The organism is Algoriphagus litoralis, from assembly GCF_003259255.1.
Lineage (GTDB): Bacteria > Bacteroidota > Bacteroidia > Cytophagales > Cyclobacteriaceae > Algoriphagus > Algoriphagus litoralis.
The window spans coordinates 1-57,671 of record NZ_QGOL01000023.1; the positions used below are offsets into that span (position 1 = coordinate 1).

52 protein-coding genes (1 of these 52 running past the window's edge) are annotated in these 57,671 nt (G+C 43.1%); 31 read left to right on the top strand and 21 right to left on the bottom strand.

The features are described 5' to 3' along the window. Window positions 1–126: 126 nt before the first annotated feature. The 3 genes from DK188_RS19950 to mfd all read right to left on the bottom strand — a co-directional run bounded on the left by DK188_RS19950 (window position 127) and on the right by mfd (window position 5,943). A complete protein-coding gene (locus DK188_RS19950; RefSeq protein WP_111672623.1) occupies window positions 127–1,077 on the bottom strand; it encodes a zinc metalloprotease in 951 nt (316 codons plus the stop codon). A 114-nt stretch (window positions 1,078–1,191) separates the two neighbouring features. Further along, a complete protein-coding gene (gldJ, locus tag DK188_RS19955) occupies window positions 1,192–2,415 on the bottom strand; it encodes a gliding motility lipoprotein GldJ (protein WP_111672624.1) in 1,224 nt (407 codons plus the stop codon). 177 nt (window positions 2,416–2,592) lie between these two features. Beyond that, window positions 2,593–5,943: a transcription-repair coupling factor gene (gene mfd, locus DK188_RS19960; RefSeq protein ID WP_111672670.1), complete on the bottom strand. Its 3,351-nt coding sequence runs from the start codon at window positions 5,941–5,943 to the stop codon at window positions 2,593–2,595. Between the two features lie 123 nt (window positions 5,944–6,066). Here mfd and DK188_RS19965 point away from each other — a divergent pair, with 123 nt between their 5' ends. Both DK188_RS19965 and DK188_RS19970 read left to right on the top strand, forming a co-directional pair. Continuing rightward, complete coding sequence (locus DK188_RS19965) at window positions 6,067–6,681, top strand: cytochrome c oxidase subunit 3 (RefSeq protein WP_111672625.1); 615 nt, start codon at window positions 6,067–6,069, stop codon at window positions 6,679–6,681. Continuing rightward, window positions 6,681–7,118, top strand: coding sequence for an SRPBCC family protein (locus tag DK188_RS19970; protein WP_111672626.1), 438 nt, complete (start codon window positions 6,681–6,683; stop codon window positions 7,116–7,118). The genes DK188_RS19965 and DK188_RS19970 overlap by 1 nt, the downstream gene beginning before the upstream one ends. Here DK188_RS19970 and DK188_RS19975 read toward each other — a convergent pair. Next, window positions 7,108–7,587 (bottom strand): Fur family transcriptional regulator, encoded by a 480-nt coding sequence (locus DK188_RS19975; RefSeq protein ID WP_111672627.1) that lies wholly within the window; start codon window positions 7,585–7,587, stop codon window positions 7,108–7,110. The genes DK188_RS19970 and DK188_RS19975 overlap by 11 nt on opposite strands. A 206-nt stretch (window positions 7,588–7,793) precedes the next feature. Here DK188_RS19975 and DK188_RS19980 point away from each other — a divergent pair, with 206 nt between their 5' ends. The 4 genes from DK188_RS19980 to DK188_RS19995 all read left to right on the top strand — a co-directional run bounded on the left by DK188_RS19980 (window position 7,794) and on the right by DK188_RS19995 (window position 10,974). Next, window positions 7,794–9,050 (top strand): aspartyl protease family protein, encoded by a 1,257-nt coding sequence (locus tag DK188_RS19980; RefSeq protein ID WP_111672628.1) that lies wholly within the window; start codon window positions 7,794–7,796, stop codon window positions 9,048–9,050. 103 nt (window positions 9,051–9,153) lie between these two features. Next, on the top strand, window positions 9,154–9,744 hold the full coding sequence (locus DK188_RS19985; RefSeq protein ID WP_111672629.1) for a LemA family protein: 591 nt from the start codon (window positions 9,154–9,156) through the stop codon (window positions 9,742–9,744). 2 nt (window positions 9,745–9,746) lie between these two features. Beyond that, entirely contained in the window at window positions 9,747–10,181 is a 435-nt protein-coding gene (locus DK188_RS19990; protein WP_111672630.1) for a TPM domain-containing protein, read from the top strand. Further along, the gene (locus DK188_RS19995; RefSeq protein ID WP_111672631.1) at window positions 10,162–10,974 is read left to right on the top strand and encodes a TPM domain-containing protein; all 813 of its coding nucleotides are present in this window, start codon (window positions 10,162–10,164) and stop codon (window positions 10,972–10,974) included. The genes DK188_RS19990 and DK188_RS19995 overlap by 20 nt, the downstream gene beginning before the upstream one ends. 108 nt (window positions 10,975–11,082) lie before the next feature. On the opposite strand, the gene DK188_RS20000 is transcribed toward DK188_RS19995, so the two are convergent. Then, entirely contained in the window at window positions 11,083–11,505 is a 423-nt protein-coding gene (locus tag DK188_RS20000; protein ID WP_103926603.1) for a nucleoside-diphosphate kinase, read from the bottom strand. A 184-nt stretch (window positions 11,506–11,689) separates the two neighbouring features. Between DK188_RS20000 and DK188_RS20005 the strand changes: the two genes are divergently transcribed. Genes DK188_RS20005 through DK188_RS20020 form a run of 4 tightly spaced genes read left to right on the top strand, consistent with a single transcriptional unit; the run spans window position 11,690 to window position 14,836 of the window. Beyond that, window positions 11,690–12,724, top strand: a complete 1,035-nt coding sequence (locus DK188_RS20005) for a DHH family phosphoesterase (RefSeq protein WP_111672671.1) — start codon at window positions 11,690–11,692, stop codon at window positions 12,722–12,724. A gap of 42 nt (window positions 12,725–12,766) precedes the next feature. Beyond that, the gene (locus DK188_RS20010) at window positions 12,767–13,693 is read left to right on the top strand and encodes an FKBP-type peptidyl-prolyl cis-trans isomerase (protein ID WP_111672632.1); all 927 of its coding nucleotides are present in this window, start codon (window positions 12,767–12,769) and stop codon (window positions 13,691–13,693) included. A gap of 35 nt (window positions 13,694–13,728) precedes the next feature. Beyond that, window positions 13,729–14,289: an FKBP-type peptidyl-prolyl cis-trans isomerase gene (locus tag DK188_RS20015; protein ID WP_111672633.1), complete on the top strand. Its 561-nt coding sequence runs from the start codon at window positions 13,729–13,731 to the stop codon at window positions 14,287–14,289. Then, a complete protein-coding gene (locus tag DK188_RS20020) occupies window positions 14,282–14,836 on the top strand; it encodes an FKBP-type peptidyl-prolyl cis-trans isomerase (RefSeq protein WP_111672634.1) in 555 nt (184 codons plus the stop codon). The genes DK188_RS20015 and DK188_RS20020 overlap by 8 nt, the downstream gene beginning before the upstream one ends. An 11-nt stretch (window positions 14,837–14,847) precedes the next feature. On the opposite strand, the gene DK188_RS20025 is transcribed toward DK188_RS20020, so the two are convergent. After that, window positions 14,848–15,444, bottom strand: a complete 597-nt coding sequence (locus DK188_RS20025; protein ID WP_111672635.1) for a methyltransferase family protein — start codon at window positions 15,442–15,444, stop codon at window positions 14,848–14,850. A gap of 124 nt (window positions 15,445–15,568) precedes the next feature. On the opposite strand from DK188_RS20025, the gene DK188_RS20030 reads away from it, so the two are divergent. The 3 genes from DK188_RS20030 to deoC are packed head-to-tail and all read left to right on the top strand — an operon-like array spanning window position 15,569 to window position 17,581. Next, window positions 15,569–16,777 (top strand): NAD(P)-dependent oxidoreductase, encoded by a 1,209-nt coding sequence (locus DK188_RS20030; RefSeq protein WP_111672636.1) that lies wholly within the window; start codon window positions 15,569–15,571, stop codon window positions 16,775–16,777. Next, window positions 16,761–16,901, top strand: coding sequence for a hypothetical protein (locus tag DK188_RS21550; RefSeq protein WP_157963297.1), 141 nt, complete (start codon window positions 16,761–16,763; stop codon window positions 16,899–16,901). Before DK188_RS20030 ends, DK188_RS21550 begins: the two co-directional genes overlap by 17 nt. Window positions 16,902–16,918: 17 nt before the next feature. Beyond that, complete coding sequence (deoC, locus tag DK188_RS20035; RefSeq protein WP_111672637.1) at window positions 16,919–17,581, top strand: deoxyribose-phosphate aldolase; 663 nt, start codon at window positions 16,919–16,921, stop codon at window positions 17,579–17,581. 2 nt (window positions 17,582–17,583) lie between these two features. Here deoC and DK188_RS20040 read toward each other — a convergent pair whose 3' ends face one another. Further along, the gene (locus DK188_RS20040; RefSeq protein ID WP_111672638.1) at window positions 17,584–18,693 is read right to left on the bottom strand and encodes a Na/Pi symporter; all 1,110 of its coding nucleotides are present in this window, start codon (window positions 18,691–18,693) and stop codon (window positions 17,584–17,586) included. A 239-nt stretch (window positions 18,694–18,932) separates the two neighbouring features. Here DK188_RS20040 and DK188_RS20045 point away from each other — a divergent pair, with 239 nt between their 5' ends. From DK188_RS20045 to DK188_RS20065, 5 genes are all read left to right on the top strand, one after another. After that, window positions 18,933–20,069, top strand: a complete 1,137-nt coding sequence (locus DK188_RS20045; RefSeq protein WP_111672639.1) for a hypothetical protein — start codon at window positions 18,933–18,935, stop codon at window positions 20,067–20,069. Window positions 20,070–20,079: 10 nt separating this feature from the next. After that, window positions 20,080–20,523 carry a nucleoside deaminase gene (locus DK188_RS20050; protein WP_111672640.1) on the top strand — a complete coding sequence of 148 codons (444 nt, stop codon included), beginning with the start codon at window positions 20,080–20,082 and terminating at the stop codon, window positions 20,521–20,523. A 104-nt stretch (window positions 20,524–20,627) separates the two neighbouring features. Next, a complete protein-coding gene (locus tag DK188_RS20055; RefSeq protein WP_111672641.1) occupies window positions 20,628–21,233 on the top strand; it encodes a superoxide dismutase in 606 nt (201 codons plus the stop codon). Window positions 21,234–21,550: 317 nt separating this feature from the next. Then, complete coding sequence (locus DK188_RS20060; protein ID WP_111672672.1) at window positions 21,551–23,989, top strand: outer membrane beta-barrel protein; 2,439 nt, start codon at window positions 21,551–21,553, stop codon at window positions 23,987–23,989. Window positions 23,990–24,041: 52 nt separating this feature from the next. Then, the gene (locus tag DK188_RS20065) at window positions 24,042–25,367 is read left to right on the top strand and encodes a serine hydrolase domain-containing protein (protein WP_111672642.1); all 1,326 of its coding nucleotides are present in this window, start codon (window positions 24,042–24,044) and stop codon (window positions 25,365–25,367) included. Window positions 25,368–25,420: 53 nt separating this feature from the next. Here the strand turns inward: DK188_RS20065 and DK188_RS20070 are convergent, their stop codons facing one another. Beyond that, window positions 25,421–25,885, bottom strand: coding sequence for a MaoC family dehydratase (locus tag DK188_RS20070; RefSeq protein ID WP_111672643.1), 465 nt, complete (start codon window positions 25,883–25,885; stop codon window positions 25,421–25,423). Between the two features lie 200 nt (window positions 25,886–26,085). Between DK188_RS20070 and DK188_RS20075 the strand changes: the two genes are divergently transcribed. The 5 genes from DK188_RS20075 to mtgA all read left to right on the top strand — a co-directional run bounded on the left by DK188_RS20075 (window position 26,086) and on the right by mtgA (window position 33,547). After that, window positions 26,086–27,954, top strand: a complete 1,869-nt coding sequence (locus DK188_RS20075) for a transglutaminase-like domain-containing protein (RefSeq protein ID WP_111672644.1) — start codon at window positions 26,086–26,088, stop codon at window positions 27,952–27,954. Continuing rightward, entirely contained in the window at window positions 27,947–29,881 is a 1,935-nt protein-coding gene (locus DK188_RS20080; protein WP_111672645.1) for a DUF3857 domain-containing protein, read from the top strand. Before DK188_RS20075 ends, DK188_RS20080 begins: the two co-directional genes overlap by 8 nt. Window positions 29,882–29,885: 4 nt before the next feature. After that, window positions 29,886–31,808, top strand: a complete 1,923-nt coding sequence (locus tag DK188_RS20085) for a DUF3857 domain-containing protein (protein WP_111672646.1) — start codon at window positions 29,886–29,888, stop codon at window positions 31,806–31,808. 27 nt (window positions 31,809–31,835) lie between these two features. Beyond that, window positions 31,836–32,630, top strand: coding sequence for a class I SAM-dependent methyltransferase (locus tag DK188_RS20090; RefSeq protein ID WP_111672647.1), 795 nt, complete (start codon window positions 31,836–31,838; stop codon window positions 32,628–32,630). Window positions 32,631–32,851: 221 nt separating this feature from the next. After that, window positions 32,852–33,547: a monofunctional biosynthetic peptidoglycan transglycosylase gene (gene mtgA, locus DK188_RS20095; RefSeq protein ID WP_111672648.1), complete on the top strand. Its 696-nt coding sequence runs from the start codon at window positions 32,852–32,854 to the stop codon at window positions 33,545–33,547. 419 nt (window positions 33,548–33,966) lie between these two features. Here mtgA and DK188_RS20100 read toward each other — a convergent pair whose 3' ends face one another. Both DK188_RS20100 and DK188_RS20105 read right to left on the bottom strand, forming a co-directional pair. Then, entirely contained in the window at window positions 33,967–35,745 is a 1,779-nt protein-coding gene (locus DK188_RS20100) for a chloride channel protein (protein WP_111672649.1), read from the bottom strand. Between the two features lie 51 nt (window positions 35,746–35,796). Then, window positions 35,797–36,723, bottom strand: a complete 927-nt coding sequence (locus DK188_RS20105) for a M28 family peptidase (protein WP_111672673.1) — start codon at window positions 36,721–36,723, stop codon at window positions 35,797–35,799. Between the two features lie 81 nt (window positions 36,724–36,804). On the opposite strand from DK188_RS20105, the gene DK188_RS20110 reads away from it, so the two are divergent. Then, on the top strand, window positions 36,805–37,791 hold the full coding sequence (locus tag DK188_RS20110) for an NTPase (protein WP_111672674.1): 987 nt from the start codon (window positions 36,805–36,807) through the stop codon (window positions 37,789–37,791). A 205-nt stretch (window positions 37,792–37,996) separates the two neighbouring features. Here DK188_RS20110 and yjjX read toward each other — a convergent pair whose 3' ends face one another. Together yjjX and DK188_RS20120 are read right to left on the bottom strand one after the other, a co-directional pair. After that, window positions 37,997–38,563, bottom strand: coding sequence for an inosine/xanthosine triphosphatase (gene yjjX, locus DK188_RS20115; protein ID WP_111672650.1), 567 nt, complete (start codon window positions 38,561–38,563; stop codon window positions 37,997–37,999). 20 nt (window positions 38,564–38,583) lie between these two features. Continuing rightward, window positions 38,584–39,291 (bottom strand): YebC/PmpR family DNA-binding transcriptional regulator, encoded by a 708-nt coding sequence (locus DK188_RS20120; protein WP_111672651.1) that lies wholly within the window; start codon window positions 39,289–39,291, stop codon window positions 38,584–38,586. A gap of 143 nt (window positions 39,292–39,434) precedes the next feature. On the opposite strand from DK188_RS20120, the gene DK188_RS20125 reads away from it, so the two are divergent. Further along, complete coding sequence (locus DK188_RS20125; RefSeq protein WP_111672652.1) at window positions 39,435–40,772, top strand: NAD(P)/FAD-dependent oxidoreductase; 1,338 nt, start codon at window positions 39,435–39,437, stop codon at window positions 40,770–40,772. An 89-nt stretch (window positions 40,773–40,861) separates the two neighbouring features. Further along, window positions 40,862–41,263 (top strand): DUF4890 domain-containing protein, encoded by a 402-nt coding sequence (locus tag DK188_RS20130; protein ID WP_111672653.1) that lies wholly within the window; start codon window positions 40,862–40,864, stop codon window positions 41,261–41,263. Window positions 41,264–41,377: 114 nt separating this feature from the next. Here the strand turns inward: DK188_RS20130 and DK188_RS20135 are convergent, their stop codons facing one another. The 5 genes from DK188_RS20135 to mutY all read right to left on the bottom strand — a co-directional run bounded on the left by DK188_RS20135 (window position 41,378) and on the right by mutY (window position 50,712). Further along, a complete protein-coding gene (locus DK188_RS20135; RefSeq protein ID WP_111672654.1) occupies window positions 41,378–42,850 on the bottom strand; it encodes a glutamate synthase subunit beta in 1,473 nt (490 codons plus the stop codon). A 1-nt stretch (window position 42,851) separates the two neighbouring features. Continuing rightward, window positions 42,852–47,342 (bottom strand): glutamate synthase large subunit, encoded by a 4,491-nt coding sequence (gene gltB / locus DK188_RS20140; RefSeq protein ID WP_111672655.1) that lies wholly within the window; start codon window positions 47,340–47,342, stop codon window positions 42,852–42,854. A 391-nt stretch (window positions 47,343–47,733) separates the two neighbouring features. Continuing rightward, on the bottom strand, window positions 47,734–49,083 hold the full coding sequence (gene gldE / locus DK188_RS20145; protein ID WP_111672656.1) for a gliding motility-associated protein GldE: 1,350 nt from the start codon (window positions 49,081–49,083) through the stop codon (window positions 47,734–47,736). Window positions 49,084–49,156: 73 nt separating this feature from the next. After that, the gene (locus DK188_RS20150; protein ID WP_111672657.1) at window positions 49,157–49,615 is read right to left on the bottom strand and encodes a single-stranded DNA-binding protein; all 459 of its coding nucleotides are present in this window, start codon (window positions 49,613–49,615) and stop codon (window positions 49,157–49,159) included. Window positions 49,616–49,659: 44 nt separating this feature from the next. After that, entirely contained in the window at window positions 49,660–50,712 is a 1,053-nt protein-coding gene (gene mutY / locus DK188_RS20155; RefSeq protein WP_111672658.1) for an A/G-specific adenine glycosylase, read from the bottom strand. A gap of 145 nt (window positions 50,713–50,857) precedes the next feature. Here mutY and DK188_RS20160 point away from each other — a divergent pair, with 145 nt between their 5' ends. The 3 genes from DK188_RS20160 (at window position 50,858) to DK188_RS20170 (ending at window position 53,772) form a co-directional block, all read left to right on the top strand. Next, entirely contained in the window at window positions 50,858–51,166 is a 309-nt protein-coding gene (locus tag DK188_RS20160; protein ID WP_111672659.1) for an HU family DNA-binding protein, read from the top strand. A gap of 18 nt (window positions 51,167–51,184) precedes the next feature. Beyond that, complete coding sequence (locus tag DK188_RS20165) at window positions 51,185–52,012, top strand: tetratricopeptide repeat protein (protein WP_111672660.1); 828 nt, start codon at window positions 51,185–51,187, stop codon at window positions 52,010–52,012. A 185-nt stretch (window positions 52,013–52,197) separates the two neighbouring features. Continuing rightward, window positions 52,198–53,772 carry an Rne/Rng family ribonuclease gene (locus DK188_RS20170; protein ID WP_111672661.1) on the top strand — a complete coding sequence of 525 codons (1,575 nt, stop codon included), beginning with the start codon at window positions 52,198–52,200 and terminating at the stop codon, window positions 53,770–53,772. A gap of 12 nt (window positions 53,773–53,784) precedes the next feature. Here DK188_RS20170 and DK188_RS20175 read toward each other — a convergent pair whose 3' ends face one another. The 3 genes from DK188_RS20175 to DK188_RS20185 are packed head-to-tail and all read right to left on the bottom strand — an operon-like array spanning window position 53,785 to window position 55,777. After that, on the bottom strand, window positions 53,785–54,891 hold the full coding sequence (locus DK188_RS20175; RefSeq protein ID WP_111672662.1) for a DUF4221 family protein: 1,107 nt from the start codon (window positions 54,889–54,891) through the stop codon (window positions 53,785–53,787). Window positions 54,892–54,942: 51 nt separating this feature from the next. Then, a complete protein-coding gene (locus DK188_RS20180) occupies window positions 54,943–55,395 on the bottom strand; it encodes a hypothetical protein (RefSeq protein ID WP_111672663.1) in 453 nt (150 codons plus the stop codon). Window positions 55,396–55,432: 37 nt separating this feature from the next. Further along, the gene (locus DK188_RS20185) at window positions 55,433–55,777 is read right to left on the bottom strand and encodes a DUF3127 domain-containing protein (RefSeq protein WP_111672664.1); all 345 of its coding nucleotides are present in this window, start codon (window positions 55,775–55,777) and stop codon (window positions 55,433–55,435) included. Window positions 55,778–56,197: 420 nt separating this feature from the next. Here DK188_RS20185 and DK188_RS20195 point away from each other — a divergent pair, with 420 nt between their 5' ends. Together DK188_RS20195 and DK188_RS20200 are read left to right on the top strand one after the other, a co-directional pair. Next, the gene (locus DK188_RS20195) at window positions 56,198–56,800 is read left to right on the top strand and encodes an RNA polymerase sigma factor (protein WP_111672666.1); all 603 of its coding nucleotides are present in this window, start codon (window positions 56,198–56,200) and stop codon (window positions 56,798–56,800) included. After that, on the top strand, window positions 56,775–57,008 hold the full coding sequence (locus DK188_RS20200; protein ID WP_111672667.1) for a hypothetical protein: 234 nt from the start codon (window positions 56,775–56,777) through the stop codon (window positions 57,006–57,008). The genes DK188_RS20195 and DK188_RS20200 overlap by 26 nt, the downstream gene beginning before the upstream one ends. Before the next feature lie 37 nt (window positions 57,009–57,045). On the opposite strand, the gene DK188_RS20205 is transcribed toward DK188_RS20200, so the two are convergent. Beyond that, window positions 57,046–57,671, bottom strand: the 3' portion of a protein-coding gene (locus DK188_RS20205) for a prolyl oligopeptidase family serine peptidase (protein ID WP_111672668.1). 235 nt of this gene lie beyond the right edge of the window; only the last 626 of its 861 coding nucleotides appear in the window; the start codon falls outside the window, past its right edge; its stop codon occupies window positions 57,046–57,048.

Below are 57,671 nucleotides of genomic sequence, written 5' to 3' on the forward strand. Positions count from 1 at the left end.
GGTTTAAATGCCGAGGTTGTGGTTGAGCATTGAAAACGTTAATTCAATTTAACCGGAACAGTAGTGGAGAGATTCGATTGGGGTTCAATTTTGAAAACGGAAATTTAACCGAAATCTACTTTTAAATTAGTTGTTTGGCCAATTTCCCCATATACTGCAATGCCCGGCATTGTCTGTGCCTTTGATGATGCGATTTGGTCCTGAGTAGGCTGCATTCATTACGGCTCGTGGTGCGAATTTAACATCCCCTTTTTTGGTGATGAATGCGGCACCGAAATGTTCCTGACTTAGTCCATGTCCCATTTCATGCAATGCAATGGTCTCAGTATCTACACCAGAGCCTCCATCAGCCCAGATAAAATTGTCATTGTAATAAATCTCCCTGAATGCGACATCAAACTTTCCATCACTGTTTGTGTCTACAAATTCTCCGTCATTATCGATTACCAGAAAAGTAAAGGTGACAGCCAAAATACCCTGACTGCCATTTGGTGCCAGAAAATCAAAGAATGAAGCTGGCATCCAGCCATTATGATTGATTTCTGCTACAAATCCTGGAATGCTTGGGAATCCAAGTTCTGCTGCTACCAGTCCTAAAGGAACAGGAATATCTATTGTTTTTTCAATTCCAATATTTGAGCAGGATACATTTTTCCAAGTATTTGCCGCACGAATGATGGATTGTCTAGCCGCAGTCAGGTCTAAAGTTTGAGGTGGTCTTACTTGATCTACAAAATACTCGATCTCCTGCGTGCCATCGAGGCTCACAAAAGGAGAAAAATCAAAGGCCAGCTGTTTGTTTCCTCTATCCTCGAAGATAATCGTGTTCCCCATCTCTCGATTTTCCGCATTGGTGAGATATTCTGCAGATACAAGTCGCACATGAATGGGATCTCCAATTTGGCGTCCGTTCGGGCTGGTTTTGGAAACCGAGATAGTGCCAAATGGGTTACTCCTGAATTCTACAGATTTGTCGATACTTTGATCGGCTAGTGGAGAATTGGTCTCCAGCTCTTGGCTACAACCGGCAATCAAAATCGCTGTAATTACCGGTAAACTGATTTTTTTGATGTTCATAAAAATTGAGGTTAAAATTTAAAGATATTTTAAACTAAAAAATATATGAGAGTAAAAAAAGAAAAACCCTGAAGAATATCAGGGTTTTATGAAATTTTGTAAATGATTTTTTGCTTATTTTCCTTTTTCTCCGATGGAGATCATCGCACATCTAAAACCAATACTATTGGTAGCAGAGTCTTGGTGCATGAATCTTCTAGTACCAGGAGCAAGCCAGTAGGCTACATCCTTCCAAGATCCACCTTTATAAACTCGGATTTCGTCAGTAAACAATGAAGTCTCGTAATTTTCCTCCTCATCGTATACACCGTCTTTTCTCAATGGGTTAAGATCATCAGCATCTTGGAAAGTCATCGGTCTGTAGACGTCATACACCCACTCGTTCATATTACCTGCCATGTGATAGAGACCAAAGTCGTTTGGTGCCATATCGTATACATTGGTTGGAAGAATTTCACCGTCATTTCGCTGATTTCCTGAGATACCTGCATAGTCACCTCGTCCTCTTTTGAAGTTGGCTAAGAAATCACCCTGCTTTCCTTTTCGTTTTACATTGTAAGGATTTCTTACTCCACGGCCATCCCATGGGTAGATACGGCCATATTCTTGATTTTCATCCAGATATTGGGTACCGATCATCGCTTTTGCCGCGTATTCCCATTCAGCTTCATTGGGTAGTCTAAAGTCAGCCATAGCGACCCCTCGCTCAATCAATTGAGTTTTTGTAAAAGAAGAGTCAATACCTCGTTCCTCTCTTACCAGATCCTGCACAAATTCAGTTCTCCATTTTGAGTAAACGTTGGCTTGAGTCCATGTCACTCCGGCTACAGGATAGAAGTTGAAGCCAGGAAATCTGAAGTAATAAGACTGATACAAATCATTAAAAGACATTGCACTAGACCACACATCTTCCGAAGGCTCTAGCTTGAGAAGTGAATCTGCACTCACTCTCTTTTTCATATCAAATAGAAATTCACGGTAATCGTTGTTGGTGATTTCCGTTTCATCCATATAGAAGTTTGCTATAGAAACGGTTCTTTCCAAATTGTCCCTGAATCCCATCACGTCTTCTTCCTGAGAACCAAGGACAGTTCTTCCGCCTTGGATAAATTTCAAGTTAGGCCCAGGAATCTGCTCGGCTCTTTTTGAAACAAAGAACTTTGTAGAATCATTCTCTTCAAAAGAAAATTCTGCCCCTGTGGTAGCACTTTTCTTACCGGGATCATTGGCGGTTCTTCTGCCATATCCTGGAGTCTTGTTACATGAGGATAATACAGTGGCAGAAACCAGCACTAAAGCCGTGGCCCACATACCCCAAGAGTTGTTATTCAGACGCATATTGTAATGTTTTGGTCTTTTTCAGGTTGCTAATATAGCCGCATTGAAATGTACTTGCAATGCTATTCAAATTTCGTGGTTGATCAAAATGTCCCTTGTTGGATAATTTGAAGCAGATACGACAAATTCGATCATCGAAAATGCAATATTTATGCCAGTTAAATTTTGATAAATTTCTTACAAATTCATCTCCAACAGTACTTTTTGAGCTTTTTGGATCGTCGGAACTCCTTCGATGGTAAGTATCAAACGATTCTTGTGTTCTTTTATTTTGCAGACCTTCGGATGGACCTGTGCAAATTTCATGATTTTCCCGAAAACTGCTGAGGAGTAGAAATCATCACGAGAAGATGGTAAAAGATAGCACTTCATCTGTCTGCCTTTGAGGACAAGCTTCTCAATCCCAAGTTTTTCTGCAAGCCAACGCAACCGAACCGTCTCCATCAAATCACTTACCGCTTGTGGAAATGGACCAAACCGATCTTGGAGCATTAGCGAAAACTTTCCGAGTTCTTCCTCATTTTTGATCCCATCCAACTTCGAATAAAGTCCCAAGCGCTCACTGATATTGGTTACATACTGCTCTGGAATCAAGAGTTCCAAATCTGTCTCAATGGTGCAATCTTGAACCAAAACCTTCACTTTTTCTGTCAAATCGGTTTCGAAAAGAGCCGCGAATTCATTCTCTTTCAACTCCTGCACAGCTTCATCGAGAATTTTGTGATACATCTCGAAACCCAAATCGGTAATAAAACCACTTTGCTCGGCGCCAAGCAAATTGCCTGCTCCTCGGATGTCGAGATCTTTCATGGCCACCTTAAAGCCGTCACCCAAGTCTGAGAATTCCTCCAGGGTCTGCAGTCTTTTCCTTGCCTCTGCTGTCAACCCTGAAAGTGGACTGGTCAGGAGATAGCAGAAAGCTTTTTTGTTACTTCTTCCTACTCTGCCCCGCATCTGATGTAGATCACTGAGTCCAAACATGTGGGCTCGGTTGATGATGATGGTGTTTGCGTTAGGAATATCCAGCCCTGATTCAATGATATTGGTAGATACCAAGACGTCATACTCATGATTAATGAAATCAACCATGATTTTCTCCAGCTTTTTACCATCCATCTGTCCATGAGCACCAATTACTCGGGCGTCAGGTACGAGCTTCATGATCAGATTGGCAATACTGTCGATCTCTCCGACTCGATTGTGGACAAAAAACACCTGTCCTCCACGTCTCAGTTCGTAGGCTACCGCATCCCGAATGACTTCCTCTTGAAAGGTCTGCACTTCGGTAGTTACGGGTTGACGGTTGGGCGGTGGAGTAGCGATTACGGATAAATCTCTGGCTCCCATAAGTGAAAAATGCAGGGTCCTTGGAATAGGGGTAGCAGTCAGTGTAAGTACGTCTACATTGACGCGGAGATTTTTAAGCTGGTCTTTTACCTTGACACCGAATTTTTGCTCTTCATCGATGATCAAAAGACCTAAATCTCGGAATACGATGTCTTTATTGACTATTTTATGTGTGCCAACCAGAATGTCAATCTCACCGGTTTTGACTTGAGCGACTATTTCCTTGATCTCTTTAGCAGTACGAAAGCGATTGATGTATTCGACTTTAACCGGTAGATTTTCCAAACGCTCACTGAAGGTATGATAGTGCTGCATAGCCAAAATAGTAGTAGGCACCAAAATCGCCACTTGTTTCCTGTCATTAACGGCTTTGAATGCCGCCCGAATGGCTACTTCTGTTTTTCCAAACCCAACATCACCGCATACCAAACGGTCCATGGGATAGGATTTTTCCATATCAGACTTCACATCAGCAGTTGCTAGAGCTTGGTCTGGCGTATCTTCATAGATGAAGGATGACTCCAGCTCCACCTGCAAAACTGAGTCTCTCGAAAATGCAAAGCCTGGAGCTGTCCTTCGTTTGGCATAGAGGTTTATCAGGTCTTTCGCGATGTCTTTGACCTGCTTTTTGACCCTACTTTTCTTATTGTCCCACTCGGGAGAACCGAGCTTGGACATGGATGGAACTTGCCCCTCTTGTCCAGAATATTTGGATATTTTGTGAAGAGAGTGGATGTTGACATAGAGTAAGTCATCATCTCTGAATATGAGTCGGACGGCTTCCTGCATTTTGCCGCCGACGTCCACTTTTTCCAATCCAGCAAATCGACCCACTCCGTAATCTACGTGCACAATATAGTCTCCGGGATGAAGTGATTTGAGCTCCTTGATCGTCAGTGCCTTTGATTTGCTGGCTTTTGCCCGGGATTTATAGCGGTGAAATCGCTCAAATAACTGGTGATCTGTATAGCAGACGATTTTGCCCTGCTTATCCACAAATCCCTCCCGTAAGCCCAAAAGCATACTTTGCACCTGAAGCGTGGGATCCAACTCTTGGAATATTCCCAAAAGCCGGTCGATTTGCTTTTCATTTTCGGCAGTGATCAGATTGCTGAATCCCTGCTTTTCGTTCTCTGCCAGATTGGTGACCAGCAGGTCAAAGTTTTTGTTGAATGAAGGTTGGGGTTGGCTTTCCCAAGTGACTTTGTTTTCTGTTTTTAAATAAAACTGCCTGCCAAACTCCACGGTAGAAAAAGCTTTGATGCCTTCGGCAAAGTCTTTACCTCTTTCAAACAAATCACTGGGTTTGAGCAGCAGGTTTTCAGTATTGGACTTGGAGACGATCTGGGCAAAGGCCTGTTCTGCTTTGTGAAAAGATTCATCCATCACGTCACAAGTAAGCTGATAATCTTTGATCCAGAGGATGGCTTTTTCTGGAAGAAATCCCAAAAATGATTGTCTAACCTCCTGCAAAAGCTTCGTCTGTACATTTGGGATCAGTGAAATCAAGTCCACGCTGGCGATTGATAGCTGGGTCTCTGGATCAAAGGTTCGGATGCTTTCGACTTCTTTTCCGAAAAGTTCGAGCCGGTAAGGATGCTCGTTGCTGAATGAAAAAACATCTAAAATCCCGCCTCGGATGGCAAACTGGCCTGGCTCGTACACAAAATCCGTCCGCTCAAAATCGTAACTGGTCAGGATCTCGGATACAAACTCCATATCCACAGATTCTCCCACCCGGACAGAGAAGGTGTTATCTACCAATGACCGCTTGTTGATCACTTTCTCATAGAGCGCTTCGGGATAGGTGATGATGATTCTCGACTCGCCCTTGGTTTCCAAGATTTGATTAAGGATCTCAGCCCGCATCAGGACATTGGCATTGTCCACTTCATCATATTGGTAAGGCCGCTTGAAGCTCCCTGGAAATACCATGTGATGCTCTACCTGCAGGAGATTTTGCAAATCCGAGTTGAGATAAGCCGCTTCTTCCCTGTCTTGAGCGATGATGAGGTGAAATCCGCCATTTTTCTCAAAAACAGATGCAAAAAGCACCATGTCCAAGCTGCCGGATAGGCCACGGATTTGCAACTTGAATTGATCTGCTGACCCAAGCTGATGGGCGAGTGTCTGAAAAATCGGGTCGGACTGGTAAATGGTAAGGAAGGACTGACGATCCAAAGCAGGGAGAATTAGTAGGAAATGAGAAGGGTCAAATTTAGGGTATTTTGACCTTTTTCGGATTAAAGCCGCAGTATTTGATAATTTTCTGAACCAAGGCCACTTCAAAATGTTTTTTACCAGATGAATCGTAGCAAACAATCCCAATCCTGGTTTGAGCGGCTGGAGAATCTCCATCCTTATGAGATGATGCTGTATCTGGGAATGCTGGGAAGCGGACTTATCTTTTTGTTTCTCGTCGTTGCCTTCATGTCATCTGGCTTAAATCAACTGGAAGGACTTAATCACCGAATACCTGTCGCCTTTCTGATTTCTACCTTTATGCTCATTCTATCGGGATATACTGCTACACAGATGAGGCTGTATTATCAGGAAGAAAACATCCCCAAACTCGAGAGTGCGCTGAGAAATACCTTCATGCTAGGGGTGATTTTTACGATTTTGCAGTTTGCGGGTTGGAAGGAGCTGACAGATATGGGGATTAATTTCACAGGTCTTGCCAGCGGAAGTTTTCTCTATTTGCTCTCTGGGATCCACATTTTCCACCTGATTGGCGCCATGATTTTTGCATTGATCCTATTGGTTCAGCTGCGCAAAACTCAAGAAGATGGTATCCGAAAGCTTATTCTGGTGACCAACCCTTTTGAAAAAATGCGGATTCGACTTTTCACCCTGTATTGGCACTTCATGGATGCGATCTGGTTGGTTTTATTCCTTCTCTTTATACTAAGTTTCTAATGAAAATCCACCTTGAAACCCCCGTCGAGCAGGGTTATTTGGATGTCAAAGCCGGCTTCAACGAATCGCTTTTCAAAAAACTCAGTCCACCTTTTCCACCTGTCAAATTGCTGCGGTTCGATGGTTCCGAAAAAGGGGACTTGGTCACACTGGAGCTGAACTTTATTTTATTCAAGCAAAAATGGACCAGTGAAATCATCGAAGACAAAACCACAGATCTTGAGTTTTTTTTTATTGATCAGGGGGTAGAATTACCCTTCTTCCTCAAAAAATGGAGGCATAAGCATCGGGTCATCTCTACCGGTATCGGATCAATTATCAGGGATGAAATAGAATATGAGGCGCCTTTTGGCCTGTTGACATACTTACTTTACCCTGCGATGTGGCTTCAGTTTGCATTTAGGAAACCGATTTACCGCTGGATTTTTAAAAGGTAGGAAGAGCCGTTAAGTTTTCGCAGTTTTCGATCTGGCAATCGCCGTATAAAACCAGGGAATGACTGGAGATTTTGGAATTAAATTCCCGACCCATCGATTCCTTGATCTCATTGATTTTGGGATCTGAAAATTCCCTGATTTTTTGGCACTGATTGCACACGTGGTGATCGTGATGCTTGTAGGTCAATGCCTGTTCATAGAGGGCGACTTTGTCCTTGAATTGATGCTTTACGGCTAATCCACTTTCGACCAAAAGGTCGAGTGTGTTGTAAATTGTGGCTCTACTGATGGTATAGCCCTTGTTTCTCATTTTGAGAAAAAGCCCCTCCACATCGATGTGTTCGTCTTCTGGTAAAATATAAAGCTCATCAATCACCGAAAATCGCTCAGGGGTTTTTCGATTTCCTTGCTTGATCAGGAAATTCTCAAATATTTTTTTTGCTTTTTCGATGAGGGCTGGGTCCGCCATAGGGTAATTAGATTAAAAATTAAATATGACGCATTCCGGGATTTTTGACAAATCGACGGTTCAATACAGGGTCAATTTGGTATTAGTCTAAATTAGCAGGTTGAATTTTAGGGGAATTCCAACATTTAGTGGGTATAATAGAGTTTAAGGAACTAGAAGGTTATGGTAAAAGTCATTAACTTCTGTCTGAGATCCTCCCAACCCAAATGACTTACAGAAAGATTCTGCTTGTTTTTTTAGTGCTTATTGTATCCTACGGCTTTTCACAGGCTCAAGTGCCCGGTTTTTTTATGAAGGAGGAGGCAAAGAAAGTCCGGATTCCTTTTTACAGCTCCAATAGCCTGATTATTCTTCCTGTTTCGATCAATGGGAGTGAGTCGGTCAATTTTTTAGTAGATACTGGGGTTCGGTCCAATATTCTATTTAGTAAAGTTCTGGGCGATGCGCTAGGCTTGGAGTATACCCGAAGACTCAGTATTGCCGGAGCGGATGGTTCTACAGTGATCATGGCACAGGTTTCTCCGATCAACACCTTGGATTTGGGCCCAGTCGAGGGGAAATTGCAGAGTTTGTTGGTGTTGGAGGAGGATTTTTTCGAATTGGAATCGGTAATCGGCGTTCCCGTTTATGGAATCATCGGCTACGAGTTTTTCAAGTTTAATCCAGTCAAAATCAACTATGATGAGGGATTTATAGAATTTTACCGCGAGGGATCGATGAAATGGAAACCACCTTTTTACAGAAAATTTGACCTGACCATAGAGGAAAGCAAGGCTTATCTAAACGCAAAAATCAACCAGAAAAACGGCCCTAAACTTGAAGCCAAGCTCCTCATTGACACCGGTGCGAATCACGGCCTATTGCTCAATCAAGAGACATCTGATGAGATAACTATGCCTCCGCTCTTTATTGAATCTCAATTGGGGCAATCCTTGGGAGGAGTTTTGTACGGATTTATTGGGAGAGTGAATTCACTGAAGTTGAAGGACCTGACGATGAGGGAAGTGCTTACTTCCTATCCAGACAAGAATACCTTTAGCGAAATAATAATTGCTACGGGAAGACAGGGAAGTCTGGGATCTGAGGTACTGGGAAGGACACGGCTGATATTGGACTACCCTAGAAATCGTGCACTTATCCGCAAAGGGGAAAATTTCTATGCCCCATTTGAATTTGACATGAGTGGGATGATTATCAGGAAGATTCCAAATGACGAAAACCGATTCTATGTGAGCGAGGTCCGTCCCGGATCACCTGCCTATCGGACGGGTATTTTGCCCTTTGATGAGATTTTGACAGTGAATAAAATCCCCATTTTCCTGTATGAGTTGTCCGAAATTTTCAAACTCCTTCGCTCCGAGGAAGGTAAAGAAATCCAGCTGGAAATGAGGAGGTATCAGGGAGGAGATCTGAACAAATACAATGACTACAAGGTGAGTATTTTTCTGAAAAAGCAGATTTAATTTATCCAATCCCAAAAGATAATTTGGATACCTTTGATTGAGAATTCAAACACATTGGTAAGAAATCCGTGTAAAATCTCGATTTAAAAACAACCTAAATACTATGAAAAAATTTCTCATCCCTGTAGGTATTATCGCTGTCCTGGGTATTTACCTCTATACCAAAGCAGTGGGAAGTTACAATCAGTTTGTCCAATCCGAAGAGCAGGTCAATGGACAGTGGGCCGAAGTGGAGACCCAGTACCAGCGTCGTGCTGACCTGATACCCAACTTGGTGAACACGGTCAAAGGATATGCTGATTTTGAACAAGAAACGCTGACAGGAGTGATTGAAGCCCGCTCCAAGGCTACCTCAATGACGATTGACCCGACTAATCTTACTCCGGAAAACCTAGCAGAGTTCCAGCAGGTTCAGGATCAACTATCGGGAGCTTTGAGCAGATTGCTCGTGACAGTGGAGCGATATCCTGATCTCAAAGCCAATCAAAACTTTCTAGAACTACAGGCCCAACTGGAAGGGACTGAAAATCGGATCGCCGTCGCCAGAAGAAACTTTAATGAATCTGTCGTGGCCTACAATTCCAGCATCCGAACTTTCCCAAACAACATATTTGCAGGGTGGTATGGATTTGAAACAAAAGGCACATTCAAAGCTTCCGAAGGAGCTGAAAATGCCCCAACTGTACAATTCTAATCATGGCTGAAAAATTATTTTCTCCGGAGGAAAAAGCTCAGATCACCGCTGCAATTCAGTCTGCTGAGACTCGAACCTCCGGAGAAATCCAAGTTCATATCGAAAATCACTGCAAAGGGAATGTGCTGGATCGGGCTGCAGAGGTCTTTGAAACCCTGAAAATGTACCAGACTAAAGACCGAAATGGGGTCTTGTTTTACTTGGCAGTGCTGGATCATAAATTTGCGATACTGGGTGACGCTGGAATCAATGCGGTGGTGCCCAAAGACTTCTGGGAAAGCACCAAGGACCTAATGGCGACCCATTTCCGTGCAGGGAAGTTTACCCAGGGTCTCATCGCAGGAATCCATCAAGCCGGAGATCAATTGGGAGTGCACTTCCCTTATGATCAGTCCGGCGATCAAAACGAACTTTCCGATGAAATATCCTTTGGCTAAGCAGCCAGTTTTCCTCCTGTTTTTTGTCCTGCTTTTTGGGCAGGCAGCAGCGCAGGATTTTCCTCCAGTACCCAATCCGCCACGTTTGGTGACTGACTTCACCGGTACACTTTCGGCTGATGAAGTTACCCGTCTTGAGCAGAAATTGGTGGGGTACAATGACAGCACTTCCACTCAGATTGCCATTGTGCTGATGCGCTCTACGGGTGATTATGAGATCGCAGATTACGCACAGCGTCTGGGAGAAAACTGGGGAATTGGCAGCTCTAAAGACAATGGAATTCTGATCTTGGCCGCTATGAGCGACCGAAGGGTATTCATTGCCACCGGTAGGGGAATGGAAGGATCAGTGCCTGATGCACTTGCCAAACGGATTGTGACGAATTTGATCACCCCGAATTTCAAAATGGAGCAATATTATGTGGGATTGGATCAGGCTACGGACATGATTTTCAAACTAGCTTCAGGTGAATACAAAGCAGAAGAAGTGGAATCAGAGGGAAATCATGGTGGGGCAATTTTCCTCCTTTTCCTGTTCATTTTCATTTTTGTTATTCTTCCGCTGATCAAAAACCGGAACGACAATGACAACCACATGGGTGGAAGAGGAGGAGGAATAGACCTCTGGACCACCATTATGCTAGCGAATTTGCTGAAAGGCGGCGGCGGGAAATATGGAGATTTCTCCTCAGGCCGTGGATCTTTTGGCGGTGGCGGCTTCGGTGGGGGAGGTGGATTTGGCGGCTTCGGCGGTGGATCTTTCGGCGGTGGCGGAGCTGGAGGAAGCTGGTAAATGAGCTTCTTCGAATTGACCAAAAGCAAAAAAATCAACAACTTATAATACAAGAAAAGCGCTCAATCGAGCGCTTTTCTTGTTTTTAGACTATTGGAAAATGAGTAATTAAAGCACTCTTTCCAATTGAGAAAAATAGAAATTTCCTTCGATAGCCGCATTCTCGTCAGAATCAGACCCGTGAACAGCATTTGCCTCGATTGACTTTGCAAAAATCTTTCTGATTGTACCTTCCGCTGCATTGGCAGGATTGGTAGCTCCGATCAGCGTACGGAAATCTTCCACCGCATTGTCTTTCTCCAAAATAGCCGCAATGATCGGTCCGGAAGACATATACTTACATAGATCCGCATAGAACGGTCTTTCCTTGTGTACTTCGTAGAATTTACCCGCCAACTCAGGGGTCAATTGGGTAGCTTTCATGGCTACAATTTTGAAGCCTGCCTCTTCGATCATTTTCAGGATAGCGCCTGAGTTTCCGGCGAGAAATGCGTCCGGTTTGATCATCGTGAATGTTCTGTTACTTGCCATGGGGTCTTTTGTCTTGGTTTAATTTGGCCGCAAAAATAGGAGTTTTCCCTGCATTTCCCTGCCTACTTTCAGAATTTCTCAGCTATGGCATTAATTTTCAGCGATATGAGTTCTTTGGGATTTCTGGAAAATTTGCAGACCTTTGCAGGCTACTAAGGCCAGAAGTGCTGCTGAAAAGATATTAATGGAAGCTTTAGACTCGTTTAAGAAAGAACTTTCCGCACCCAAGAAAATATTCATCACTACCCACGTCAAGCCTGATGCTGATGCACTTGGCTCGTCTTTGGGTTTGGCGAACTATCTCCTCAAAAAAGGGCACTCCGTGACTGTAGTGACTCCTACCGATTATCCCTCGTTCCTGACATGGATGAAAGGAAATGACGATGTGCTTGATTTTAGTAATCTTGCCCATAAGGAATTGGCAACAAAGAAGTTGGAAGAGGCCGATATGATCTTTTGTCTGGATTTCTCTGTGTTGGGTAGAGTCAATGAGCTGGGAGAGATGATCCGTAAATCAGCCGCCTATGTGGTCAATATCGACCATCATCAGGATCCGGAAGACTTCGCTGACTTCAGGTATTGGAGTACCAAGGCTGCTGCTACCTGTGAGCTGATCTATGAACTGATCGTGGAATTGGGGGATGAGCAAATCATTGACAAAGACATTGCAGAATGCCTCTACGCAGGCATCATGACAGATACCGGCGGATTTCGTCATCCGAATACCACCAAAAATGTACACCTTGTCGTAGCAGAGCTCATCGATAAGGGTGCTGACAGCTCACAGATCTCCAACTGGATCTACGACTCCAATTCAGTCAACCGTCTGAAATTTATCGGGTTTGCGATTACTCGGCGTCTGGTAGTACGGGAAGACCTCCATACCGCCTACTTTGTGATCAGCAAAAAAGATCTTAAAAAATATCAAAGCCAAACCGGAGACACCGAAGGATTGGTCAATTATGCCTTATCTTTGGACGGAATCAAAGTCGCTGCCTTGTTTTCAGAGCGCGAAGACGGCATAAAAATCTCCTTTCGGTCGAGCAGTGATGTAGCGGTAAATAAATTTGCTGCGTCTTACTTCAACGGAGGTGGACACAAAAATGCTGCCGGCGGCAAATCAGATTTAAGCCTAAAAGAAACCGTTGACCTATTCGAATCCCTAGTAGAAAAGTGTCAAGACGAGTTATTTCCGGCTGAAACGATACCTGCCGACTAAGGCGCTCACAACTAACTACTCAGAAAATTCACCTATCCTATTATGCAAAACACCAAAAGCCTAGCGGCAATCCTTGTTCTGATGTTTGGAGCAAGCACTATTTCCTCCTGTCAGAAGAAAAAAGTCACTGAAAAGGACGCAATCGAATACACGTATATCAATGAAGGTTCAGAAAAGGCTCCGAATGGAGATTTCCTCCTCTATAACCTTGAAATTACCACCGCTTCGGATTCTGTAATCTACAGCACAATCGATCAGCCTTTTCCAGGGTATCTGATGGCCAATGATTCCCTGACTCCGCAAAATGGAATGGACGAAATCTTCCTTTCCCTGAAAAAAGGAGACTCGATCAATTTTCAATCCACTGCCAAAATCATTTTCAATGGAAATCAGCCTGAGTTCCTGAAAGAAGACGACATCGTCAAAGTCAAATTGGGCGCCTTCGATGTGAAGACGGATTCTGCCATGCAGGTATTCTATCAGGAAGTGATGATGGCTGAGCAAATGAAAAGTGCCGAGCGAGCCAAAACACTCGTGGTTGAAGAAGGCAAAACTATCGAAGCCTATGCTGCAGAGAAAGGACTGAATGTCCAGAAAACAGATAATGGGCTGTACTATGTCATCGAAGAGGAAGGAAGCGGCGAAGCGATTACTCCCGGTACTACCATGTATGTGAACTATGCAGGCTATCTGCTGGACGGAACATTGTTTGACACTTCTTGGCCTGAGATTGCCAAGGCTAACAATATCTTCAATGAAGGCAGACCTTATGAGCCACTTCCAGTCAATGTGGGCATGGGCCAAGTGATCCCGGGATGGGATGAGGGTTTGTTGCTGTTGAAGAAAGGTTCCAAAGCAAAATTCCTGATACCTTCTCCACTGGCGTATGGTGAGGCAGGTGCTGGTGCATTGATTCCAGCCAACTCGATTCTTGTCTTTGACGTAGAAGTGACCGATGTACAAAAATAAAGTTTCAAAATTTAGTTTTAATTAATCCAGAACCTATGAACTACCGCTTGATCGCTTTTGCAGCTTTACTTGTTGGTGCCGTATCAGTTGTCTCTTGTATTGATCCGGATCAGACAGAAGAAGTAATTCTTGATCAAAATAAAGAAGAGATTGAAAAATACCTTCTCGAAAACCCAATGTCAGGGGTAAAGGAATACAAAGAGGCAGAAGAAGGTGTTTATATGTTTTGGGAAGTTTCAGTTGATCCTAATTTAAACAGTATAAAATCGCTAGACACAGTCACTGTGGACTACACGGGGAAATTTCTGAGCAACTCAGTTTTTGATACCTCAATTGAACAAGTAGCAAAGGACAATGGAGTATTTGATTCCCAACGAAAGTATGGACCCTTAAAATTCCCTATTGGAACTGGGAGGGGTGCGATCATAGGGTTTGAATTTGCTGTCTCTTTGATGAAACCAGGTGAGAAGGCAACCGTGATTTTCCCTTCCAGATTAGGTTATGGAAATCAGGGCCAAGGCAAAATTCCACCAAAAGCACCATTGATTTTCGAATTGGAGCTGATTGATGTAAAAAAAGGACCAAACCATGATTAATCGACTTCTTCCCTTTTTCTTGGTTTTTGCCAGTTTCTCAATGATTGCATGCGAAACCACTAACCCCTTCGATACCGGACCGGCCTATGATGCAGAAGCCAATCTGAAGATCGACAGTGCTAAAATTGTCGCCTTTTTGGATACAGCTCAGATTGACAGCCTGTATCGAATCCACGACCCTAGCGGAGTGGTGATTATCGTACAGGAAGAAGGAGTAGGTACCAGACCAACCTCTAATACAATAGTTTATACCGATTATGTCGGGTCTTTGTTGGAGGGTAGTACTGTTTTCGATACGACATTTGAAGATGTAGCTAGAGAGAATGATATATTTGATGATAATAGAAATTACACGCCTTTGAGCTTTGTCTTAAACACAAGACAAGTAATAGCAGGTTGGGATATTGCATTTGCTCGATTAAGACCAGGTTCAAAAGCCGTTTTGGTCATACCTTCAACATGGGGTTATCAAGACGATGAAAATAGGGCTCGGATCCCACCTAACTCGGTGTTGATTTTTGAGATAGACTTTCTAGGAATAGATTAAAAAAAAGGGGCTTAGCCCCTTTTTTTATTGAATTTCGGAAAAAATACAGGGACTTCTTTCTGATACTTCAGGTAGTCATCTCCATAGTCTACGACCAGATTTTTTTCTTCAAAATAGATCCCAATCGGCAGATAGACCATCAGACATCCCAGATGGATTAAAGCTCCGACAGTCCCTGACACCAGAAAATACCCAAGAAATATTCCCAACAATCCGACATAGAGCGGGTGTCTTACTTGGGAATACATCCCCGAAATGACCAATTCAGGCTTTTGGAGAGTTTTTTTCATTAGTCTAATTCCCAAAAATGAACTCAGGGAAATCTGCTTTGCTGATCGCAACAAGACGATCACTCCCGCAGTGGCGATCAAATAGCCTGCATATTGACTAAAGGAACCTGGAATGAAAACCTGTTGTACAGGAAGAAACATAACCAGAATCACTATCCCAAAGAACAGAATGAAGGTTAGAATGGAATAAAACAAACGGTACCATTTGTAGACGATGGGCCATTTGGACTCCAAAATTCTTTTTAACTTGGAAGCAGCAAGTGCTGTATGGAGGAAGTAAAATAAGCCCCAACTGAGGACCATCAGGAGATTTGACATTTGCGAGATTTAAACCCAGTATACAAGAATTTTTATGAAATGAGATTTGGCGAAGGAATCTCCTACAGAACCGTCTTAAGCAGTTTGAGATTCCATCGGACTATATTAAATCAAGAATGAACAGATGAAAATCGGAATAATCCGTGAAGGGAAAAATCCTCCAGACCGAAGAGTGCCTTTTTGCCCTGATCAGTTGAAAGAGCTGAGTGATCGGTTTGGTGATCACTTTAGCTTTGTTGTCGAATCCAGTCCGGATAGGTGTTTTTCTGACGAAGAGTATCGGGCTGCCGGCATTCAGGTAGCGGATGATATTTCTGATGCTGAGGTGTTTTTTGGAGTCAAGGAGGTACCTGTTTTCCGGCTTTTCCCGGATAAGACTTATTTCTTTTTTTCCCATACCATCAAAAAGCAGCGCTATAACAGACCCTTACTTCGGGCCATTTTGGAAAAAAACATCCGGCTGATTGACTACGAAGTCCTAAAAGATTCAAGTGGAAGACGTGTGGTGGCCTTTGGTAGATGGGCTGGCATAGTGGGAGCTTACAACGCGTTTTGGACCTATGGAAAGAAAACAGCCCTCTACGAACTCAAGCGAGCTTCCGAATGCAGGGATTTGGAAGAATTGAAAAGTGAATTGAAAAATGTTCAGCTTCCTCCTATCAAAATTGTCGTCACAGGTTCGGGTAGAGTGGGCAGTGGTGTGAAGGAAATATTGGATGCATTAGGCATTCTTGAAGTAGAGGCTCATGAATTTTTACACCTCTATTTTGAAGAGCCGGTATTTACTGTACTGAGTTCGGGCCATTACAATAGAAGAAAAGCAGACGGAGGATATGACCGGGAGGAATTTTATGCTTACCCGGAGAAATATGAAAGTCATTTTTTGAAGTTTGCAGAAACAGGCGAGATGCTGATCGCAGCGGCCTATTGGGACCCGGAAGCACCGCGCTTATTTCAATTGCCGGATATCAAGTCGCCGGATTTTTCGCTTTCAGTGATCGCAGATGTGACTTGCGATGTCGGGGGCTCTATTCCCACGACCCTTCGTGCATCCAATATTCTCGAGCCAGTCTATGACATCGATCGGGAAACTGGTCTTGAAATCGCCGCATTTGGCAGTCAAACCAGTATTTCGGTGATGGCTATTGACAATCTTCCCTGCGAGCTCCCGAGAGAATCATCGAGAGCCTTTGGTCAGATGCTGGAGGAGTGGGTCATTCCCGCGCTTACGGGGGAAAATGATGCTATTTTGGAGCGGGCAACAGTGGCCCGAGATGGAGATTTGACGCTTGAGTTTATGTATTTGCGGGAATTTGTTGATTCAGAGGAATAAGAAAAATGAAATCGAGCATGACGAAAACGATACACATTGGCATGATTATCAGCGACCTGTCTACCAGCAGGCAGGTACAAGATTCTCCCGAGGAAAAATCGGGACAGGCTATGTGGCCATATAAAATCAAATTATAAACACGTGAAAAATTTACATCGATTTTTGGAATCGACGCTTTTGCGTCCGACCATGACAGACAAAGATGTGGATCTACTGGTCCGGGATGCAATCGAGGAGCAGTTTGTAGGAGTATGTGTTCCACCTTTTTGGGTAAAGAAGGTAAAGAGAGACCTCAGAGAGGAGGACATTCAGGTAGTGACTGTCATTGGATTTCCTTTCGGTTTTGAGGATACAGCTACTAAAGCTGCCGAAGCCATTCAATGCATCAAGCAAGGGGCTGACGAATTGGACTTGGTGTGGTCTCAGACAGCATTTCACTCGGGGATGAACTGGCCCAAGATCGAAATCGCCCAACTAGCCAAAATCTGCCATGACGAAGAGCGAATCCTGAAAGTAATCATAGAGACGGCTTACCTCAACCCGGACCAAATCAGGGAAGCTTGTCTGATCTGCCAGGACGCTGGCGCTGATTATGTGAAGACTTCAACAGGTTATGCTCCCACAGGTGCAAAAGTGGAAGATATTCAACTCATGCGGGAAGCGCTATTGTCCTCCATGGGAGTCAAGGCAAGTGGGGGAATTAAAACGTTGGAATTTGCTCTGGAACTTATCAGAGCAGGTGCTGACAGGATCGGAACAAGTTCCGCCAAAGCTATCATGGATGCCTATCGGGTGCAGGTTTGAGATTAATTTCTGCTGAAGTAGATCAACAAAAATGGAATGATAAAAAAGGTCAGCAGGATATATGCAAATCCAAAAAAACGATTTTTTACAGAGGTTCTGCCCATGAAGTCAGCTAATTTGATCGGAATCTGTCGAAGTTCCGGAAAGGGCAAGAAGATCAATGCGCCTATTGAATTGAACAATACGTGAGCAATGGCCAGTGCGATCGCTGCTTCCGTCTTGTACATGGACGCAATGATGGCAGTGATCGTAGTCCCGATGTTTGCACCGATGATAAATGGGAATGATTTGGCAAGACTGACCCGACGGTTTGCCACCAAAGGAACAACTAGGCAGGTAGTCACCGTGCTGGATTGTACCGCTGCAGTGAAGAAAATCCCATAAATAAATGAAACACCCGTATTCTTGAAAATCACTTTGCTGATATCCCGAAAAGTATCCATTACAAACGTCCTATAGACCGAGGTAGTCATGACCTTGATCGAGAAAAATACCAGAAATATGGCCAGGAGCGTGGATAAAAATGGAATATTGATTTTCTCTACAATCCACTCTGTTGTATCCCTGGTAAATATTCTGTTGTATTCGAAGGTACTGGAGACTTCTCCGTCCGAGGCGAAAACTTTTGCAAGTTTCTCTGAAGTCTTGGACAAAAAGTTGAAGTAAAGTTCCAGTGGAAACAGAATGATTACATTGAGGATGTTAAATAAATCATGAGAAATACCCGACGAAAGAGCACGCCGGAACTCCTTTTTTCTAGTCAGAAAAGTGAATGATACCAAGGTTGAAGTAAGGGTAGTCCCGATATTTGCACCCAAAACCATAGGAACTGCCTGCTGAAGGGTCATATTTCCCGATGCAACAATCGCCACGATACTGGCTGTCACAGTGGAGCTACTCTGTATCAAAGCCGTCACCAAAAGACCTACAAATAGGCTGATAAACGGATTTCTAGTCGCCTGAATGATGTCTTTTGCTACATCATTATTGAGCCGACCCATGGCGACAGTGAGCAGATCAATGGCGAAAATGAACAACAGGAGCGACAACAGAACGAGGGCATAGTTTTTTATTTTATCGCCGGTTGTTTGAGCTCTCAGTTGGTTTTCCATTCAGTTTTATGGGAATTCCCCTTTTTCAGGAAATAAGTTAAGGTTTTAAGCCAGTGAATGTTTCATTCTGTATAGGGATGAGATAATCCTACTACCAGTCCTCAAAGTTGGAATTTTTTTTACGAATTGTGAGTGGACCTAGCCCCAAGGGCAAAGGAATTTCGCTTAGTTAACAATTTATTAACATGGGAAGCAAATATCTTATTTAATTTTGCTGCCATCCTCCCACCAGCCTAATTATGGCCAACAAAAAAGCAATAGACCAAAATATCAATCAGGAAAAGCTTTCGAAGAAGACCTATTCCCTGTTTGATTTTACCAAGAGTGAGCGTCCTTTTTTAATTACGGTCTGTATCCTGATTTCGATTGCAGGTTTAATTACTCCCTACACCTATGCTGCGATGTGGTTTGGATTTGCTTTAGCAGCATATTCTGCCATTGCCAACGACAGTATTCAGACCATAGGTACATTCATTGCATCCAATAGCAAGCGTCCCTGGTATCTGTTGTGGTTATTTATGGGTTTGATCTGGGTGGGGACGGTTGCCTACAGCTGGATTGTTTTTGATGGCGATGTGACTCACCAGCGTCTGAATGTTCCTGGGCTAGAAAAAGCTCCAGAGAGCTTTGTCTTTCTTCAGCTTGCAGCACCGATCGTGCTATTAGTCATGACTCGGCTTCGAATGCCTGTCTCCACGACATTTCTTTTGCTGAATGTCTTTACCTATAAGGCTGGGACTATTGTGGACGTGATGTTCAAAAGCTTCGTAGGCTATTTGCTGGCTTTTGCATTGGCGATGCTAGTCTGGTATGTGCTGGAGCGATTTGTAAAGAATTACCTCAAGGGTGAGGCGGCTTCCTATTGGATTTATTTGCAATGGATTACCTCCGGGATCCTATGGTCGGTTTGGATCATGCAGGATGCAGCCAATATCGCAGTATTTCTTCCCCGGCAGCTCGATATAGTAGAATTCATCGTTTATGCAGGATTTGTGTTCATAGGCTTGGGCTTTCTATTCTACATGAAAGGAGACAAGATCCAGGATATTGTCAATGAAAAGTCCAATGTGACCGATGTCCGTGCCGCTACGATTGTGGATTTGGTCTATGCGGTGATTTTGTTCTATTTCAAAATGTACAACAACGTTCCAATGAGCACCACCTGGGTATTTATTGGTCTATTGGCAGGACGCGAGCTGGCAATTGCCCTTGGAAAGCACGGTAAAGCCAAAAAGCGAAATGCATGGTTGGTCAGAGCATTTCGGCTGGGAAGAAAAGACGTATTCAAGGCAATGATTGGTTTGCTGGTTTCGCTGGTTTTAGCCATCATCATCAACAAAGGCGTGCGGGATGAAATTTTGGCTTTCTTTCAATAAGAATTAAATCTTGGAGCTCTACACCCACGAGTATTTCATGAATGAGGCTTTGAAGCAAGCCAAAATCGCTTTCGAAGAGGGAGAGATTCCCGTTGGAGCAGTGGTGGTCTCCAAAAATAAAATTATAGGACGAGCTTACAATCAGACCGAGTGTCTCAATGACGTCACCGCACATGCGGAGATGCTCGCCATCACGGCTGCTGCCAATACCTTGGGGGCCAAATATCTGACAGATTGTAGATTATATGTGACTTTGGAGCCCTGCCCAATGTGTGCAGGCGCATTATTTTGGTCACAGATTAGCGAGGTTTATTTTGGAGCTTCTGATCCAAAGAGGGGTTTCAGACAAACTAATCTTAAAATGCTCCACCCCAAAACGCAAGTTACCTCGGGGATTTTGGCAGAGGAGTCAGAAAAGCTCGTCCTCGATTTTTTTAAAAAATTAAGAGAGTAAGGCTTTTTTTGGCTTTTGAGAACCTTTTTTCTAGACGAGGGGTTGATAAAGTACAGTTTATTAACTCAATCAAATAAAATTCTTTAACTCAAAACCTACAAAATATGGCTTTTACACTCCCCGCTTTACCTTATGCTTTTGACGCTCTTGAGCCCCACATCGATGCGCGTACTATGGAAATCCACCACGGAAAGCACCATAATGCCTACGTGACTAATTTGAACAATGCGATCGCCGGTACCGATCTGGAAGGCAAATCGCTGGAAGAACTCATGAAAGTAGCCGGCTCAAATGCAGCCGTACGAAATAACGGTGGAGGCCACTGGAATCACAGTCTTTTTTGGCAAGTAATCTCTCCATCAGGCGGAGGAACACCATCAGGTGATTTGGCTGCGGCTATCGATGCCAAATTCGGTTCATTTGACGCGTTTAAAGAGACTTTTAACAAAGCCGCTGCTACTAGATTCGGTTCTGGATGGGCTTGGCTTTGCGTAGATACTAAAAAAGAACTTTGTGTATGCTCCTCTCCAAATCAGGACAATCCATTGATGGATGTTTCTGATTGCCCAGGTACTCCCATTTTGGGACTTGACGTTTGGGAGCATGCCTATTATTTGAATTACCAAAACAGAAGACCGGATTACATTTCGGCATTTTGGAATGTGGTCAATTGGGATGAGGTAAGCAAGCGATTCGCTGCTGCTAAGTAAGTAGTTTCAATACCGATTTGTCGATCCCCGAGCTCATGTTCGGGGATTTTTTTTGTCCTATACCGAAGAATATACTGTACGGATTTGATACAATATTTTTTTTTATAAATCCCAAAAAGTGCGGCCAGAGGCTTTTTTGACCCATTTAGAGGCTTGGCACTTCATTTTCCTATAGAATGGCATAGCGAATCAATTGAGCCAATTCAGATAATGAAATCGAGCATGACCCAAAGCGTCACACAGCGGGTTTCCCCATAATTTTCGGGGAATCTATGCGAAGATTCCATGTGACCATTAAAAAATCAAATTACCGATACATGAAAACTACCAACTTTCTTTTCCTATCCATGCTTATTTATTTCTTAGGAATAAGCAACCTCGCCGCCACTCCAAAAGAAGTGGCAAGAATCACTGGAAAAATCACCGATCAAAAAGGTGAGCCTGTGCCCTATGCCAATGTCGCACTTGTCCAGCTGGACGGTGGATTGGTGGACGGCGCTGTTTCCGACGAAGAGGGAAATTTCCTAATCGAGTCAACCAAGACCGCTAAAGTAAAATTGGTCATTTCCTCAATCGGATATCAGTCCTTTACCTCCGAGCCATTTGACCTTGCCCCTGGAGTGAGCAAAAACTTCGGAACCCTATCAATCTCTGATGAAATGACAGGGTTGGATGAGGTGACGATAAAAGCATCCAGACCCGAAATCATCATCGAGGCAGACAAAACCATCATCAATGTAGAAGGTACCGTCATGGCCGAAGGTGCTAATGCGCTGGACGTGGTCGGAAGATCCCCTGGCATCTATGTGGATCAGGATGGAAACATCAACCTGAATGGCCGTACCGGTGCCACGGTCATGATCAACGACAGACCGACCTACATGAGTGCGACAGATCTGGCAAACTTCCTGCGCTCAATGTCAGCCGATAATATCAAAAGCATCGAGGTGATCAATAATCCATCTGCCAGATTTGATGCCGAGGGTTCTGCAGGGGTAATCAATATCCAATTGAAAAAGAACAACATTGATGGGGTTTTTGGGAATGTGCAGGTCGGCGGGCAATACAATGGACAATTTGCTCCAAACGCCGGGATGACCTTGAATGTGAAAAAAGGCAAATGGTCTACTAACGGCACTTTCAACTACAATGAATTTGCGCAGTACAATGACTTGGAAATCAACCGAAACTTCTCTCTTGAGCAAGGTGTTTCCAGCTTCAATCAGGATTCAAGGATCACCTCACGGTACAAAACACCCTCATTCAACGGATCGGCGAATTATGAAATCAATGAAAATCAAAATCTAGGGTTGAATGTGCAGGCATCCGCCTCTTCCGATAAAACAACCAACTCCTCGGGCACAGTCGTGACTAATCCAGGACAGGATTTTAATAATTTCATCGAGTCGTTTAATGATTCAGAAGGAAAAAGAAACAGAGTCTTTACCAATCTTCACTATGATGCCAAACTGGATACACTAGGAAGCAAAATCTCCGCTGATGTGGACTTCACCATCATGGACAGTGATAATACCTCTCTATTGGAAAACAGCTACTGGTCAGGTAATAACGATCCCAACTTATCGTACACCGATCAAATCCTGACCATAAATGATATGTATTACACCATTTTCACTGCCAAAGTGGACTTTACAAAATCTCTGAAAGGGGGCAAAACACTGGAAACTGGACTGAAAGGCAGCTGGGTGGAATCTGATAATGATCTAGACCTCAGCAGAGCTGAAAACGAAGGTCCTTTTGAGACCGATCCCAATTCAAACCGGTTCATCTACAATGAAAATGTATTGGCGGCCTATGCTTCTTTGAAAGGCTCTTTCTCTGAAAAATTTAGCTATCAGGCTGGGTTGAGAGGGGAATATTCTGACATCGTAGGAAACTCAGTGACGCTTGACCAAGTCAATAAGCAAAACTACTTCAACCTTTTCCCGAGCGTATTTGTACAACAAAAAGTAAGTGACAAATATCAGATCGTATACAATGCCAACCGAAGAATCACGCGTCCAAACTATCGATTGCTGAATCCTTTTGTATACTACATCGATCCGTTGACCTCAGAGACTGGCAACCCAAACCTAAAGCCTCAGTACTCCACCAACTTTGAGATGAATCATGTGATCAATGGAGCGTACCAGTTTACACTGGGCTATAGTGTGACAGAGGACGCATTTATGCAGGTTTTCATCCAGGATCAGGAAGCCAGGACTACGACTACCTACACTGATAATTTTGAACAGACAAAAAATGCCAACTTCAGAGCTATTGTGCCTGTGGAAATCAAAAAGTGGTGGGTGACCTCAAATATGCTGCAGGTCAACTATAACCAGTTCCAGACGCAAATTGGAGAGGATTATTTGGATGTAGGACAGGTATCGTACATGGTTCGGACCCAGCAAAACTTCACCTTGCCAAAAGGCTTCAAACTTGAATTGATGGCAATGTACCTTGGACCGCAGATTTGGGGACAGGGATCGATTGAAGGTTTCGGTTGGGTAGATGCAGGCCTGACCAAGTCCGTGATGAAAGACAAACTGTCCATCTCCGTCAACGGTACAGATTTGTTTCGCAGTCAGGTTATCAAAGCCAACGTACAGTTTGCAGATATTGACACCAACTTCAGACAGTATCGGAGTAATCAGGGTGTGAGATTCACCCTCAGATACAACTTTGCCAAAGGCGAAAGCTTCCGCGTCAAGTCCAATTCCGGTAGCGCTGAGGAGCGAAATAGATTGGATTAATTCTTAAACCTTCCCAATTTTGGGAAGGTTTTTCTCTTAAAAATCAGCCCATATGAAATCAAGTCTAGCCACCCTTCTGCTCTTTCTTGGCCTTGCCTGTTCACATGTACTCGCCCAAAACCAGGATTTTTCCAAACTCAATCAGTTTCTGGATTCTTTGGAAGCTCATGATAAATTTATGGGTGCTATCTTGCTGGCCTCGGAGGGCAAGCCTGTTTTTGAACGGGCTTTGGGCTATGCAGATGTGGAAAACAAGGTAAAAGCTACCCCGGAAACCCACTACCGGATCGGTTCGATTACGAAGATGTTTACCACGGTTCTGGTGATGAAAGCAGTGGAGACTGGGAAGCTAAGTCTTGATCAAAAATTGGCTGATTTTTTTCCGGAGGTACCAAATGCAGACAAAATCACGCTGAGCATGTTGCTTCAGCACCGAAGTGGCATCCATAATTTCACCAACGATGAGGATTACCTCAGCTACAATACCCAGCCAATTTCAAAGGAGGATTTAGTCAAAATCATTGTTGAGGGTGGAAGTGACTTTGAACCAAACAGCAAGGGAGACTACAGTAATTCCAATTTTGTTTTGTTGACATTCATTTTGGAAAAAGTTTACAATAAACCATTTTCTCAGATACTGGAAGAGCAGATTAGCACGCCTTTGGGGTTGAAGAGTACATCCATTTTCACTGCCAGCAATTCCCAACAGGGCGAAAGTTTCTCATACAATTACAATGGGCAATGGATCAAAGAAACCGAAACCGATTCATCAATTCCTCTGGGTGCAGGAGCTATAGCATCTGATGTGTATGATCTGAATCGTTTCATAGTTGCGCTATTTTCTGGGGAGTTACTTGCTGAAAAGAGTCTTGCTCAAATGATGGAAATCAATCAAGGTTTCGGCAGAGGAATGTTTTCGTTTCCCTATTACGAGCGAAAAAGCTACGGACACACAGGAGGAATAGATGGTTTTAGATCATTTTTAGCCTTCTTCCCAGAGGATAAGGCAACCATTGCGGTCCTTTCCAACGGATTAAACTACAATAATAATGACATACTCCTAGCGATGCTCGACTCCTATTTTGGGAAGGATTTTGAAGTTCCCAGTTTTCAATCTATGGCTTTGACCGCAGCCGATTTCGACCACTATGTTGGCGAATATGCCTCGGAACAGATTCCGTTGAAATTGGTATTTGATCGCCAAGGTGACAAACTTATCGCCAAACCCAGTGGTCAGCAGGCTACCGAATTGGAGGCTACAGCGATCCACACTTTTGAATACAAGCCTGTGAATGCAGTGTTTGTATTTGATCCTGAAAAACGTGAGGTTACCCTAAAGCAAGCTGGGCAATCATTTCTGTTTAAGAAACAACAATAATGCTTCAAGCAGGCTGGGGTTCCTTTTGTCTGGAGCTTGGGTTTTGCCTTAGATTAATGAAAGTGGTATAAGAAAATCAAAACGCCGGTAAATGCCGGCTTTTTTTGATCCTTGATCTCCAGTTTGACTTCAACTTCAGCTTTTACTGTACCTCTCAGATTGGCCACATTTTTCAGTTTGGCTACTAGACGTACTTCACTGTCTACTGTCACTGCCTGTGCAAATCTCAGATTTTCGATCCCGTAGTTGATCATCATTTTGAGATTCTCTACCCGCACGATTTGCTCCCAAAGGTGCGGTACAATGCTCAAAGTCAGGTAACCATGTGCAATGGTATTTCCGAAGGCACCATCAGATTTTGCCCGATCTGGATCAGTATGGATCCACTGATGATCGTATGTGGCATCTGCAAAAAGGTTGATTTGGGGCTGAGTAATTTTGAAATAATCAGAAGTACCGAGCTCCTGACCATTGTGCTTTTCAAAGTCCTCAAAACTCCCGATGAGGGTTGGGGTCATTGTAAAATTGGATTTGGTAAAAAATCAAAGTAGCATAGATTATTTGGGAAATCCAAAATCAGGATCTGGGATGATTTCAAATAATCCGGGATAAAATTCAATAAAATGGTAATGAAAATATGTGAAAAAAATAATTTACCTAATCCAATAAAAATTAAAAACTAACCTTCTATTTTGTGATAAAATCTCATTCTAGAAAAATGTTTAAAGTTATTTTGGGGCTTCTCTTATTCGCTGATTTTGCCCGATCCTCTGATACCACAGCGATTCAAAAAGAAGTTCCTGCCTATTCCGTTCTTTCCCAAACTAGTAATCTCACCATCCATCCAGATTACACCTATACTTTTGATATCGAGCGGAAATTGGTAGTCAATTCATCAGCTGGTCTGGAGCATGCCACCACCAGGCTTTTTTATGACAAGTTGAACGAGGTCAGAGCCTTTGAGCTGGAGGTCAAAGATGTATTCACTGGCAAGACACTCAGCAAAGCAAAATTGAAAGATATGGCAGATGGAGCGTACTACTCGAGTTCCTCTGTCTTTGACGATAATCGCTACAAGTACTATGAAGTCACCGCAGGAAAATTCCCCGTGGAAGTGACGATCAAGTCCTCTGTTTTTTCCAAAACGAATTTTTTCCTTCCTGCCTGGACCCCAGTTCCCCAATACAATCAAAAAGTAAAAGAATCACTCTTTGCAGTGAACTATCCGAGTGAATTGGGGCTCAAATACAAGGAAATCAACCTAACTGGCGATAAGACCACCACTGAGGCCAATGGCGTCACCACCATCACCTGGACCATGACTGACTTAGCCGTGCAGGGCAAAGATTTTGAATCAGATGATGATCACAAGCTTCTTTTGGCACCTGTCAAATTTTCCCTTGATCAATATCAAGGCGAAATGACTGACTGGTCTCAATTAGCCGCATGGCAATATGAACTGAATAAGGGTCGAGATGTCTTACCCGAAGACTTCAAAGCCAAAGTCCTGCAAATGGTCGATGGGGTGGAGGAGCCTTATGAAAAAGTCAAAATCCTCTATTCCTACCTGCAAAAGAATTTCAGGTATGTGAGCATTCAGCTTGGGATCGGTGGCTGGCAAACGATGACAGCGGAGGATGTGGTAAAATATGCCTACGGAGATTGCAAAGCACTCACGAATCTAATGAAGGCCATGCTGGAGGCTGTTGGTATTCCTGCCAACTATACCTTGGTCTATGCGGGTCAAAATGCAGATGATATTGAGGTGGACCTCCCAGCCAATCAATTCAATCATGTGATCCTCCAAGTACCGACAGATGCAGATCCAATTTGGCTGGAATGCACCTCAAACCTTCTTCCGGCTGGGTTTCTTGGGGATTTCACCCGCGACCGGCATGTCTTGGTGACGAAAGAAGGGGGAGGCTATTTGACCAAGACTCCTTCCTACGATACTGAAGTCTGGAATCTGATTCAGTCCCAATCCAAAGTTATTTTGGACCCCCAAGGCAACGCCACGATCTCTTCCAAGCAGCAGTTGTTTGGTAATTTTTCGGAAGTGATGCTCAGTGTTAAAAATTCTCTGGATGAACGCCAACAACGAGATTTTCTAAACAGAAATTCTTCTATATCTGGCTTGATCGTCCGGGATTACACCATCGATATCGTCAATCAAGATTCGCTCCCGAAGTCTGAAATAAGCTACGAAGGTGTAGTACAGAAGTTTTCTCAGGCCACAGCCAAGCGGGTCGTTTTGAAATCGTTTATGGGAAAATTGACTCCTGACCTTTTGGCAAATAAGTCTCTAAAACAAGTCGACGAATACGAAATAGAACTTCCAGAAGCTTGGCAGCCAGATGGGAATTTCCCTGAGGTGAAGCTCAATGAAGAAAAACTAACCGGATTACTTACCGTCGCGCTGGAAGGCAGAGTCTTGAAAGTCAGACGGGAAATCAGTGTCCAATTGCCCGAAAAACTCGAAAAAGAACAAGAAACCGAACTCCTCAAAAAAATTAATACTGCCTTTGACCGCACGATCCTCTTTACCAAACCAACACTCAGCACTACACAAATCCCAAGCTATGAATAAGTTATTTCTCCTCTTTTTGGCAACACTCTTGCCGGTCGTTTTAGTAGCCCAAACTCCCAAAATGGGCGAAATCAATCAAAATGAAATTGATCTCAAATCAGTAAGCTACGAGCCAGGTGCCGGAGCGGTATTTTTGGTGGCTTATGGTGAATCCAGATTCTTCAGTGAAATCCTAGAGACGAATTATTTCAATCGGGTGAAAATCCTGACTGAAGCCGGGAAAGAAAACGGAGATTTCCGGATTCCCTATTACGCAGGATCCACCAATGTAGAAATGGTTTCAGCTGTCAAAGCAGAAATCACCAATTTTGTTGACGGCAAACCAGTGGTTACCAAGTTGGGAAAGGAGAACATTTTCCAAGTCGATCTGGGCAATGGAAACAAGGAGTACCGAATCTCATTCCCCAATGTGCAGGTGGGTTCCATTTTGGAATTTTCTTACAAAAAGGCAGACAAGAACCTAAATTTTCTCGACGGATGGAGCTTTCAGCGGGACCTCCCGGTGCTCTATTCCTCTTATCAGATTATCATGATTCCTCAGCTGGAATACAAGATGATCGGTCAGGGTGAGAACTTCTTCAACCGAGCTGAAAAGAGCGGATCGAATGGAACTTACAAATGGATTTTGAGAGATCTATATGCACTCAAGGGAGAGCCCTATATGAGAAACTACCGAGACTATGTAGACCGGGTGGAATTTCAGCTTTCACGCTATCAGCATGCTGCCACTACATCCGGAGCGGAATGGACAGACTTTCTCAATACTTGGGAAAAACTAGGAGATGAGCTAATCGAATATTATTCAGGAAAGGGATTCTACCGTACCAATCCGCTGGAGCGGGAAGTGCTTTCTCTCGATCTAAGCAAAGGCACCCAAAAGGAAAAAGCCGAAGTAGCCTACTATTATGTACGCGATAATTTTGTCAATGAGGGGGCCGATTGGATCTATACAGACCAAACCTTGCCGCAGTTGCTCAAGTCCAAAAAAGGAGCTCCAGGAGAATTGATCCTCGCCTATATGGGAATCCTCAAGTCTCAGGGGATTGAATGCAATCCAGTGCTGATCGGCAGTAAAGGTTACGGAAGGAGTGAAATCGTTCCTTTTCCATTTTTGAATCAGTTTGACGAAATATTGTTGCTGGCCAATCTGGACGGGAATCTTCAGTTTTTGGACTTGAGTGATCCACTGGCACCATTTGGCTACGTGGATTTGGATAAGCATGTGAAAGCTGGATTATTTCTTGAAAAGAATGGCAGCAAATTGATTCCCATTGACATTCGTCACAATTCCAATAAGCTGACCTTTACTAATATCAAGCTGGACAACGAGACCGGAGAATTGGTAATGGACAATACCATCCGAAATTACTACTACGAAGGCTTGGCTGCAGCACATGATGTAGAGCGTCTTGAAGAAGATAAAAAACCCTTAGAAGAGTATTTCAGCGAAGATTATGGAGCTTTTGAAATACGAAATGTAAAAGTGGATAATCTATTGGAGGACAAAAACATGGTCAACATCAGTTTCCAGTCTGTCTTGAAAAATGCCACTGAAAGTGATATGATCGTCTTCAATCCACTTCAAATGTCGGAGTTCGCCAAAAATCCCTTCACTCAGGAGTTCCGTGTATTTCCGGTGGATTTTGAATATTCCTTCAATGAAACCTATACGGCCAATCTACAAGTACCTGAGGGATATGAGATCGATGACTATCCGACCAATGAATCCATCACCATTGAGGGTTCACCGATAAGTTTTATTTATTCAACCGAAAACCTGGGCTCGATTTTTAAGATCACTGCAAAGCTTGATGTGAAGTCACCGCTGATCCAGCGGGATATGTATAGTGATTTGAAGTTCTTTATGGAAAGTGTGGCTTCTAAGCTTGCCGCACCCGTGATTTTGAAAAAGATCGCAAAGCCTTAATTTCTTGAAAAAGCACCTCCTCTCTAGTGTTTTGTACTTCCTGGTTTCAGCGTATTCGCTGGCCCAGGAAGTCAATTGGGGAGCCTATTCCGAGGAAGAACTCGCCTTGGAATCCGTTCCATTTGAGCCAAATGCAAAAGTGGTTACGCTATTTGAGGAAGGTAAGACGAGTCTGGTCTGGAGGAATGAGCAATACCTTGAGGTGCTGGGTATGGCCACAGAATATCACTATCGGCATAAGATTCTTGATAATAATTCGGGCAACTTTGGAAATTTCACAATCCCCTTTTTTCAGGCAGGGGAGATGAAAATCGAAAATATCCTGCAAGTGCAGGCCCAAGTAAGCTACCTGGAGGACGGAGAAAGAAAACTCAAGGTATTGACTGAAAATGACATTAAGCTGGTAGATCTGGGAGATGGATATATGGAGTACCGGATTATATTTCCAAACTCCTCCAAAGGCTCTATCCTGGAGTATAAATACATTAAGTTCGACAGGGCCTATTACTCACTTGATGGTTGGCTTTTTCAGAGTGAGTATCCCAAACTTATCAGTAGGTTTTTATTTGAAGTGCCGGATTTTTTGAAATATCAGCTCGTCATGCAGGGGGCCAAGGTGAAATCTTCACTTCAGACCTCCTCCAATAGAGACCGATTTATTTGGGATTTAAGAGACATACCATCCATTAGATTTGAGCCATACATATCCAGTCCGGTGGATTACATGGATTTTGTAGAGGGCTTTTTGTCGTATAATAGCCTGCGAACTAATCCTGTTTTGTATTCTACTTGGGAAAATCTTGGCGAGGAACTTATGGCTTCCAAGGAATTCAAATCCTATTCTAAACCGACCACCTTTAAAAAGCTTGGTTTTGATGCTGATCCATTTGGTGGAAGTAGTCAAGTCTCCATCGCAAAAAAAATCTTTGAGTATGTCTCAGAAAACTTTGCCTTGGAGCCTTCACTTTTTTCTTTTCCTACACAAACGCTAGCAGATCTGATCCGCCGCAAATCTGGAAATCACATGGACCTCAATCTCCTGTTCATTTCCATACTTAAAAGCTATGAAATAGAAGCGGATTTGGTCTTGATCCACCAAAAAGGAATGGGAAGGACCGACCTCATCCCCAGTCCAAACATAGATCAGTTTACGGCTTCCATAGTCAGGTTTAAAACCGGAGACGAGATTCATTATGTAGATGCTACCGACCCGGTAGTTCCCTTTGGGCTTGTCGGATTGCCTAAGATGGTCAGTAGAGGATTCCTGGTGAAATCTGCAGAATCTTCCTTAATTCCAGTAAGAATTCCCCACCAATCCACTTTGGATTTGAAGGTTTGGTTTGGAAAAGATTCAATTGGCAATCTCGAACAGCGGCATGAGATTAAAGTGACTGATGCCAGTGTCTTGTCTCTTCTCGAATCACTGAAAAATCCAGATCCAGAAGAAGACATGGGACCAGATCCGTACCAAGTCTCGGTGGAGGACAAGTTTAGACAAGACCATTATCTAAAGAGTACCTATCATCTTCCTGTGAAAGATGAAGGAGGTAGCGTGGTTGTTTTGGATCCTTTTTCCTTTTCTTCCTTTTCCACCAATTTATTTACGGATGAAGAAAGAAAATTCCCTATCGAATTTCAATATCCGTTTGTTGAGACTATTTCCGTGAGACTTGACTTGCCTGAGGGATTTAAGGTAGATGAATTCCCGGCTCCTATTTCAGTGAACATGGCGAATAAGGAGCTGGAATTCAGTTTTGAAGTGGTCGATTCTGAAGGGATCATCGAACTCAGAAGTAAATTGGAAGTGAACGTCTCCAGCCTATCAGCCAAATCGTATCCAGAATTACAGCAATTTTTTAGGGTGGTCTCCGCCAAACTTTCCGAGCCGCTAGTTTTGGAGAAAACTCAGGGTATAAGCTCCTTTTGATTAGGTTTGCGTACTATTTGATCAGCAATGGAAAAGTACCTTCATGGATTTAATTCCGAAGAGCAACAGCGTCTCATAGATCAGGCTGGATTCTTGGCACCCTTAATTTATCCTACGGTGGATTTTACAGGCTGTGAACACCTCTTGGAGGTAGGAAGTGGAGTAGGGGCTCAGACTCGGGTTTTATTGGATCGCTATCCAAAGCTCAGGATTACCTCAGTGGACTTTTCTGAAGCTCAGTTGAACAAAGCGAGAGAAAATCTGAAGGACTTTGCGGATCGGGTGACTTTTGTGCACCAAGATGTTACCCAACTCAGGTTGGAAGAAAAATTTGACTCCGCCTTTGTTTGCTGGGCTTTGGAGCACATTCCAAACCCCCTCCTCGCACTCCTGAAAATGAAGGATTGCCTCCTCTCAGGAGCTAAAATTCACATCACGGAGGTGTTCAATTCTACATTTTATTGCAATCCAGACTGTCCGGATCATGCCTATTATTATAGGAAATACAATGAGCAGCAAGCCACCTATGGAGGGAATCCGGATGTGGGAGCACAGCTTGGCAAGTTACTTTTTCAGGCAGGATACCAGAATATTTCGCTTTCTAGGAATGGATTTCATTTGGACCAAAGTCAGCCATCGGCACTTCGCAGAGCTATAGAATTTTGGAAAATCCTGATGAAAAGTGGAGCACCAGAACTATTAGCATCTGGATCTATTTCACAAAAGGATGTAGATCTGATGGAAATTGATCTGGATCGAATGTCCGGTGATGAAAATGCAGTTTTTTTCTACCAATTTGTGCAGGCAAAAGCAACGACATAGAATCGCATGAAATGCGCATGATCCCGTATGTACGGGATCACACAAGAGGATGATTATTCAGGGCATTTCATAAGGCCGTTAAAAAACAAATTATAAACATATGAAATCGAGCATTACTCTTTCGGTGTCAAACAGAGGAATGATTATCTGTCCTATGCGAAGATTCTCCATATAAAAAATTGGGACAGGCTACCTGACCGCTAAAAACAAATTATAAATAGATGAAAATAGTTCGCTGGATTTGGAGACTGCTATGGAAGTCCGCTCTTTGGTTTTTTGGACTTTCCATTGGTTTAGTCATAATCTATCGGTTTGTACCTGTTCCGATTACGCCTCTGATGGTCATTCGGGTTTTTGAGCAGGCCGTAGATCCGGACAAGGATGTGAGGCTGTACAAAGATTGGGTATCGATATCAAAAATCTCCAAAAATGCCCCTCAGGCTGTGATTGCAGCAGAGGATCAGAAATTCCTGGATCACAATGGCTTTGATGTCGAAGCGATGAAGAAAGCTTGGGAAAACAATAAAAAAGGAAAGCGGATAAAAGGCGCAAGTACAATTACCCAGCAGACAGTGAAGAACGTGTTTCTATGGCCTAGCCGAAGTTATATCAGGAAGGGTCTGGAGGCCTATTTTACAGTTTTGGTTGAGTTACTTTGGTCCAAAGAGCGAATCATAGAAGTGTACCTGAATGTGATCGAAATGGGAGACGGAATCTATGGTATCGAAGCTGCAGCTCAAACCTATTATAAAAAGCCCGCTGAAAAACTGAGCCGAAGCCAAGCCGCCATGATTGCTGCGGTTTTGCCAAATCCAAGACGCTGGAAACCTTCCAAACCCACGGCCTATATCAAAGGGAGACAAAGCTGGATTCTCCGGCAAATGAATAACCTAAATCCTGTGGGATTTGGAGTTTAACATTGTCTTATTCCTGTTAAAATTTAATATTTCCAATATTGCTGCTTTTCACTAGTTGGCCTAGTCATTAATGCCATCGAACCATCTGCCCGTACTTTTTGATTTCCAAATTTTGTTTTAAAAAATAGGCCTAACTGCCCCTGGTTTTTTCTATGTCATGTTCCGCTTTTAGCTTTAAGAAATGGCCTTGTGGCGCTGTATTTCAACATTAAAAAACACAAGAAAAATTTATCCACATTTCCGTTTATTTATCCACACTTATTCACAGTGTTTATTTAAACAACTGTAAATCAAATGAATAGAGGCTATTGAAAAAATCAATTTTTGTGGATAAAAATCGATAACTGCAAGAAAATCAAGCATAAAAAGCTGGGGCACGGTGGATAAATCGATATGCCAAATTTTATTCTAAATTCAATCTAATCCTGCTTTTGTCGAATCAGTCTTTTGCGGTAAGTATTGAAAATTCTAGACTTGGAGACAAAGCCCAAATACTTTCCATCCTCTACTACAGGCAGATTCCATGCGCCGGATTTTTCAAACTTTGCCATGGCAGATTGCATATTTTCAGTAACCAATAGGATTTCTGGAGGACTGTGCATGAGCTGTTTTACTAGTACTGTTTCTTGCTTTTCCACATCAAACATGATATGCCTGAAATCATCCAAAGTGATTATTCCCCTGAGAGTTTGATTTTCATCCACTACAGGGAAGATGTTCCTTTTGGAGATCTTCACCAAATCAATCAGGTTTTTGAGCTGGGCATTGGGATGAATGGGCAGAAGGTCTTGCTCGATCACATGGGTGATATCAATAGCATCCAATAGTTCTTGATCTTTGGTCTCAGGGAGAAGTTTGCCCTGATCTTTGAGTTGGAGCTTGTAGAGACTGTCCTTTTGAAAATAGGTCGTCGTAGTGTAAGCAATCGCAGATACAAACATCAAGGGTACAAAAAGCTCATAACCTCCTGTAATCTCTGCAATCAAGAATATAGCAGACAAGGGGGAGTGTTGGACTCCCGCCATCAGGCCACACATTGCCACCAAGGTGAAATGTGCCATTGGAAGGGGGATATGGAATCCCAGCATATTTTTAGAATAGGCAAAAAGAAACCCAACAATTCCACCTACATAAAGCGAAGGCGCAAAAATCCCCCCGCTACCTCCTGCACCGATGGTAACAGCGGATGCTATCGGCTTGACCAATATGATCAGTGCCAAAAAGATGATAATCATGATCGGATTTTCAATCGAGGAGAAAAATGGACTTTTGTCCAGAATTTGTCCAGAATTCCCATCGATCAGGGTGTTTAAGGTTCCATAGCCTTCCCCATATATCGGAGGAAAAAGGAAGACGATAATTCCTAAAAAAGCCCCTCCATACATCGTCCGCATCCATTGATCGCCTATGTCATCCATAATCCTCTCGGTAGCGCGGACCATTTTGCTAAAATAGAGCGATACTAGCCCGCAGATAATACCAAGGAGGAGGTAATAGGGCATATGCGCAGCCAAAAAGGATTCTTTCAAATCGAAATTGAACAAGGATTCATCTCCGATCAAAATCATGGAAGTCATCGATCCCATCACAGAAGCGATCAATAAAGGAATGAAGCTCGCTGTACTGATCTCCAATAAAATGACCTCAATGGCAAAAATGACGGCTCCAATCGGTGCCCCAAAAATCGCCGAAATGGCCCCTGCTGCACCACACCCGATCAGAAGCGTTCGCTTTTTTGGATTTAAGTGCATCAGCAAGCCCACATTGGATCCTATCGCCGATCCTGTCACTACCATAGGTGCCTCCAGACCGACTGATCCACCAAATCCTACCGTAAGCGCTGAAGTAATGACTCGGCTATAAATCTTCACTCGAGGGATGATGCTGGCCTTTTTAGAAATATTAAAGAGCACGTCTGGAATGCCATGACCTCCGATATCGTTGAGGACAAATTTCCCAATCAAATACGCAGCAGATATCCCGATCAGGGGATAAATGATATACATGAAGTTGGCATATTCTGTATAAAAATCATCGGTCAAAAAATCTTGGATAGTATGCACCGAGGTTGTCAGAATTACCGCAGCCAAGCCAGAGAATATTCCGATCACACCACTCAGAATCAATATAAATGCCTGATTGCTGAGGTGCCGAAGCCTCCAGACTAAAAATTTTGTGATCAGATCATTTTTTGCCAAAACAAATTAAAATTTATACTACTACAATTGAACTAGGCACTTCAGGTTAATTTACTTTTCATTGTATAACTCTGAATCAAGAGCCAGAATGCACTTTAAGATCAAATTGACGGCCTTGATGTAAAATTCTGGTTGAATGTTTTCAAATTCATCAGAAGGCTTGTGGTAATCCTCATGGTCTTCCACACCAAAATAAAGATGGGGGACTTTTTTGTCAAAGAATGCTCCATGATCTGAGGATTTGGTCCAGTCATCACTTCCTGTTCCAGGGATATCATGACCTAGGAGAAGTTTTGGATCAGATCCGACGGCTACTTTCTCCAAAATAGGTTTGAGGTGCGGATTATGAAAAGTACCTGAAGCATAGAGTTCATTTTTGTCGCTTCTAGATACCATGTCCATATTTACATTGAGCAAAATTTGCTCCAAAGGATAAGGGAAATCATCGACTAATGCTTTTGCACCCCGTAATCCCAACTCTTCGGCATCCAAAGCCACAAACATCATGCTGTGTGTGGGGCGATTTTTGGAGAAATACTCTGCCAATGTGATTAATGCTGCCGTGCCGGAGGCGTTATCATCTGCACCATTGAATATAGAATCTCCGGCTGCATTCGGTCTTCCGATCCCCACATGATCATAGTGCGCGGAAATGACGATGACCTTTCTTGAGCTACTTCCCGGGATAAATGCCACCAAGTTGGCAGCATCCTCATATTTTTTCAAGTCTCTACCGGACACGAAAGAAAATCGCTGGGTAAAATCAGGATATAGTGGCTCTACGTTTGGGTAGGAAGTAAGCTCTTCCAAGATGTACCTGCGTGCCGCAAAACTTCCTTCGCTAAGTGGTTTTCTACCTGCCAATTCATCAGAGGATAGAAATTCGATATGCTGGAGAAGTTTTTTGGAATCAATGCTTTGTGAGAATAAGAAACTCGAATGAAACCCGAAAAGAAGTAAAAGGAGGGTTTTTTTCATAAATGAATGTATCTGGTGATCCATGAATCGTTATGTATATTCGTAAAAATACTAGCCTTACTGTCACCACGATTGGAATTGATGAAATATATCTTTTGCACGCTGCTTTTTTTTGGTACTTGGATTCATGTTTTGGCTCAGGGGATGCTCCCGGAGAGTTTTTTTGATGGGAAGTCTGTGGTGATGATATCCACTGATCCGGGGTCCAGACCGGTTTTGTCTTGGCAGCAGTTGGCTGACAGTGTCCATAGCCATTTGGTGGAGGCAGGGGCAGATCCTGTGGCCTATTTTGAATTGGAGCAGGTGGTACTTTCTGAAGCTAGGCAGGCGGATTTTGCGAAAGCTTTTTTGACTCGTGGAGTGAAAAACATCATTCTGGTTTCGAGGAAAAAGGAAAGTTTAAGTATCCATGTCGGTCCTTTTAGCGGAGATGGGAAAATAGTGGCTTCCACATCGCTCTATGGCGTCACAGGAAAGGACTGGAATGAGGCAGGAAGTCTCTTGGCTGAATCCGGTAAGTCAACTAGGTCAAAGAATTTATTGGTGATTGATGTACCGGAGTTTCCGCAAATCAGTAGCCAGGAAACGGCACAATCCGAGCAGAAATTTATTCCTAGAAATCCTCTTAATCTTGAGGTATTTAAATTGGGAATCCCGCTGGATGGATCTTCTGCTGAAGCAGGCGCATTGAGTTATTTCCGGTATGATCTTTTGGGAAGATCTCAAGAGGCCATTTTAGCCGAACAAGCTGCGCAAAAATCCCAGATTCAGGGAATCTTCGAGAATCTCTATCCACACCAAATTGAATGGCTGACTGAAGCTAAAACGAATGAAGAACTCATCCGGGATCGGGTCCAGTTTCTTCTAGTCAAGGTGGAAGGGAGACAGACAGATCTCATGGAAAGTATGGGACTCGAGCCGATCACTGGTCCAGAAGGCTCGGAGACAGTAGCCAAATATTATATCAAATTGATTGTACGAGATGAATTGTACATTGGTCCTGAATGGGATGCAGCCACAGATTGGAAGGTCGCATTGACCAACTTCCTCACTAATTTGAAAAAATAAAACCTCCCGAAGGAGGTTTTGCACTTGATTTAGGGTTGGGGTGATTGAGACAACTTTTACTTCAAGGCAGAATAAAACAGACTGGATAATTTTATTCGTAGAGTTCTGGTCTAAATCAAAGAATATTATTTGGAAAATCCAATTTCAGCTAATTTTTTTTTATTGAACTGACCCTTTATTGAATTTTTTTCCAAATGAATTTTATTTAAAACAGATTTTTATTTAGAAATGGGATTAGGGCAAGTATGATCGCTTGTCTGTAATATTTACTCCTATCCACTATACCATGGGTCAATAAGCCGACCGAACCACCTTGCTGTTTGGAATTTTCCTGATTGAAGACTTGGTCATCTGCCATGCCTAGCTCCATTCCCTCTTTTACCAGTTTGGCCACTGCATTAGGAATATAAAATGTACCGGTTTTGGATTGACTGGTTTTACCAGTATTGTCGATGATATAAATCCAGGCAAAGGCATACATTCCAGCTTCATCCTCATCGAGTCCGCCTTCGATTCCTACCCAATAATTCGCCTCAGGGAAGACTTCTTTGGAGTTTTGAGCTCTGTTTTTTGCGCCTTGCAATGTTTCCTGATCCCCCATGGGTTGGGCTGAGACTCCGGATGCTGCATTGATTCCCTCGACTAGGAAACTTTTATTAAATGCTCGGGTGAACGCATCTTCAGTACAGGAGATTTTCACGGGATTTTTACTCCCTACCAATACCAAAAGTTTATCTGAGGGTTGAAAATTTTGTCTTCTTTTAAAATTCATAAGATTAGCCGGGGATGAACCTAGGCCATGTTAGTAAATACTTGGTTGACATCGTCATCTTCTTCCAGACGGTCGATGAGTTTGTGGATGATTTCCTCCTGTTCTTCAGTTAATTCCGTCAAGGTAGTGGGGAAGCGCTGGAAATCAGCCGAAATAACTTCAATGCCTCTGTCTTCCAAGGCTTTTTGCATGGTTCCAAAGTCTTCAAACTCCGTGTAGGCGAAGATTTCACCTTCATTTTCTGCGATCTCAGTCAGTCCAGAGTCGATGAGTTCAAGCTCCAATTCTTCCAAATCATAGTTAGCCTTTTCAAACCGGAACACGGCTTTTCTGTCAAACATGAAGCTCACAGAGCCTGAAGTACCCAGTGCGCCGCCGGCTTTTGAAAAGTAGGAGCGAACATTGGCTACAGTGCGATTGGTATTGTCTGTGGAGGTCTCGACGATAAATGCGATTCCAAAAGGGCCATAACCTTCATAGACGATTTCTTCATAGTCTTTTTCGTCTTTGTTGGAGGCACGCTTGATCGCAGCTTCGATTCGATCTTTAGGCATTTGGGCGCCTTTGGCATTCTGGATGACTGTTCGAAGCTTTGCATTACTGTTTGGGTCAGGTCCTCCAGCTTTGACCGCCATCACTATCTCTTTTCCCAAGCGGGTGAAAACTTTGGACATTTTGTCCCAACGTTTAAACTTTCGTTCTTTTCGGAATTCGAATGCTCTTCCCATGGCTATGTTTTTTCAGGTGGGCAAAATTAACAATTCTTTTCACTTAGCCGAACCCCAAGTTTTTTTACTGTAAGGTGTATTTTTTCTAAAAACATGTGCTCTTAAAGTCAAGTCTGTCGTATAAATAGAAAATCAGACATGCTATGATTCCATCCAGCGATCAACCTATTCCCAATCTTCCAAAGCTGAATCTTCCAAAAGTAGTTATTGTCGGAGCAGGATTTGCAGGGCTCAAGCTCGCCAGAGAGCTGAGAAACAGTGCTTTTCAAGTAGTGCTTTTGGATAAAAATAACTACCACCAGTTTCAGCCTCTATTTTATCAAGTAGCGACGGCTGGATTGGAGCCTAGCGCGATTTCTTTTCCGCTTCGAAAAATTTTCCATAGCACACCTAATGTGAGTTTCAGAATGGCTGAGGCCGAAAGAGTGGATGCTGCGGCAAAGAGGCTTTACACGGATATTGGCTACATCGACTATGATTTTTTGGTTTTGGCCATGGGAGCTGATACCAATTATTTCGGAGCAAAAAATATTGAATATTACTCCTCTCCGATGAAAACAGTCTCTGAGGCGCTGTACATCCGCAACAAGATTATTTCCAATTATGAGCGGGCAATTACGATCTCTAAGATGGAGGATCGCAAGTCGCTGATGAATATGGTTATCGTGGGAGGTGGTCCAACTGGGGTGGAATTGGCCGGCGCGATGGCGGAGTTAAGAAATAATGTTTTTCCAAAAGATTATCCCGAACTCAGCTTCAAGAATATGAAAGTGGTTTTGATCGAAGCTGGAGCAAGTCTTCTTGCTTCGATGTCAGCCGAAGCTCAAAGTCACGCTTTGGATTACCTAAACAGGCTGGGGGTGGAGGTTTTACTCAGTACCAAAGTTCAAGATTATGACGGAAAGCTTGTATTGCTGGAAGGTAAGGAGCCAATTCAGACGCAGACTTTGCTTTGGGCCGCGGGGATTAAGCCCAACCGAATCGAAGGTTTTGACCAAAGTCACTATGCCGGAAATGGGCGCATGCTCGTCAATGAATTCAATCAGCTACTAGATGCCGAGGGGGTATTTGTTTTGGGAGATCAATGCTTGCTTCCGGGCGGGGAATTTCCCAAGGGCCATCCGCAAGTCGCCCAAGTAGCCATCCAACAAGCAAAGAATCTTTCCAAGAATCTCTTTAGGACTGTCTCGGGAAAGGATCTGGTGCCGTTTCGGTATAAGGATCTCGGTTCGATGGCCACTGTTGGAAGGAAATTGGCAGTAGTAGATTTGCCATTTATTAAGTTTCAAGGCCTGCTAGCTTGGATGACTTGGCTTTTTGTTCATTTAATGGCAATACTTGGCGTAAAGAATAAGCTATTCATTTTCCTGGATTGGAGTTGGAACTACCTAAGCTTTGATCCAAGTCTCAGGCTGCTGATTAAGCCCAAGTATGTAAGGGCCTCAGAACGAAAAGAGCTGATCGAGGAAAAAAGCTCCTGATTAAGATTCATTAACAATTTGATTCTGTAGAGGATTAAACCTGCCAGGAAATGAGCGGTCTAAATTCCGAAACAAAACCAAAATAGAATATGAAAACATGGATCATTGGGGCAGCATTGTTGGTAGGTACCACTTTGCAAGTAGCAGCGCAGCAGGGAAAAAGGGGTCAGGTAAATCCTGAAGAACGGGCTAAAAAAGTAACAGAAAAAATGGCGACCGAACTGGAGCTTTCTGAAGAGCAAAAATCACAGATACTGGAATTAAACCTTGATCAAGCTAAAATCAGACAAGCTGAGATAGACCATGAAATGGACCAACGAAAGCAACGATCAGCGCAGATGAAGGCTCACGAGGAAAAAATCAAAGCTATTCTCACAGACGAGCAACGCTCAAAGTGGGAAGAAATCAAAATGGAGAACCGGGAAAAAAGAAGGTCACAAGGACAGGTACATGGCAGGGATGAATTGCCCCGACAGGGTCGAGGAAACTAATCCAATCCAAATGAAGAAAGCCACCCAAAAGGTGGCTTTCTATATCGCAGGTGGGTCAACTAAACAGGGTACTATTGGTACGTCAGGGCAAACCCAAAGGGGATGGCCTTGACATTATCCCGCGATTTGCTCTTCTACCTGGAAGAAAGACTCGTCTTTCATCGGTAGGGAAGATGTACCCATCAGGTATTCATCCACTTTGACCGCAGCTTCTCTACCTTCAGATATGGCCCATACAACCAATGACTGGCCTCGGCGCATATCTCCGGCAAGGAATACTTTGGAATTTGTACTTTGATAATTTTTTGATTTCGGAAGACTGTTTTCCATAGTTTCTGCACCAAATGCCTGCAAAAGGCCATTTTGAGCAGGACCCAAATACCCAATCGCAATGAAAGCGAGATCACAAGGGACCGTACGCTCTGTGCCGGATATTTCCTCAAAGGTCATCCGACCCCCTTTTTCCTTCCATTCAATATCTACCAAGGTCAGTCCGGTGACTTCACCTGCTTCATTGCCTGTAAACTCTTTGGTAAGAATGGAGAAAATCCGCTCAGCACCTTCTTCGTGGGAGCTTGAAGTCTTCAATGTCATCGGCCACTCAGGCCAAGGGTTAAGAACAGTTCTTTGTTTTGGAGGTTTTGGCAATAGTTCAAGCTGAGTAATCGAGGCGGCACCATGTCGGTTGGAAGTGCCGATGCAGTCGCTACCCGTATCTCCACCACCGATGACAATGACATGTTTTCCTTTGGACGAAATTGGATTTTGATGAATTTCCCCAGCGATGACCTGATTTTGCTTGCCTAGGAATTCCATGGCAAAATGAACGCCTTTTAACTGATCTCCTTTGATGTTCAAAGACCTGGGCTGTGCAGCTCCTGTGGACAATACCACCGCATCGAAGTTCTTCAGAATCTCATCTGCTTGGATTGTTGTACCGATTTCGGTATTGGTGGACAGGATGACCCCCTCCTCTTCCATCAGTGCTACTCTACGGTCAATGACCCATTTTTCAAGTTTGAAATCCGGGATTCCATAGCGTAACAGCCCACCAACTTTTGCATCTTTCTCAAAAAGGGTGACTACATGACCTGCCTGATTCAGTTGATCCGCAGCAGCTAGTCCGGCTGGTCCTGAGCCTATTACGGCTACTTTCTTTCCGGTTCTTTTTTTCGGAGGGTTTGCTTTGATCAAACCTAATTCATAGGCCTTCTCGGCGATACTTTTCTCAATCAGCTCAATTGCAACCGGATCTTTGTTGATTCCAAGCACGCAGCTAGCTTCGCAAGGTGCAGGACAGATTCTGCCTGTAAACTCAGGAAAGTTATTTGTGCTTCGCAAAATACTGATTGCCTGCTCCCATTCCTGATTATAGACCGCATCATTAAACTCTGGAATGACATTTCCTAGTGGGCAACCATTGTGACAAAACGGTATCCCACAGTCCATACATCGCGCCGCTTGATGATTCAGTTTTTCTTCAGAAAATGGCTGATATATTTCTTGATAGTCGCCGGTTCTTTCTTTAGGATCCCGACTGACTGGTGTTTCTCTTTTGAATTGTATAAATCCTTCTTTCGCTCCCATCTTACACCAATGTTTTAGCTTGTTCTTGTGATCTCTTTTGCAATACGGCTTTATAATCTCTAGGAATCACTTTGATAAACTGCTCCTTCATCTGATCCCATCCATCCAAAAACCGCTGTCCAAGGCCACTATTCGTGAGTTTTACGTGGCGCTTTAGGTAGGCTTTGATAGTGGCAAAGTCTTCTTCCTCCAGGATATCGATGTCTACCATTTCGGTATTGATCTCTGTGATGTAATCCTTGAGAACATAGGCTATTCCGCCACTCATCCCTGCTGCGAAGTTTCGACCGATTTCACCGAGGTTGATGACCAGTCCTCCAGTCATGTATTCACAACCGTGATCTCCGATTCCCTCGATGACTGTTTTCACTCCTGAATTTCTCACACAGAAACGTTCTCCACCTTTGCCGTTGATATAGGCCTCCCCTGAAGTGGCACCATAGAATGCCACATTCCCGATGATGATATTTTCCTCTGGAACAAAACGTGCATTTCTGCTTGGATAGACGATTAGTTTTCCTCCTGAGAGTCCCTTACCGAAGTAATCATTCGCTTCTCCCTCCAGTTCGAAATTGACTCCTTTAGCTAAGAAGCCTCCAAAGGTCTGACCTGCAGATCCATGGAATTTGAAATGAACAGTATCTTCAGGTAATCCAACACCGCCGTAGATTTTAGAAATCTCATTAGAAAGCATCGCTCCGACCGAGCGATCGGTATTTTTGATCTGGAAATTGCCACTTGCAGGGATAGCTTGCTCTAGAGCTGGAGTTGCTGTTTTGATCAACTGCCGATCCAAGACTCTTTCGAGCTCAAACTCTTGATCGATTTGTTTGTGGATTCCTACATGATCGGGAACTTCCACTTTGTGGAAAATCGGCGATAAGTCCACTTTGTCCCATTTCCAGTGGTTCAAATGTCCCGTAGATTGGAGGACTTGGCTTTGACCGACCATTTCGTCGACAGTCCTGAATCCAAGGGATGCCATAATCTCTCGTAGGTCCTGCACTAAGAACTTGAAGTAATTCACCACGTGCTCAGGATCTCCTGTAAATAGTTTTCGAAGTTCAGGATCCTGCGTAGCAATGCCCACCGGACAAGTATTCAAGTGACACTTACGCATCATGATACAACCTTCAACCACCAAAGCTCCGGTAGCGATTCCCCATTCCTCGGCACCCAATAGTGTGGCGATTGCCAAATCCCTACCTGTTCTCAATTGTCCGTCAGTCTGTAAAACGACACGGCTTCTCAGGTTGTTTTTCACCAAAGTCTGATGTGCCTCAGACAGACCCAGTTCCCAAGGTAGGCCTGCATGTCGGATCGAGCTCAAGGGAGAAGCTCCTGTTCCCCCATCTGCACCAGAGATTAGAATCACATCAGCAGCGGCTTTGGCTACACCTGCAGCTACAGTACCGACTCCTGCTTGAGACACCAGTTTGACGTTGATTCGTGCGCTTCTGTTTGCGTTCTTCAAATCAAATATCAATTGCGCCAGATCCTCAATAGAGTAGATGTCGTGATGTGGAGGTGGAGAAATCAATCCCACCCCTGGGGTAGAATGCCGTACTCTTCCAATCCATTCGTCCACTTTGTGACCTGGAAGCTGTCCCCCTTCTCCGGGTTTCGCACCTTGCGCCATTTTAATCTGGAGCTCTGCAGCATTGGTCAGGTAATGACTGGTCACACCAAATCTACCTGAAGCCACCTGCTTGATTGCAGAGCGTTCCCAGTCACCATTTGGTTTTTTGTCGTAGCGCACTTCATCTTCACCCCCTTCTCCTGAATTGCTCTTTGCGCCAATTCGATTCATGGCGATGGCCAATGTGGTATGCGCTTCATGCGAAATCGAACCAAAAGACATAGCTCCAGTCGCAAAACGCTTCATGATATTTTCTGCAGGTTCTACCTCCTCGATGGGAACACTGATTCGTTTTTTGAATTCAAAAAGACCTCTTAAGGTCAGTGCATCTTTCGTCTGCTCGTTGATTTTGGCAGCAAATTTCTTGTAAAGTTCAAAATCACCAAGCCGTGTTGATTTCTGCAGCAGGTGGATGGTTTCAGGATTGAACATGTGTTTTTCACCACGCCTTTTCCACTGATAGACCCCACCTGTTTCCAATATTGGACTGGTGGTATCGTAGGCAGCATGATGTCTGGTAAGGACTTCCTCAGCCAAATCGTCAAAGGATACCCCGCTTATTCTGGAAATGGTGCCTTTGAAGCAACGGTCAATTACTTCTGGTCCTAATCCGATGGCTTCAAATATCTGAGCACCCTGATACGACTGGAGGGTAGAAATACCCATTTTGGAAAGAACTTTCAAAAGACCTTTTCCAACCGCGTCTTGATAGTTTGAAAACAGAGTGCTTTGGTCTTTTACTTTTTTCAGTTGACCTTTTTCAAACATATCCAGTAGGCTTTCCAAGGCCAAGTAAGGATTGATGGCAGATACACCATAACCAATCGCAAGGGCAAAATGGTGAACCTCCCGGATATCTGCTGATTCCAGTACAAGGCCTGCTCGGGTTCGGATTTTCTTGATCACCAGATGCTGGTGCACTGCCCCGATCGCCAAAAGAGATGGTATCGGTGCCATTTCCTCAGAGCTCATTCTATCAGAGATAATCAGCACATTCTTTCCTGCATATACAGCCTCTTCGGCCTCCTTGCACAGCCTGTCCAAAGACTCAAGTAATCTCCCAGGCTTATGATCCGCCACAAAGTGGCCGTATAATTTTTGGGTTCGGTAACCCAAATGTTCCATTCTGGTGATTTTCTCCAAGTCTTCATTTAGAAGCACTGGTTGAGAAATATGAATTTGCTTGGTATGCTGAGGACTTTCTTCCAAGATATTATGTCCTTCACCGATTCGGGTAAACAGGGACATCACCAAACGCTCTCTAATTGGGTCAATTGGCGGATTACTTACCTGTGCAAATAGCTGCTTGAAATAATTCGAGATATGCTGACTTTGCTTGGAAAGCACGGCGAGCGGTGTATCCGCACCCATCGATCCGATAGCCTCGTATCCCGTGTCTCCCATAGGCCCAAGTATTACCTTCTGCTCTTCTGAGGTGTATCCGAACACGGTTTGACACTTTTTGATATTCTCTGTAGAATAAGGATGGGAAAGCTCTTCAGGATCTGGGACAAATCTGAGTTTTGTTCGCTGTTCATTGACCCACTTTTCATAAGGCTGTCGACTACAGATTTCACCTTTGACCTCTTCGTCGAAGAGTACACGACCTTTTTCAAGGTCAGCCCAAAGCATTCTGCCCGGACTTATCCTGCCTTTTTCAGTGATCGTGGCCTCTCGAATAGGCAATGCTCCTGCTTCTGAGGAAAGTACCAGACGATTGTCTTTTGTAATGAAATAACGAAGTGGCCGAAGTCCATTTCGGTCTAACGTTGCGCCTACTGATTTGCCATCAGTAAAAAGCAAAGCTGCAGGACCATCCCAAGGCTCAACGAGGGAGGCGTGGAATTTATAGAAAGCTTTTCTATCCCGATCCATCACTTGGTTATCCTGCCAAGCCTCAGGTACAAGCATCATCATGGCGTGAGGCAAAGATCTACCGCTGAGCGTCAAGAGCTCAACCATAGCGTCAAGGTTGGCTGAATCTGAATTGAGCTTGTTGGTGATAGGCATGAGTTTGGCCAGTTCCTCATCACTGAAGAATTTGGATTTCATTAAGGCCTCCTTGGATTTCATCTTGTTGAGATTACCGCGAATGGTGTTTATTTCACCATTGTGAGAGAGAAACCGAAAAGGCTGCGCAAGTCTCCAGTTTGGGAAGGTGTTGGTCGAAAACCTGGAGTGTACGATAGCAAAGGCTGACTCGATCCGAGGGTTTTGAAGATCTCTGTAAAAAGCTAGAACCTGATCTGTGCGTAGCTGCCCCTTATAAATAAGCGTCAGGCTGCTTAAACTCGCAAAATAGAAGGAATGATTTACCCCTGGTATTTTAGTGTTGATTTCAGAGGTGGCAAAGTTTCGTAGGACATACAGTTTTCGCTCCAATTCGATTCCGGTCAGTCCATCTTTGTGGCTTACAAAAAGCTGCTCAATATTCGGCATCACTTCCAAAGCACCTGATCCAGGGATGGTTTCATCCACAGGTACTTCTCTATATCCGATGAGGTCGAAGCCCATCTCAGATATAAGTGAATTTAACATTTCTTTCGATCGGTGATAGAGCTGCTTATTCTTTGGGAAGAAAGTCATGCCCACACCATAGTAGCCCGGCTCAGGAAGATTGATTTCCGTACGTGCGGTGACGTCTTTCAGGAATTGATGAGGAACTTGAATAGAAATACCGGCTCCGTCTCCGGTTTTGGGATCAGACCCTCTACCGCCACGGTGCTCCATATTACTCAGCATATATAAGGCATCGCTGATGGTCTCATGAGTTGGGATGTTGCTCAAATCGACCACCGCACCAATACCGCAGGAGTCATGCTCAAACTCCGATCGATACAAACCTTCTTGCATTCTTATTTGATTTAATAGGTTCAAAATTTCCAAAAATTACAAAAAAAAATTCTTTTGTTAAAATTAAGGCAAAAAACGGGGGGTTATTGTGAAGTATTATTGATAAAAACAGACATTATTAAATTTTCAGCAAAATTAATTTGGGTGCTATTTAGGCTAAAAATGAAAATTATTTCATGCAATTATTCCCATTTATATATTTTTTGGAACCAGTTTTTTATAAAAACGTGTGAAAAACGCATAATCTGGTTTTTTTAAAAAAAAATGAAATTTTTTGAAGATTTTTATTTCAGGAAATGAAACCGGATAGCGGGCTTTAAATATGAAAATCAGAAAAACAAAATATAATTCTGAAAAATGATAAAAATACGAAATAAGCTGAAAATGAAAATTAGTCTGTAAAAGGAGCGGTACTGTCTTTTTCCCCTTTGTTAAAGTAGACTTTGACTTTTTTGATTTTCCGTGCGTCTACTGCCAAAACCGTAAACTCAAAATCTTCAAATTGAATTTTAGTGCCATTCTTCGGCAATTTGGAGTTTAACTCGAGGAGCAAGCCCCCAAGCGATTCGCTTTCCCCTTTTACTTCTTCAAAGAGCTGCGAGTCAATTTCCAGTTTTTTGCAGAAATCATTCAGGGAGACTTTTCCCTCAAAAACAAAGGTGTTCGTATCGATTTCCTGAAAGAATATATCGTTGGTGTCGTCAAATTCATCATTGATTTCCCCAATGATTTCCTCAATTAAATCCTCTAAAGTCACCAAGCCAGAGGTGCCTCCGTATTCGTCCACAACGATGGCCATATGCACCCGCATTTTTTGAAAGTCCTTTAATAAGGCATCTACCTTTTTGGTCTCTGGAACGAAGAAGCTGTTTCGAATTAAATCTTTCCAGGCAAAATCCTCATCCTTTTCAATGAAGGGTAGCAAATCCTTTATGTATAACACCCCAAGGATATTGTCGATGGTTTCTTCAAATACAGGGATTCTGGAATAGCCACTTTTATTGATTTTGTCCATCAACTCGTGAAAGTCCATTTCCACGTCTATAGCTGTGATGTCCATTCTACTGCGCATCACTTGCTTCACAGTAAGTGTTCCAAAATTCACGATGCCTTTGAGGATGTCTTTTTCCTCCTCTGGAGTGTCTTCAGTGGTCAGTTCGAGTGCTTGGTTGAGTTCGTCTACCGATAACGAATATCCTTTTTGTTCCACTCGCTTTTCGATGAGGTTGCTGAAAGACATCAGAAACCAAGAAAATGGCTTTAGAATAGAAGAGAAAAAACTAAGGATAGGAGCCAGAGAAAGAGCGAAAGATATTCTGGCTTGATTGGCGTATACTTTGGGGACGATTTCTCCAAAGAAAACGATGGCAAAAGTGATTCCAACTGTTTGAACCAAAATAACCACTATTCCGGTGGCATTCATTCCGAACAATGACCAAGTAACAAAGGTGGTCAGCGTGACAATCCCGATGTTTATAAGATTATTGAGGATAAGAATTGTGCTCAATAATTTTTTGGGATTTGCCAGTAGATTGGCTACTTGTCTACCTTTATTCGGTTCAGATTCCTGAAGTGAAACGATCTCCTCGTTAGTCAGTGAAAAAAAGGCAACTTCAGAACCTGAAGCTAACGCAGACCCAATCAATAGAAGTACTAATAATAATCCATTGAAAAAGAAATAACTAAATGATGGCTCGATAATCTGTGCGATCAGATAGTAACTCGGATAGGGGTCGTCCATGTAGGCGAGAGGATGTTCGTGACAAAATTAAGCAATTCCCCTGAAAATCAACTTCAGGGGAATAGACAATCAATTAAAATGGCAAATCATCGTCCGTATCATCCAATACCAGATCCGGTGCAGAATTGGTGTTGGCCATGGCTGGTTTCTGATTGGAGCTTGGAGTTGCGGCTGAAGGCTGGCTGGAACCCATACCTTCAGGTTTGCCTCCGAGCATGGTGAAGCTGAGAACTCTGATTTTGGTCCGATATCTATTTTGTCCCTGCTCATCCTGCCAAGTATCGGTTTTGATTTTCCCTTCTACGTAGATCTGAGATCCTTTTTTTAAGTATTGCTCAGCGATTTTGGCCTGACCGTCCCACATTTCAAGATCATGCCATTCAGTTTGATCCACTCGGTTGCCACTGCGGTCCTTATACGATTCTGTGGTTGCCAGCCTTAGTTTGGCTACAACTTTTTCTCCTTCCAGGTACTTTACTTCGGGATCAGCCCCTAGATTACCTACTAAAATCACTTTGTTTACTCCTGCCATAATTGTGTTTGTTTAGGTTGAAAAATTGAAAGACATGAAGTTACTCAAATCCCCTGATCGTTCAAAAAATTGACGATCAATTTGGGTTTAGCCAAATACTCGATTTCATTTTCTGCTACCAATAGATAGCCCTCATCTTCACACCATTGTGATAGTTCCGGGTACTTTTCGAGGGGGATATCGAGTTTGGAAAAACTTGCATTCAGTTTTTGATGCGACAAAAGGTGTCGGTATTTTTTTTGAAAAATCTGCGGCTCTTCGGAAGTAGGGAGGTTTAACTTCATTAGGTCTTCTTCAAGAGGGAAATCATGGAGTCCTTCCCAGATATCTCCGGATTTTCGCTTATTCCAGACATAGTCCTGACCGCATTGGATCACATAATAATGGAGATTTCTCTCCTTTACTTTTGTTTTGTTGATTTTGACGGGCAGTTCTTTGACCAGTCCTTTTTGAAAGGCAAAACAAGTAGCTTGAAGAGGGCAATTGCTGCAGTCTGGATTTTTTGGCACACACAGTCTAGCCCCAAAATCCATCATTGCCTGATTAAATTCACCAGGATTAGATGGTGGAATGAGCTGGTTTGCCAAGGATTCAAACTCTTTTTTGGCTTTGCCAGTAGCAATGTCCATGTGGATACCGAAGTATCTGGCCAAAACACGGAAGACATTTCCATCGACCACGGCCTTGGCCTCTCCGTATGCAAAACTTGCTATTGCGGCGGCAGTGTAGCTTCCTACTCCTTTTAGTTTGAGTAAGCTCTCGTAATTGTCCGGAAACCTTCCTCCAAGCTCATTCCATATGTATTTGGCGCAGCTGTGGAGATTTCTGGCACGACTGTAATATCCCAAACCCTGCCATAGCCGCAAGACTTCCGACTCTGGTGCCAAGGCTAGGTCTTTTACCGAAGGATAAGTTTCTGAAAAAGCATAATAATAAGGTAATCCCTGGGCCACACGAGTCTGCTGCAAAATGATTTCTGAAAGCCAAATTTTATAGGGATCAGAGACTCCTCTCCATGGAAGTTCTCTGGGATTTGATCGATACCAAGAAATTATTTGTGAGGAAAAAGCTTGATATTCAGTGGTTTTATGGTTCATTCTTATGAATTATTTCTGGTGCAAACCAAGGTAATTTTTTTGAATATGTTTTTTAATTGCGTTGGTTCTCGTACATTTGCAGTCCCAAAAACACTTGGTTAATAGGTTGTTAAGCTTATTTCGTAATTTCTAAATTAAAAACACTGTGACAAAAGCAGAAGTAATCACCAAGATTTCAGACAAAACAGGAATCCAAAAGGATGATGTGACACAAGCCGTTGAGGCATTCTTCAAGGTTGTGAAGGATTCCATGGCAGACGGAGAAAACATTTACGTGAGAGGTTTTGGCAGCTTTATCAATAAGAAAAGAGCTAAGAAAATCGCCCGAAATATCTCCAAAAATACAGCTATCGTTATTGACGAGCACTACATTCCGGCTTTCAAGCCTTCTAAAGTGTTTATCGAGAAGATCAAAAACAGCAAGAAGATCAAAGAATTGGCTCCTCAAGACTAAGTCTAGAGCTAAATTGAAATGAAAAAATCTCAGCTCATTCTCATCATTTTAGGAATCGTCACGGTTGCGGGATTGTATGCATTGCCAAAGGTCGTTGTAGACAATGAAGCAGGCACTACAACAGTCTCGGATCCTAATGCAGCAGAAACAACTGCTGCCGATGTGACTGAAATGCATGAGAATGAGCTTTCTTCTGACAATCGCTCCCAAGCTGATGAGTTGAAGTCAACCCTCAACTCAGGAGGTGAATCTTCCCAGCGAATCGAAGCCGCCAAAAATTTGGCTAAAATTTATCAAAAGGAAGGTTTGTTTGACAGCGCTGCCTATTATTTGGGAGAAGCTGTTGAACTCAATCCTACTGATTTGGGGTTGATTGAAGATGCAGGTAAAGCCTACTACGAAGCCTTTTCATTTGCTTTGGACAAAACCAAGGTGGAGAATTTGGCAGCGTCGACGAGGACTTACCTCAATCAGGTTTTGGAAAAAGATCCAAGCCGGTTGGATTTGAAAACCAAAGTGGCTATGACTTATGTATCTTCGGCCAATCCAATGCAGGGGATCTCGATGATGCGGGAAATTCTCGAAGCGGATCCACAAAACGAGGATGGGCTGTTCAACATGGGAATTCTGTCCATGCAATCCGGACAATACAAAAAAGCCGCCGAGCGATTTGAGGAATTGGTCAAATACCATCCAGACAATCTCCAAGGTCAATTTTACCTTGCGGTGAGTTATTTTGAGTCCAACGAAAAGAATAAAGCAAAAGCTCAGTTTGAGGAAGTAAAGAAGATAACACAGGATCCTATGATTCTGGAGAGTGTTCAGAGCTACCTTGACAGGCTATAAATTATCAGTATAAACCTTAAATTCTAAAAACTATGCCTTGCGGTAAGAAAAGAAAAAGACATAAGATCGCTACGCACAAGCGTAAGAAAAGACTAAGAAAAAACAGACATAAGAAGAAGTAATACACTTCTTCTTTTCCTGTTTTTAGCAAAACAACACGTTCATTTACATTATAAGACCAAATTTTGAGTACGGAATTGTTAATCGATTCTGCTCAAAACGGAAGTCGGATTGCCCTGCTGCATGATAAGCAACTGGTGGAGCTTCATTCCGAAGGAATGGACAATCAGTTCAAAGTAGGTGACATTTACCTAGGTACGGTACGTAAGATCGTCAACGGTCTCAATGCTGCGTTTATTGACGTAGGCTATGAGAAAGACGCCTTTCTTCACTATCAAGATCTGGGGCCAAATGTCAACTCGATGTTGAAGTTCACCAAAATGGTGCGCAACAACAACTACACTAATTATCTGCTGAAAGGATTTGAAAACGAACCTGAGATAGACAAAATCGGCAAAATCGAGAAAGTTCTATCCAAGACCAATCAAGTATTGGTTCAGATCGTCAAAGAACCCATTTCTACAAAAGGACCCCGACTATCCTGTGAGCTCTCTCTGCCCGGTCGTTTTTTGGTGCTGGTTCCCTTCTCAGATACAGTCAATGTATCTAAGAAAATCCGCAGCAATGACGAGCGCAAAAGACTTCTCAGACTCATCAATTCAATCAAACCTGCCAACTTCGGAGTAATCATCCGAACAGTGGCTGAAGGACAGTCCGTGACGGAACTTGATAAAGACCTTCGCAATCTTCTCGATACCTGGGAAGAGGGAATGAAAAAATTGTTGAAAGCTAAGAGCCGGGACAAAATCATCGGAGAGATGAGCATGGCTTCCTCCTTAATCAGAGACCTGCTCAACGAATCATTCGACGCAATCACCGTAGAAGAAGAATCAACCTACGATCAGATCAGATCCTACATCAGGACAATCGTGCCTGAAAAAGAAAAAATTGTCAAGCTTTACAACGGTAAAGTTAAGCTCTTTGAAAATTTTGGAATCGAAAAGCAAATCAAAAGCCTTTTTGGACAGACGGTGAGCCTACCTCAGGGAGGCTATGTCATCATTGAACACACCGAGGCCTTGCACGTCATCGACGTCAACAGTGGCAATAAGTCCAATCAGGAAAGCGACCAGGAGTCAACTGCGTTGAAAACCAACATGGTCGCCGCCAAGGAAATTGCCAGACAACTCCGCCTCCGGGATATGGGAGGTATCATCGTCGTAGACTTCATCGATATGAAAAAGGCCGAAAATAAAAAGGCTATCTACGAAGTGATGATGCAAGAGATGAAACTGGACAGGTCCAAGCATACTGTGTTGCCGCTGAGCAAATTTGGGCTCATGCAGATCACCCGACAGCGGGTAAGACCGGAAGTCAATATTGTGACTAAGGAAACTTGCCCGGCTTGCAACGGTACTGGTAAAATTCAGGCTTCGATCCTGATCGCCGACAAGTTGGAGCACGACCTAGCGCACATTGCCACTATCCAAAATGTGGCCAACATTCAAATTGGGCTGCATCCCTATCTGCACGCATACTTCACCCAAGGCCTGATTAGCCAGCGGATGAGGTGGTTTTTCAAGTATTACAAATGGATAAAACTGATCAGAGATTCTTCCCTACCCGTGACGGAATACAGATTTCTAGATGAATCTGGTGAGGAAATCGAACTACAACAAGTAAAAAGCGAGACTGAATAAGTCTCGTTTTTTTTATGGGTTGATTTTGGAAAAGTCCAGTACAGCAAAAGAAACCAAATCATCTGTAGTTTTTGTATGAAGTTGGACCACATAACCCTCAGGCGTATTGAACCCGTATGACCCCATTTCATTTGGGTCGAAAAGCAATTCCGCTTCTTTGGTAAGATCGTAGTTTAAGACTAATAACTTGTACTTCTTCTGTTGCGGATTTTCAATCGTAGGTCCTTTGATTCTTACGGTCCTCAATACTTTTTTAGAATGAGTATCAATGTCGAGTCCCTCATATTTACTGCTTTCGTGATTGGGATTGAAAACGGTGTATTCTCCCTGCTGCGAAGTGGTACCTTTTAAAAATTTCAGTTTTTCAATCGATCCGGCATAATGCCAAGTCTGCTTTCCGTCCCTTATTTGTAGCAAAGAATCTGAAATAGAGAAAGATACCAAGTGTTCATCTCTTTGACTATTAAATATATGGCTAAATAGCCCCAACTGATCGTCATCTGTATACTGAAGTACTTCCTTTGGATACCGAAAACGGAAATGATCGAATTCTTCTTTTTTAGTGTCGAAAACGATGCCCCACTTATCATAATCAGTAAATCCTTCTTTAAAGACGTATGGCACATCGGTGAAAAAAAGCTTGTCCCCTGATTTTTGAATTTTATTGAATAAAAAAGTGGAGTAATTGTGATACAATCTTTCATTGGACACCTCCGGGAACTTCCATCGCTGGATTACCTCTCCTTGGAGATTTGCCTCTATCAATTCCTTTTGTTGTGAAAGGAAAAAGATAGAACTCCCCTCAATAAAATTTCCTGTAAGAAACCCTCCAATCCCATCTGGACCTTCTATTTCAAACTTTACAGCGTTTAGAATTTTACCCTCTGGATAACTATAAGTCAAGAGCCGATGCTGATTGAATGTCATCAATACCTCACCCGAATCGGTTTGAAAGTGGTAAAAATCACTTCCCAAATACTTGGTTAGCGTATCTTTTTCAAGAAAAAGTGTATCTACAATGAGTTCGTAAAGATCGAATTGCTGAATTACAACTGATTTTTTGTTTTGATTGCACGCTGCTGTGAGAAAGGCTAGAGCGAGATAGAGTAGTCGTTTCATCCTAAAGAGTTTTTCTGAGTAAGAGGAAAATCGTTTGATTAAACTAAAACTCTAAATAAAAAGTCCCCATCCATCGTCGTATCTGTCCGCAGAATCAAAACCTCTGACCCATTCTACAAACAATACCTTGAATTCTGCGATGGCTTCGCGAAGGAGGTTTAGATGCTCCTCGGCATGGGTTTCTTCTAATGCTAGTTGATAGGTCATGGAATTGAGATGCCGGGCATGCACTTTCATAATGGTAGCATTCTCCATTTTGAGAATGAAGTCGTTGACCCCTTCCGCACCGGCAAATTTGACACTTATTAAGGTGGCATCTTCCATCATCATTCCCCCATAGAGCTCCTTGCGGGCTTCATCTAGACTGCCAACTAGAGCGTGCGTAAGCGAAACAATCTCGCTCGCTTTTTTCATCAAGGGATGAGAGTAAATCTGATCCCGATGTGCTTTTGGGTCAAATTCACTCTCATCGTCTTCTTCATTTTCTTCAAAATCGTCCCACATCTAAAAGTTAGTTTAAAAAGAATTCTACTACTATTTATTAGAAAGGAAGCTTGTCTTCTTCACTTTCAGAGTAAAAGGTGTCTACTTCAGGCATCGATGCAGGTGCTCCTCCTCCTGAGGTCCGGTCTACCTTGTAGGCCTTCACTTCAGTGTACCAGCGTCCATTGTATTCTCTGCTTTCCACATCGATCCCAAGAGTCACCTGTTCTCCGATTTTCAAACCAAACTGGTCAATCTTATCCCCCCAGAGTGAAACACAGACTTTTTTAGGATACTGACCGCCGGTCTCCAGGATATATTCTTGCTTTCTCCAGGCATTTCCACTTTTTGAATTACCACCTACTTCGGGTAATTGACTGATTATTTTTCCGCTTAAATCCATACTAATATTATCATGATAGGATTACGAAGGTAAGAAATGCCTACGAAAAAGGCATCTAATAAGCGTGGATGTTTATTTAAGGAAGGCCAACAATAAAATCTACCGAGAACTATTGGAGCGCTTTGTAATGGGCTGTTTCATGTTGAAATGAGGTTATAAAATTTTCTGTTTTAACATTTTTTGGCACCATCATTGGCCATAGGGTATTCCCGGAATTGGTTTTTAAAATAGAATAGTTTGAGAAATATTCATTTGCAAAACTTCCTATTGATTTTGATCCATTACTTGACATGTATCCAAAAATCCACTTAGATTGAGTGCTTAAAATACAATCGCTGGCAAATTTTCGATTTTTATTTCTTTCACACTTTAAATGATACTATGGCTTAGACTTCTACGTTGTTTATAAACCAACTTAAAATGAATAAGCGAATAGGTCCACAGGACAGCGAATTGATCGCTCAGTATCGAAACGGTAGCGAGGCGGCTTTTGATCTTTTAGTAGATCGATACCAAAGTAAAGTTTTTACCACAATTTATCTGATCGTCAAGGATCAGTCCGTAGCAGAGGATTTGCTCCAGGATGTATTTGTAAAAGTAGTCCAGACTATTCATTCAGATCGGTATAGTGAGGAGGGGAAATTTCAGCCTTGGTTAATGAGAATAGCGCATAACCTAGCCATTGATTACTTCCGGAAAGCCAAACGCTATCCCACTATTCTGATGGAAGATGGGTCCAATCTGTTTAATTCGCTGATGTTTGCAGAGGCATCCATCGAGGATCATCGGATGAAGGAAGAGACCTTTGAAATGGTCAAAAAACTGATCGAAGAGCTCCCTGAAGCCCAAAAAGAGGTTTTGGTTATGCGGCATTATCTGGATATGAGTTTTCAGGAAATCGCCGATCAGACTGGAGTGAGTATTAATACCGCTTTGGGGAGAATGCGATACGCGCTGATCCACCTTAGGAAGAAAATGAAACAATTAAACTTTGCCTATGATAAAATCATTTACCCCAAATGACCTGGTACGGTACATCTACCAGGAAATGCCCGAGGTAGAACAAGAACTCTTAATGCAAGCCTTGCATAGCGATCAAGCACTGATGCAAGAATACGTAGAGATGCTGAGCACGATAGAGCAATTGAACCAGATCCGTCTGCAACCATCGGAGAAAGTAGTAAACGCCATCAAATCAATGGCTCATTCTACGGGACTACAAAAAGTCTAAAGCATTGGTAACCCCGGCAATCGTCGGGGTTTTTCTTTTAAAACTCTCCAATAAACTCCTTGGCTTCTTTCAAAAGCATCGCATTGGTCTGTGGGGTAAAACCATGACCCTGACCGGGAACGATGGTCAATTGATGGCGGACGTTTACACCTTTCAGCTTTTCCTGAAGAAGTAAACTCTGACTAATCGGGACTACCGCATCCTGATCTCCATGAAAAAAGATAGTCGGTACATCACTGGCATCAATATGGGTGACAGGACTGGCGTTGGCGTAATTTTCGGCGGCAGAAACAGGAGTTCCACCAAGAAGTGCAGTAAGGCCTAGTGTGGTGATGTTATTAAATGAATACAGCTCGGTCAAATCTGTCGGAGGAAAGAAAACCACCGCAGCCTTGAGATCCGAGTTGTTATTTTTATAGGCATGAAGAAGGGCAAGATGCCCGCCTGCACTTGCCCCTGAGATGATGAAATCATCCGAAATGGTCCAATTTGAAAGTTGACTTTCTATGTAGTTGAATGCAGCGATGATATCCTGCTCTTGCTCTAATATGCCATTGCTTCCAGTAGTAAAATCGAAAAGTCTATAATTGAGGGAAATGAATGCATAATCCGGAAATTCACTTTCTAGTACGGACTTGACTTGGAGAAATTCGCTTTTATCTC

What these genes read in the sequence shown, in the direction of transcription:
- DK188_RS19950 (WP_111672623.1), bottom strand. Translation starts at nt 1,077, where the DNA reads ATGAACATCAAAAAAATCAGTTTACCGGTAATTACAGCGATTTTGATT.
- gldJ (WP_111672624.1), bottom strand. Translation starts at nt 2,415, where the DNA reads ATGCGTCTGAATAACAACTCTTGGGGTATGTGGGCCACGGCTTTAGTG.
- DK188_RS19965 (WP_111672625.1), top strand. Translation starts at nt 6,067, where the DNA reads ATGAATCGTAGCAAACAATCCCAATCCTGGTTTGAGCGGCTGGAGAAT.
- DK188_RS19970 (WP_111672626.1), top strand. Translation starts at nt 6,681, where the DNA reads ATGAAAATCCACCTTGAAACCCCCGTCGAGCAGGGTTATTTGGATGTC.
- DK188_RS19975 (WP_111672627.1), bottom strand. Translation starts at nt 7,587, where the DNA reads ATGGCGGACCCAGCCCTCATCGAAAAAGCAAAAAAAATATTTGAGAAT.
- DK188_RS19980 (WP_111672628.1), top strand. Translation starts at nt 7,794, where the DNA reads ATGACTTACAGAAAGATTCTGCTTGTTTTTTTAGTGCTTATTGTATCC.
- DK188_RS19985 (WP_111672629.1), top strand. Translation starts at nt 9,154, where the DNA reads ATGAAAAAATTTCTCATCCCTGTAGGTATTATCGCTGTCCTGGGTATT.
- DK188_RS19990 (WP_111672630.1), top strand. Translation starts at nt 9,747, where the DNA reads ATGGCTGAAAAATTATTTTCTCCGGAGGAAAAAGCTCAGATCACCGCT.
- DK188_RS19995 (WP_111672631.1), top strand. Translation starts at nt 10,162, where the DNA reads ATGAAATATCCTTTGGCTAAGCAGCCAGTTTTCCTCCTGTTTTTTGTC.
- DK188_RS20000 (WP_103926603.1), bottom strand. Translation starts at nt 11,505, where the DNA reads ATGGCAAGTAACAGAACATTCACGATGATCAAACCGGACGCATTTCTC.
- DK188_RS20005 (WP_111672671.1), top strand. Translation starts at nt 11,690, where the DNA reads ATGGAAGCTTTAGACTCGTTTAAGAAAGAACTTTCCGCACCCAAGAAA.
- DK188_RS20010 (WP_111672632.1), top strand. Translation starts at nt 12,767, where the DNA reads ATGCAAAACACCAAAAGCCTAGCGGCAATCCTTGTTCTGATGTTTGGA.
- DK188_RS20015 (WP_111672633.1), top strand. Translation starts at nt 13,729, where the DNA reads ATGAACTACCGCTTGATCGCTTTTGCAGCTTTACTTGTTGGTGCCGTA.
- DK188_RS20020 (WP_111672634.1), top strand. Translation starts at nt 14,282, where the DNA reads ATGATTAATCGACTTCTTCCCTTTTTCTTGGTTTTTGCCAGTTTCTCA.
- DK188_RS20025 (WP_111672635.1), bottom strand. Translation starts at nt 15,444, where the DNA reads ATGTCAAATCTCCTGATGGTCCTCAGTTGGGGCTTATTTTACTTCCTC.
- DK188_RS20030 (WP_111672636.1), top strand. Translation starts at nt 15,569, where the DNA reads ATGAAAATCGGAATAATCCGTGAAGGGAAAAATCCTCCAGACCGAAGA.
- DK188_RS20040 (WP_111672638.1), bottom strand. Translation starts at nt 18,693, where the DNA reads ATGGAAAACCAACTGAGAGCTCAAACAACCGGCGATAAAATAAAAAAC.
- DK188_RS20045 (WP_111672639.1), top strand. Translation starts at nt 18,933, where the DNA reads ATGGCCAACAAAAAAGCAATAGACCAAAATATCAATCAGGAAAAGCTT.
- DK188_RS20055 (WP_111672641.1), top strand. Translation starts at nt 20,628, where the DNA reads ATGGCTTTTACACTCCCCGCTTTACCTTATGCTTTTGACGCTCTTGAG.
- DK188_RS20060 (WP_111672672.1), top strand. Translation starts at nt 21,551, where the DNA reads ATGAAAACTACCAACTTTCTTTTCCTATCCATGCTTATTTATTTCTTA.
- DK188_RS20065 (WP_111672642.1), top strand. Translation starts at nt 24,042, where the DNA reads ATGAAATCAAGTCTAGCCACCCTTCTGCTCTTTCTTGGCCTTGCCTGT.
- DK188_RS20070 (WP_111672643.1), bottom strand. Translation starts at nt 25,885, where the DNA reads ATGACCCCAACCCTCATCGGGAGTTTTGAGGACTTTGAAAAGCACAAT.
- DK188_RS20075 (WP_111672644.1), top strand. Translation starts at nt 26,086, where the DNA reads ATGTTTAAAGTTATTTTGGGGCTTCTCTTATTCGCTGATTTTGCCCGA.
- DK188_RS20080 (WP_111672645.1), top strand. Translation starts at nt 27,947, where the DNA reads ATGAATAAGTTATTTCTCCTCTTTTTGGCAACACTCTTGCCGGTCGTT.
- DK188_RS20090 (WP_111672647.1), top strand. Translation starts at nt 31,836, where the DNA reads ATGGAAAAGTACCTTCATGGATTTAATTCCGAAGAGCAACAGCGTCTC.
- mtgA (WP_111672648.1), top strand. Translation starts at nt 32,852, where the DNA reads ATGAAAATAGTTCGCTGGATTTGGAGACTGCTATGGAAGTCCGCTCTT.
- DK188_RS20105 (WP_111672673.1), bottom strand. Translation starts at nt 36,723, where the DNA reads ATGAAAAAAACCCTCCTTTTACTTCTTTTCGGGTTTCATTCGAGTTTC.
- DK188_RS20110 (WP_111672674.1), top strand. Translation starts at nt 36,805, where the DNA reads ATGAAATATATCTTTTGCACGCTGCTTTTTTTTGGTACTTGGATTCAT.
- yjjX (WP_111672650.1), bottom strand. Translation starts at nt 38,563, where the DNA reads ATGAATTTTAAAAGAAGACAAAATTTTCAACCCTCAGATAAACTTTTG.
- DK188_RS20120 (WP_111672651.1), bottom strand. Translation starts at nt 39,291, where the DNA reads ATGGGAAGAGCATTCGAATTCCGAAAAGAACGAAAGTTTAAACGTTGG.
- DK188_RS20125 (WP_111672652.1), top strand. Translation starts at nt 39,435, where the DNA reads ATGATTCCATCCAGCGATCAACCTATTCCCAATCTTCCAAAGCTGAAT.
- DK188_RS20130 (WP_111672653.1), top strand. Translation starts at nt 40,862, where the DNA reads ATGAAAACATGGATCATTGGGGCAGCATTGTTGGTAGGTACCACTTTG.
- DK188_RS20135 (WP_111672654.1), bottom strand. Translation starts at nt 42,850, where the DNA reads ATGGGAGCGAAAGAAGGATTTATACAATTCAAAAGAGAAACACCAGTC.
- gltB (WP_111672655.1), bottom strand. Translation starts at nt 47,342, where the DNA reads ATGCAAGAAGGTTTGTATCGATCGGAGTTTGAGCATGACTCCTGCGGT.
- gldE (WP_111672656.1), bottom strand. Translation starts at nt 49,083, where the DNA reads ATGGACGACCCCTATCCGAGTTACTATCTGATCGCACAGATTATCGAG.
- DK188_RS20150 (WP_111672657.1), bottom strand. Translation starts at nt 49,615, where the DNA reads ATGGCAGGAGTAAACAAAGTGATTTTAGTAGGTAATCTAGGGGCTGAT.
- mutY (WP_111672658.1), bottom strand. Translation starts at nt 50,712, where the DNA reads ATGAACCATAAAACCACTGAATATCAAGCTTTTTCCTCACAAATAATT.
- DK188_RS20165 (WP_111672660.1), top strand. Translation starts at nt 51,185, where the DNA reads ATGAAAAAATCTCAGCTCATTCTCATCATTTTAGGAATCGTCACGGTT.
- DK188_RS20175 (WP_111672662.1), bottom strand. Translation starts at nt 54,891, where the DNA reads ATGAAACGACTACTCTATCTCGCTCTAGCCTTTCTCACAGCAGCGTGC.
- DK188_RS20180 (WP_111672663.1), bottom strand. Translation starts at nt 55,395, where the DNA reads ATGTGGGACGATTTTGAAGAAAATGAAGAAGACGATGAGAGTGAATTT.
- DK188_RS20185 (WP_111672664.1), bottom strand. Translation starts at nt 55,777, where the DNA reads ATGGATTTAAGCGGAAAAATAATCAGTCAATTACCCGAAGTAGGTGGT.
- DK188_RS20195 (WP_111672666.1), top strand. Translation starts at nt 56,198, where the DNA reads ATGAATAAGCGAATAGGTCCACAGGACAGCGAATTGATCGCTCAGTAT.
- DK188_RS20200 (WP_111672667.1), top strand. Translation starts at nt 56,775, where the DNA reads ATGATAAAATCATTTACCCCAAATGACCTGGTACGGTACATCTACCAG.